This window comes from Achromobacter marplatensis, from assembly GCF_002209535.1.
Taxonomy (GTDB): Bacteria; Pseudomonadota; Gammaproteobacteria; order Burkholderiales; family Burkholderiaceae_B; genus Achromobacter; species Achromobacter marplatensis.
Genome location: NZ_NJIG01000027.1, coordinates 1 through 47,151 on the forward strand (window position 1 = coordinate 1; position 47,151 = coordinate 47,151).

General features: G+C 59.8%; 62 protein-coding genes and 1 pseudogene. 36 read left to right on the plus strand and 27 right to left on the minus strand.

Annotated features, from left to right (window positions below; translation table 11 throughout):
* From CEY09_RS30070 to CEY09_RS32215, 17 genes and pseudogenes are all read right to left on the minus strand, one after another.
* Positions 1–536: pseudogene (locus CEY09_RS30070) on the minus strand (hypothetical protein); the annotation flags it as partial.
* A 4-nt stretch (positions 537–540) separates the two neighbouring features.
* Positions 541–699, minus strand: coding sequence for a hypothetical protein (locus CEY09_RS32210; protein WP_158218691.1), 159 nt, complete (start codon positions 697–699; stop codon positions 541–543).
* 71 nt (positions 700–770) lie between these two features.
* Entirely contained in the window at positions 771–1,298 is a 528-nt protein-coding gene (gene ssb, locus CEY09_RS30075) for a single-stranded DNA-binding protein (protein WP_088591413.1), read from the minus strand.
* A complete protein-coding gene (locus CEY09_RS30080) occupies positions 1,298–1,933 on the minus strand; it encodes a lambda exonuclease family protein (protein WP_088591414.1) in 636 nt (211 codons plus the stop codon). Before CEY09_RS30080 ends, ssb begins: the two co-directional genes overlap by 1 nt.
* Positions 1,933–2,679, minus strand: a complete 747-nt coding sequence (locus CEY09_RS30085; protein WP_088591415.1) for an ERF family protein — start codon at positions 2,677–2,679, stop codon at positions 1,933–1,935. Before CEY09_RS30085 ends, CEY09_RS30080 begins: the two co-directional genes overlap by 1 nt.
* Positions 2,680–2,686: 7 nt before the next feature.
* A complete protein-coding gene (locus CEY09_RS30090; protein WP_088591416.1) occupies positions 2,687–3,787 on the minus strand; it encodes a hypothetical protein in 1,101 nt (366 codons plus the stop codon).
* A gap of 1 nt (position 3,788) precedes the next feature.
* Complete coding sequence (locus tag CEY09_RS30095; RefSeq protein WP_088591417.1) at positions 3,789–3,980, minus strand: hypothetical protein; 192 nt, start codon at positions 3,978–3,980, stop codon at positions 3,789–3,791.
* On the minus strand, positions 3,980–4,345 hold the full coding sequence (locus CEY09_RS30100; RefSeq protein WP_088591418.1) for a hypothetical protein: 366 nt from the start codon (positions 4,343–4,345) through the stop codon (positions 3,980–3,982). The genes CEY09_RS30095 and CEY09_RS30100 overlap by 1 nt, the downstream gene beginning before the upstream one ends.
* 87 nt (positions 4,346–4,432) lie before the next feature.
* A complete protein-coding gene (locus CEY09_RS30105) occupies positions 4,433–4,705 on the minus strand; it encodes a hypothetical protein (RefSeq protein ID WP_088591419.1) in 273 nt (90 codons plus the stop codon).
* 559 nt (positions 4,706–5,264) lie between these two features.
* Positions 5,265–5,552 carry a hypothetical protein gene (locus CEY09_RS30110; RefSeq protein WP_088591420.1) on the minus strand — a complete coding sequence of 96 codons (288 nt, stop codon included), beginning with the start codon at positions 5,550–5,552 and terminating at the stop codon, positions 5,265–5,267.
* Between the two features lie 47 nt (positions 5,553–5,599).
* Positions 5,600–5,875 (minus strand): hypothetical protein, encoded by a 276-nt coding sequence (locus CEY09_RS30115; protein ID WP_088591421.1) that lies wholly within the window; start codon positions 5,873–5,875, stop codon positions 5,600–5,602.
* Between the two features lie 41 nt (positions 5,876–5,916).
* Positions 5,917–6,171, minus strand: coding sequence for a hypothetical protein (locus CEY09_RS30120; RefSeq protein WP_088591422.1), 255 nt, complete (start codon positions 6,169–6,171; stop codon positions 5,917–5,919).
* 440 nt (positions 6,172–6,611) lie between these two features.
* Positions 6,612–6,944, minus strand: coding sequence for a hypothetical protein (locus tag CEY09_RS30130; RefSeq protein WP_088591424.1), 333 nt, complete (start codon positions 6,942–6,944; stop codon positions 6,612–6,614).
* 1,083 nt (positions 6,945–8,027) lie between these two features.
* On the minus strand, positions 8,028–8,531 hold the full coding sequence (locus CEY09_RS32085) for a hypothetical protein (RefSeq protein WP_143219589.1): 504 nt from the start codon (positions 8,529–8,531) through the stop codon (positions 8,028–8,030).
* 280 nt (positions 8,532–8,811) lie between these two features.
* Entirely contained in the window at positions 8,812–9,816 is a 1,005-nt protein-coding gene (locus CEY09_RS30145) for a S24 family peptidase (protein ID WP_088591427.1), read from the minus strand.
* Between the two features lie 343 nt (positions 9,817–10,159).
* Complete coding sequence (locus CEY09_RS32345; RefSeq protein WP_088591428.1) at positions 10,160–10,324, minus strand: hypothetical protein; 165 nt, start codon at positions 10,322–10,324, stop codon at positions 10,160–10,162.
* Positions 10,321–10,479, minus strand: a complete 159-nt coding sequence (locus CEY09_RS32215; protein WP_158218692.1) for a hypothetical protein — start codon at positions 10,477–10,479, stop codon at positions 10,321–10,323. The genes CEY09_RS32345 and CEY09_RS32215 overlap by 4 nt, the downstream gene beginning before the upstream one ends.
* Positions 10,480–10,542: 63 nt before the next feature.
* On the opposite strand from CEY09_RS32215, the gene CEY09_RS30160 reads away from it, so the two are divergent.
* The 9 genes from CEY09_RS30160 to CEY09_RS30205 all read left to right on the plus strand — a co-directional run bounded on the left by CEY09_RS30160 (position 10,543) and on the right by CEY09_RS30205 (position 15,980).
* On the plus strand, positions 10,543–11,064 hold the full coding sequence (locus CEY09_RS30160; RefSeq protein WP_088591429.1) for a phage regulatory CII family protein: 522 nt from the start codon (positions 10,543–10,545) through the stop codon (positions 11,062–11,064).
* Positions 11,061–11,474 (plus strand): recombination protein NinB, encoded by a 414-nt coding sequence (locus tag CEY09_RS30165; RefSeq protein ID WP_234818433.1) that lies wholly within the window; start codon positions 11,061–11,063, stop codon positions 11,472–11,474. Before CEY09_RS30160 ends, CEY09_RS30165 begins: the two co-directional genes overlap by 4 nt.
* On the plus strand, positions 11,471–11,929 hold the full coding sequence (locus tag CEY09_RS30170; RefSeq protein ID WP_234818434.1) for a hypothetical protein: 459 nt from the start codon (positions 11,471–11,473) through the stop codon (positions 11,927–11,929). The genes CEY09_RS30165 and CEY09_RS30170 overlap by 4 nt, the downstream gene beginning before the upstream one ends.
* On the plus strand, positions 11,929–12,771 hold the full coding sequence (locus CEY09_RS30175; protein ID WP_088591430.1) for a hypothetical protein: 843 nt from the start codon (positions 11,929–11,931) through the stop codon (positions 12,769–12,771). The genes CEY09_RS30170 and CEY09_RS30175 overlap by 1 nt, the downstream gene beginning before the upstream one ends.
* Positions 12,768–14,159, plus strand: coding sequence for a replicative DNA helicase (gene dnaB, locus CEY09_RS30180; protein ID WP_088591431.1), 1,392 nt, complete (start codon positions 12,768–12,770; stop codon positions 14,157–14,159). Before CEY09_RS30175 ends, dnaB begins: the two co-directional genes overlap by 4 nt.
* A gap of 1 nt (position 14,160) precedes the next feature.
* A complete protein-coding gene (locus CEY09_RS30185) occupies positions 14,161–14,526 on the plus strand; it encodes a RusA family crossover junction endodeoxyribonuclease (RefSeq protein WP_088591432.1) in 366 nt (121 codons plus the stop codon).
* Between the two features lie 329 nt (positions 14,527–14,855).
* Complete coding sequence (locus tag CEY09_RS30195; protein WP_088591434.1) at positions 14,856–15,248, plus strand: hypothetical protein; 393 nt, start codon at positions 14,856–14,858, stop codon at positions 15,246–15,248.
* Positions 15,245–15,538, plus strand: coding sequence for a hypothetical protein (locus tag CEY09_RS30200; protein WP_088591435.1), 294 nt, complete (start codon positions 15,245–15,247; stop codon positions 15,536–15,538). The genes CEY09_RS30195 and CEY09_RS30200 overlap by 4 nt, the downstream gene beginning before the upstream one ends.
* A gap of 100 nt (positions 15,539–15,638) precedes the next feature.
* Positions 15,639–15,980, plus strand: coding sequence for a hypothetical protein (locus CEY09_RS30205; RefSeq protein ID WP_088591436.1), 342 nt, complete (start codon positions 15,639–15,641; stop codon positions 15,978–15,980).
* Between the two features lie 285 nt (positions 15,981–16,265).
* Here the strand turns inward: CEY09_RS30205 and CEY09_RS30210 are convergent, their stop codons facing one another.
* Positions 16,266–17,303, minus strand: a complete 1,038-nt coding sequence (locus CEY09_RS30210) for a putative phage abortive infection protein (protein WP_088591437.1) — start codon at positions 17,301–17,303, stop codon at positions 16,266–16,268.
* A gap of 55 nt (positions 17,304–17,358) precedes the next feature.
* On the opposite strand from CEY09_RS30210, the gene CEY09_RS30215 reads away from it, so the two are divergent.
* From CEY09_RS30215 to CEY09_RS30340, 25 genes are all read left to right on the plus strand, one after another.
* Positions 17,359–17,847, plus strand: coding sequence for a terminase small subunit (locus CEY09_RS30215; RefSeq protein WP_088591438.1), 489 nt, complete (start codon positions 17,359–17,361; stop codon positions 17,845–17,847).
* The gene (locus CEY09_RS30220; protein ID WP_088591439.1) at positions 17,825–19,075 is read left to right on the plus strand and encodes a PBSX family phage terminase large subunit; all 1,251 of its coding nucleotides are present in this window, start codon (positions 17,825–17,827) and stop codon (positions 19,073–19,075) included. Before CEY09_RS30215 ends, CEY09_RS30220 begins: the two co-directional genes overlap by 23 nt.
* Entirely contained in the window at positions 19,076–19,273 is a 198-nt protein-coding gene (locus CEY09_RS30225; protein ID WP_088591440.1) for an aldehyde dehydrogenase, read from the plus strand.
* Positions 19,274–19,275: 2 nt separating this feature from the next.
* On the plus strand, positions 19,276–20,643 hold the full coding sequence (locus CEY09_RS30230) for an anti-CBASS protein Acb1 family protein (protein WP_088591441.1): 1,368 nt from the start codon (positions 19,276–19,278) through the stop codon (positions 20,641–20,643).
* Between the two features lie 43 nt (positions 20,644–20,686).
* Entirely contained in the window at positions 20,687–21,541 is an 855-nt protein-coding gene (locus CEY09_RS30235) for a phage minor head protein (RefSeq protein WP_088591442.1), read from the plus strand.
* Positions 21,542–21,543: 2 nt separating this feature from the next.
* Entirely contained in the window at positions 21,544–22,782 is a 1,239-nt protein-coding gene (locus tag CEY09_RS30240) for a hypothetical protein (protein WP_088591443.1), read from the plus strand.
* Between the two features lie 12 nt (positions 22,783–22,794).
* Entirely contained in the window at positions 22,795–23,262 is a 468-nt protein-coding gene (locus CEY09_RS30245) for a hypothetical protein (RefSeq protein WP_088591444.1), read from the plus strand.
* Between the two features lie 11 nt (positions 23,263–23,273).
* Positions 23,274–24,329, plus strand: coding sequence for a major capsid protein (locus tag CEY09_RS30250; RefSeq protein ID WP_088591445.1), 1,056 nt, complete (start codon positions 23,274–23,276; stop codon positions 24,327–24,329).
* 9 nt (positions 24,330–24,338) lie between these two features.
* On the plus strand, positions 24,339–24,650 hold the full coding sequence (locus CEY09_RS30255; RefSeq protein WP_088591446.1) for a hypothetical protein: 312 nt from the start codon (positions 24,339–24,341) through the stop codon (positions 24,648–24,650).
* A gap of 67 nt (positions 24,651–24,717) precedes the next feature.
* Positions 24,718–25,107: a DUF7370 family protein gene (locus tag CEY09_RS30260; RefSeq protein WP_088591447.1), complete on the plus strand. Its 390-nt coding sequence runs from the start codon at positions 24,718–24,720 to the stop codon at positions 25,105–25,107.
* A complete protein-coding gene (locus tag CEY09_RS30265; protein WP_088591448.1) occupies positions 25,104–25,442 on the plus strand; it encodes a hypothetical protein in 339 nt (112 codons plus the stop codon). The genes CEY09_RS30260 and CEY09_RS30265 overlap by 4 nt, the downstream gene beginning before the upstream one ends.
* Positions 25,442–25,651 (plus strand): hypothetical protein, encoded by a 210-nt coding sequence (locus CEY09_RS30270; RefSeq protein WP_088591449.1) that lies wholly within the window; start codon positions 25,442–25,444, stop codon positions 25,649–25,651. Before CEY09_RS30265 ends, CEY09_RS30270 begins: the two co-directional genes overlap by 1 nt.
* The gene (locus CEY09_RS30275; RefSeq protein ID WP_088591450.1) at positions 25,651–26,088 is read left to right on the plus strand and encodes a hypothetical protein; all 438 of its coding nucleotides are present in this window, start codon (positions 25,651–25,653) and stop codon (positions 26,086–26,088) included. The genes CEY09_RS30270 and CEY09_RS30275 overlap by 1 nt, the downstream gene beginning before the upstream one ends.
* Positions 26,081–26,449, plus strand: a complete 369-nt coding sequence (locus CEY09_RS30280; RefSeq protein WP_088591451.1) for a phage tail termination protein — start codon at positions 26,081–26,083, stop codon at positions 26,447–26,449. Before CEY09_RS30275 ends, CEY09_RS30280 begins: the two co-directional genes overlap by 8 nt.
* 13 nt (positions 26,450–26,462) lie before the next feature.
* On the plus strand, positions 26,463–27,461 hold the full coding sequence (locus tag CEY09_RS30285; protein ID WP_088591452.1) for a phage tail protein: 999 nt from the start codon (positions 26,463–26,465) through the stop codon (positions 27,459–27,461).
* Between the two features lie 3 nt (positions 27,462–27,464).
* Positions 27,465–28,094: a DUF6246 family protein gene (locus tag CEY09_RS30290; RefSeq protein ID WP_088591453.1), complete on the plus strand. Its 630-nt coding sequence runs from the start codon at positions 27,465–27,467 to the stop codon at positions 28,092–28,094.
* An 11-nt stretch (positions 28,095–28,105) separates the two neighbouring features.
* A complete protein-coding gene (locus CEY09_RS30295) occupies positions 28,106–31,072 on the plus strand; it encodes a tape measure protein (protein ID WP_158218693.1) in 2,967 nt (988 codons plus the stop codon).
* Positions 31,073–31,532: 460 nt separating this feature from the next.
* Positions 31,533–32,003, plus strand: coding sequence for a DUF1833 family protein (locus CEY09_RS30305; RefSeq protein ID WP_088591456.1), 471 nt, complete (start codon positions 31,533–31,535; stop codon positions 32,001–32,003).
* Between the two features lie 378 nt (positions 32,004–32,381).
* The gene (locus tag CEY09_RS30310) at positions 32,382–35,042 is read left to right on the plus strand and encodes a host specificity factor TipJ family phage tail protein (RefSeq protein WP_088591457.1); all 2,661 of its coding nucleotides are present in this window, start codon (positions 32,382–32,384) and stop codon (positions 35,040–35,042) included.
* 56 nt (positions 35,043–35,098) lie between these two features.
* The gene (locus CEY09_RS30315; RefSeq protein WP_088591458.1) at positions 35,099–37,294 is read left to right on the plus strand and encodes a hypothetical protein; all 2,196 of its coding nucleotides are present in this window, start codon (positions 35,099–35,101) and stop codon (positions 37,292–37,294) included.
* A gap of 1 nt (position 37,295) precedes the next feature.
* Complete coding sequence (locus tag CEY09_RS30320; protein ID WP_088591459.1) at positions 37,296–37,688, plus strand: hypothetical protein; 393 nt, start codon at positions 37,296–37,298, stop codon at positions 37,686–37,688.
* A gap of 86 nt (positions 37,689–37,774) precedes the next feature.
* Positions 37,775–38,083 carry a hypothetical protein gene (locus CEY09_RS30325; protein ID WP_088591460.1) on the plus strand — a complete coding sequence of 103 codons (309 nt, stop codon included), beginning with the start codon at positions 37,775–37,777 and terminating at the stop codon, positions 38,081–38,083.
* A 1-nt stretch (position 38,084) separates the two neighbouring features.
* Positions 38,085–38,363: a hypothetical protein gene (locus CEY09_RS30330; RefSeq protein WP_088591461.1), complete on the plus strand. Its 279-nt coding sequence runs from the start codon at positions 38,085–38,087 to the stop codon at positions 38,361–38,363.
* The gene (locus CEY09_RS30335; protein WP_088591462.1) at positions 38,360–38,836 is read left to right on the plus strand and encodes a hypothetical protein; all 477 of its coding nucleotides are present in this window, start codon (positions 38,360–38,362) and stop codon (positions 38,834–38,836) included. Before CEY09_RS30330 ends, CEY09_RS30335 begins: the two co-directional genes overlap by 4 nt.
* Positions 38,833–39,300: a hypothetical protein gene (locus tag CEY09_RS30340; protein ID WP_088591463.1), complete on the plus strand. Its 468-nt coding sequence runs from the start codon at positions 38,833–38,835 to the stop codon at positions 39,298–39,300. Before CEY09_RS30335 ends, CEY09_RS30340 begins: the two co-directional genes overlap by 4 nt.
* Here the strand turns inward: CEY09_RS30340 and CEY09_RS30345 are convergent.
* From CEY09_RS30345 to CEY09_RS32220, 5 genes are all read right to left on the minus strand, one after another.
* Positions 39,294–40,430, minus strand: a complete 1,137-nt coding sequence (locus CEY09_RS30345) for a hypothetical protein (RefSeq protein WP_113914619.1) — start codon at positions 40,428–40,430, stop codon at positions 39,294–39,296. The two genes, CEY09_RS30340 and CEY09_RS30345, sit on opposite strands and share 7 nt — an antisense overlap.
* 476 nt (positions 40,431–40,906) lie before the next feature.
* Positions 40,907–41,053 (minus strand): CrpP-related protein, encoded by a 147-nt coding sequence (locus tag CEY09_RS32765; RefSeq protein ID WP_337360726.1) that lies wholly within the window; start codon positions 41,051–41,053, stop codon positions 40,907–40,909.
* Positions 41,054–41,151: 98 nt separating this feature from the next.
* Complete coding sequence (locus tag CEY09_RS30350; protein ID WP_234818436.1) at positions 41,152–41,460, minus strand: hypothetical protein; 309 nt, start codon at positions 41,458–41,460, stop codon at positions 41,152–41,154.
* 54 nt (positions 41,461–41,514) lie between these two features.
* Positions 41,515–42,180: an SOS response-associated peptidase gene (locus CEY09_RS30355; protein ID WP_088591465.1), complete on the minus strand. Its 666-nt coding sequence runs from the start codon at positions 42,178–42,180 to the stop codon at positions 41,515–41,517.
* A gap of 32 nt (positions 42,181–42,212) precedes the next feature.
* On the minus strand, positions 42,213–42,359 hold the full coding sequence (locus CEY09_RS32220; protein WP_158218694.1) for a hypothetical protein: 147 nt from the start codon (positions 42,357–42,359) through the stop codon (positions 42,213–42,215).
* Positions 42,360–42,753: 394 nt separating this feature from the next.
* On the opposite strand from CEY09_RS32220, the gene CEY09_RS32090 reads away from it, so the two are divergent.
* A complete protein-coding gene (locus tag CEY09_RS32090; protein ID WP_143219590.1) occupies positions 42,754–42,996 on the plus strand; it encodes a hypothetical protein in 243 nt (80 codons plus the stop codon).
* A 99-nt stretch (positions 42,997–43,095) separates the two neighbouring features.
* Here the strand turns inward: CEY09_RS32090 and CEY09_RS30360 are convergent, their stop codons facing one another.
* Complete coding sequence (locus CEY09_RS30360) at positions 43,096–43,389, minus strand: hypothetical protein (RefSeq protein WP_088591466.1); 294 nt, start codon at positions 43,387–43,389, stop codon at positions 43,096–43,098.
* A gap of 167 nt (positions 43,390–43,556) precedes the next feature.
* Between CEY09_RS30360 and mdtD the strand changes: the two genes are divergently transcribed.
* On the plus strand, positions 43,557–44,978 hold the full coding sequence (gene mdtD / locus CEY09_RS30365) for a multidrug transporter subunit MdtD (RefSeq protein WP_272938475.1): 1,422 nt from the start codon (positions 43,557–43,559) through the stop codon (positions 44,976–44,978).
* Positions 44,979–45,479: 501 nt separating this feature from the next.
* Here mdtD and CEY09_RS30370 read toward each other — a convergent pair.
* From CEY09_RS30370 to CEY09_RS30380, 3 genes are all read right to left on the minus strand, one after another.
* Positions 45,480–46,409, minus strand: a complete 930-nt coding sequence (locus CEY09_RS30370; RefSeq protein ID WP_234818437.1) for a tyrosine-type recombinase/integrase — start codon at positions 46,407–46,409, stop codon at positions 45,480–45,482.
* Positions 46,366–46,605 (minus strand): DUF4224 domain-containing protein, encoded by a 240-nt coding sequence (locus tag CEY09_RS32815; RefSeq protein ID WP_088591468.1) that lies wholly within the window; start codon positions 46,603–46,605, stop codon positions 46,366–46,368. Before CEY09_RS32815 ends, CEY09_RS30370 begins: the two co-directional genes overlap by 44 nt.
* Before the next feature lie 83 nt (positions 46,606–46,688).
* Positions 46,689–47,003, minus strand: a complete 315-nt coding sequence (locus CEY09_RS30380; RefSeq protein ID WP_113914618.1) for a hypothetical protein — start codon at positions 47,001–47,003, stop codon at positions 46,689–46,691.
* Positions 47,004–47,151: the final 148 nt, after the last annotated feature.

The window sequence follows — 47,151 nt, forward strand, 5'->3', positions numbered from 1 at the left end:
AAGCGCTGCTGATCTCGGTCCAGCGCATCGCCAGCAGCGGGAGCGGGGCGGCGCAGCGCCTTCATGGCTTCGTACAGCAGCTGCGTGGCCGAGTTCTTCCGGCCATCGTGGTACAGGTATTGCTCAATGCGCCGGGCCACATCTGCCGGACTGCCGTATGCCTTCTCCCCCTCAGTCGCTACCGTGGAGGCGGGGGAACAATCAGGGCACGGCTCGGCTTCGTATCCGGAATGTTGGGTCAAGCCGCCGACCATTCCGTGGCCACCGCAGGTCGCGCAGGGATCGGTGGGCATGGGCTGCCAAAGTGTAGGGGCTTCGCTGCCTTCAAGGCGGCATGCGTGCGGCCACTGCGTGAACCAGTCCTGCGTGAACAGATCAGCTTCATCCATTTCGTCCAGCTCCTTCTGCGTCAAGGGGAACGCGCTCGGCGACGTGTAGCTGGCGATAAACTGACCGCAATCTCTGCGCCAAGCCAGGATCTCGGTCCCATCCTTCGGCGCGCTGGCGATGTCCAGCCAATCTTTGTTCGTGTTCATGCTCTCAGGCTCCGGGGAAGAAGAATTCGATTGCGCGGCGGCAGATGTAGAAGATGGCGGCAGTGGCTAACAGAAGACCAATACAGAAACCCGGAAGACCCAAGGCCATCACCAAATCAACTACCGGGTCATCGTCGGGCGTGGGAGCGTCTTTGGATTCCATTTGGATCTCCGGGCAATAGAAGGGCAGCCCCGGCCAGACGGCGGGGTAAGGTGGGGCTGCGGGGGAGGGGCTTAGAGGTAGTGCGCTTTGCGACCGAACATCGGGCCAAATGGGATGTCGTCGTCCATGTCGGCCAAGCTACCGCCTGAGCTCTGAGGCCGGCCGGCTCCGCTCTGCTCGGCATATTTGTTGCGCTGGCTTGCCGGGCGCTGTGTTGGGGCGCGCTGAGGCTGGCGTTCAGGCGGCGCGCTGTCGCCCTCGTCTCGACCGCCAAGCATCTGCATCTGGTCGGCAATGACTTCGGTGCTGTAGCGGTCAGCGCCGGTGTCCTTGTCCTGCCACTTGCGCGTCTTAAGGCGGCCTTCCAGATAGACGGAGCGACCTTTCTTCAGGTACTCGCCGGCGATCTCGGCCAGGCGCCCGTAGATGACAACCCGGTGCCATTCGGTCTCTTCGCGCTTTTCGCCGCTGGCCTTGTCCTTCCAACTGGACGTCGTGGCGACCGACATATTGCAGATGGCCCCGCCGTCGGGGCTGTAGCGGACCTCCGGGTCACGCCCGAGATTGCCCACCAGGATGACTTTGTTGACGCTGGCCATTACGCGGCTTCCTTCTTCAGTAGGGTTTCGTACTTCGTGACCATGCGTTCAAACTCCATCAGGTCGGCTTCAAGTTCTTCGATGGCGTTGTCGTCGCGCTCGATGCGACGGATGGTCAAGTGCCGGCCGATCGGCTCCAGGTCAGGCGCCCACAGCACCAGGTCAACCCACTTGCGGCCCAGGAGCCACATGGCGCCGTTGCACTGGTCGATGTAGTCGCTGATGTCCCCATCCACTACGGCGTTGAACAGGGTCGCGGACGAAACCATCGTTTTGATTTCGATAAGACCGTCGGCGTCGACCATGCCGTCCACGCTTACGCCGAACAGGTTGTCTTCGGTGGTAATGAACCCGGCCTCTTCAACAAACAGCTTGGTCCGGGCTTCGTAGGCGGCGCGGGCGTAGGGCTCCTGCTCGGTGCCGGTACGCATCGCCGCCGTGGCGAACTTGTCTGCTGCGGAGCCGCCCAGGCGTTCCCGGGCTACGTCCATCGCATAGTCCATGCACTTCTTGGAAGGCGCCCCGCTTTTCAGTTTGTCGCGGCAATCCTTGAAGCGGCTGCCGGTGATGACGCCGCGGCGAGCCTCCAGCCATTCCGGGGAACCCTGAGGGGCAGTGTGGGTGATCAGGTTCATCAGGCGTCTCCTTGCTTGAGCATGGCGCGCTTGTCCGCATAAGCCTTCTTGAAGGCCGCGAAGGCAGCGAGATTGTTGGTCTTCTGGATGGCTTCGCAGCCGTCTTCCCAGGTCTTCACGGCCTGTTCCAGCGTTTCGGCCTGTGCGATCTTGCTGATCCAGGAATCGCGCAATTCCTCATCGCGTGCAGCATTGCCGTCAGTGTCATCGTCTTGCTCAGACAGACCCGTGATGGCCTTCAGCGTGTAGCGCTCCAGGTAGGTCTTGGTGCTTGCGCGCGCCTGGATCGCGTTCTTGGCGCCGCCTGCATCCGGGGGGCCGCCCATGGATACGCTTTCCTCGTGGCCACCGACGTGACGCAAGTAGCACGTCACTTCCATCCAGTCCTTCTCGTCGCGGGTCAGCTTCCAAGAGGACGAAAGGCCGTGCTTGGACAGTGCCGGCGTGACCGCATTTACCACGTCGTGAAGCTCGGCGTAGGACTTGCCCTTGAGGGGGCCGTCCTTCACGTCCTTGCCCTTGATGATCTTGACCGCCTCAGCCTTGAAGGCGGCAAAAGCGGTGTCATAGGCCTTCTTGGCCTCGCCCTTTTGCCAGCGGTCTTGCAGATCCATCATCTTTTCGATCTGGTCCAACTGCGCGCCTTGGTTCAGCGCTGCCAGCATCATGCCCATAGGCGAGTTGGCTGCGGGGCCACTGCCAGACATTGCCACTTCCCGGGCCGGGGCTTCGATAACGTCGTTCATGGCGTCCTCAGTATGAAATCTTGATTGCGGGGATTTCCCCCTTTGCGATCAGAGTGACGGCCAACTTGGCGCACTCTTCGGGCAGCCCGCCGGCTACGAAAGCCGCCAGCGCGGCGCGGTTGACCTTCCCCTTGTGGGCCTTGTCGCGTTCACGGCGGGCAGCTTCAGCTTCCTCTGCCGCCTTGGCGTCGGCCTGGCGCTTGATCTCGGCTTGGCGCGCTGCCTCGGCGGCTTGCTTCTCGCGCTCCATGGCAGCAATGCGCTCTTGCTCTGCACGCTGTTCGGCGGCGATCTTGTCCGCCTTGGCCTGTGCCGCGGCTTTCTCTGCCTGCTCGGCTTGCAGCTTCAGTTCAAGTTCGCGGCGATCGGCTGCGGCCTTGGCTTCCTGCTCACGCCGGATCACGGCTTCGCGTTCGGCTTGGGCGCGGGCGTCGGCTTCACGCTGGGCTTGCTCGGCGGCTTCGCGGGCAATGCGCTCTTCGCGCTCCTTCTGCTCGCGCTCGGCTTCAGCTGCTCGGAAGCGCGCCAGTTCTGCTTGCTCTGCTTCGTGCTTTTCGCGCGCCGTCAGAGCTGCTTGAAGCGATTCCAGGGCATCTGCCTTTGCTCGAAGCGCTTCAGGCTCAAATTCTTCCCACGGATCGCCGATCTTGACTGCTTGAACCTCGGCGATCGTTGCCTTCAATTCGCCGCTATCCAGGTCTCGGTTCTCTTCGGCTCGCAGTCGGAACCACTCAACGCCTGCCTTGTGCTTGGCAATTCTTGCGTCCTCTGCTTGCTCCCAATCCGTCAACGGCCGGCGCACGTCGTCAGCCAAGGCGTCCAGCGCGTCACGCATGCGCTTGCGCTCGGCGTCGATGCGCTTGGGCACGTCCTTCAGGTCATCCACCAGCTGTTTTCCCATGCCGTCCAGGGCAGTTTTGACCTTGCGGACCTTGAAGGCCAAGCTGGCGATAGCCTCGCGGCCCTTCTTGGTCTTGAGGTCAGGCACATGCCCAGTCACCTCGGCGCGGATCTTCTCCAGCCAAGGCTCCAGGCCGCTGGGCTTGCAGTACACCGCCAGCGCGGACTCCTTCGGCGGCAATTCGGCGATTTCGGTTGCTTCGGTCATGTCAGTCCTTGGATGCGTATGCCGTCGGTCGGCCGTCGTCTTTAGCGGTGAGGGTGGATTGGGCTTGCTCGTCGCGCTGCTGGCGGTCGCCGAGGGCCACGACGATGCCGCCGATGAAGACGACGGCGCAGGCAGCACCGACCCAGTCGTGACGGTCGAGTCGCAGCAGGGCGCGCAGGAGGCGGCGGATCATTACCAGTTCCCTCCAGCAGTGGCCGCTTCGCCAAAGCAGCACGGGCCGCACAGGGCAACGGGATGCACGGTAGGAACCTGCTCACAGTTCTGGCACGGGGTTTCCCAATCCTTGTCGCCGTTCTTCAGCTTCGCGCCACTGGCCGCTGCCGAGCGCTTGGCCAGCTGGGCGCGTACCTCAATATGGATCTGGTCCATCGATCCGACTTCATGCAGGCGCGCCAAGCGTCGGGCTTCGACCGATTCGGGCAGGAAGTCAGCGCTAGTGCCTTGCTGCTTGCCGACGCGGATGCCGCCGCCGACGATTTCGGCCAGATAGTGGCCGTCATGGAACAGGGCCAGGATGTTGCTGTTCGGGGCGCTCATTTGTCTCTCCAGCAGCGCGCCATCAAGGCGTCGCCGATCAGGGCAATTGCGTAAAGGGCGGCGCACAGGCCGGCGAGATAGGCCATGTCAGCCGTCCAATTCGATCTGCACCGCATCCAGGATCTTTCGCTGGAGCCGCGCTATCTGAGAATCGCCACTGCGCATCACTGCGCGCAGCATGTGTTCGGCGTCGTACACGTCTAGGTCGCGGAACAGGTCCGACTCCATCAGCCGTGCTGCCCACCAGTGGGCCGTATGCCCGTCAGAGTCCCAGGTCTGGGTTGACTGCATGACGACGCCAACTTCCTGCGGCGACGCCGTGAGTACTTCGAGGTGTTCATCACCGTGGAAAGTGTCCATGGCGGTCTCCGTGTTAGGTGCAGTCCTCCGGCCATCCAGTCACGGCGCATCACCGCTCACGCTCCCGGGCCCGGGATTGCTGTAGGCGACTTGCTTGAACTGGTGGGGGAGGGCTGCGTAAGCTTTGAATGACTTCCACCAGACGGCACTACGCCCCGGATAAAGCACCGGTTTGTCGTACCCGTTTTCGCGTGTTGAGAATTGACGTTGTGCAGCGTGGCTAAGGCGCTGCCGCAGTACCGTCTGGGGGAAGTCCTGGCCTTTAACGTCGCCAGGGCGGACGCACTGCTATCTAAGGTTTTGTGCGGCCTGCCAGCCGCTATCTATAGTTGGTTAGGTCGGCACTAACCCCATTCCGTTTTCCACGGCCTCGGCCGTGCAGCGCGGGGTCTGTCAGCGATCACGGGTGGCAGCCCGTGGATAGGCCGGGTGTGGCGCGTGTGCAATTCCACGCCCAGCCAGAAAAGAATCAAGAGCATTGCCTGTTGCTCCGTAGTTGATAGCGCCGCGTTTCGTGCGGCTTACGGCTGCTATGCAGCACCAGGGGGAGAAACAGGGGCTACTCGGCTTGGCGGCCAACTACCGCGCCAATAGCCATCGCTTCAAACTTGCTGGCTTGATCTGTGGCCACTTCGCCGAAGAACTTGTCTCGTTTGTCGTGGCCCGAGTCGCTGTCTTTGAAGGTCATGCCAACGCGTACCGTGACGCCTTCAACAGAAGTGACTGCGATGACTTGCGGCTCTCCGTCTTCGCTGCTGTCGGTGTAGTACAGCACCTGGCGCCCGGAGTCCGTGCGGACAATCTTGGCGAAATCGTCTTCGTGGGTTTGATGGACAGTGAGTCCCATCTTTTCTCCTTTTCTATCGGACTGCTCCCCGGGGTGAGGAGGGATGGTTATTCGTCGAAGTCTTCACCACCCGGCATAGCCAACTGCGCGCCTCGACCCACCATGTCTTCGCAAATCCAGTTCCAGACTTCCCGCTTGGTCATCAGGCGGAAGCCCTCCGGCATGCTGTCCCGTTCCAGGGCAGCAACGGCATCGCGGACGTCCTGCTTTGTTATCTCCTTGCCCGGTTTGAAGCTGACGGTCGCAGTACCTTGCTGGTTAGCCCCATCAGTGATGTAGACAAGCACATCGATGCTTGCCGGGTAGTGGATCGGGAAATCCATCTCTTCTCCTTTGCCCTCGGGCTTATCAACGGGATGGGGGGTTAGTCGGCGCTAGGCAATAGGTCGCGGATTCGCGTGTTGCCGTCGCCGCCATACGGGATGCAATCCTTGTCCCAGCCGGGCGGCAGCTTGTCGGTCAGCTTGATCTCGCCGACAACATAAATCTGCACGTCTTTGCGGGAATCTGATGCCGCTTCCTTCCAGTCTTCTCGGGCCACGTTCCAGGCCTCGTCCTCGTTGTCAGCCTCTACAACCATGTCCAAGTCAAGCAACGCGTTCACTCGATACAGCGGCATCTCGTTCTCCTTGTTAATCGGTATGAATCCTGAAAGAAGCGGGCCGGACACCACCCCGGCATGACACTGTCTGACGTGCCTCGCAAATAGACGCGCACGAGCCTGGTAGCGCGCTATTCCTCTCTTCCCCGTGGAGTCGAACCACGGCGTATTTCCAGCTTTTGCGTGTCTGTGTTGTCCTTTCGGAGTTCCCACGCCGCCGCTTCTTTCAGGACTCATGTGTCTGCGTCCTGTCACGGCGCAGGCGTTAGGCTTCAGCTTCGACAGCCTCCAGAGATCGGACGCGGAATCCTTCGATTGCCTCCAGAACCTCTTCTCTCGAAGATCCGGGCGGGACAATCAATTCCGCCGTCTCTCCCATAGTTCGTCCGTCAAATCTGGTAAGCCGCCAAGGGTTGCGGCGGGCGTCGATCACGACCAGCATTGGCCCTTCGTTCATGTCAGGCTGCCTTTAAATGAGAGGTGAACATGCCGGCGCCATGGTTCTTGCCGCCGCATTTGCACTCGCAGGTGCCGTTGTGCTTGCCATTCAGGCATTTGGCGTTGCACTCGTGGCGAGACGGCTGGGCCTTGTATTCGATCTTGCGGGTGATAGGCAGAACGGCACCGCCCAGGTTGCCGCCGACGTGGCCGATCAGCATCTGGTAGCCGTCGTACCGAATCCCGCGCACGCCGGGCCAGCGCGCGGCGAACTCGGCGTTGTTCATTCCGTGAGGCGCGACCAAGGCTTCGGGCTCGCCAGTTACGTCGCTGAAGTACTTGATGTTGGCCATTGCCATCTCCTTGTTCATTCGTAAGCCCGCTCTAGGAACGGGCTGGCGGATGAATTCCGGAGCAGTGCGCTACCTGGCTGTTCCCGCTAATGCGGCTCCAGGTAGGGCGCTGCCCGACACGCCGATTGCGCGACTCCCTGTCTATGCAGGCTCGCAACGGTCATGGGTCCCGGACTGCTCCCGGTGGTCTTCCTCCGAATACCCGCGTTCGGCTGATTGCACGCGCTGGCCAACTTCTCGCCAGACACCAGGTCGCGGCGGACTGCGTCTATCTCTCCCGATAGCTCACCGCCGGAGTGCTGGTTTTCGGTTCTTTTCGTCCAGGGCATCCACGGAATTCCCACGGCGCCGCGCTTCTCAGCGCAGGCGGGACGGTCTTGGTCGGGTTGTTAAAGAGCGGGCCTCGGCGTGATTGGTGAGGCGTTGAACAGATAGTAGCGAACGCTACGCTTTTGTTCAATAGCAAATGCTACGCTTTTTTGTAACAGTGAGGCGCGATACCATCCCGCATGGCTTCGTCACTAAGGGGCAGACAATGAGATGGCTTTTGTTAGAGGGGGCATTAGCAGCCGTACTGCTAGCCGTCGTTGGTACGAGTGCCGCCTCCGCCGCGGAATTCACTAGAGAAGTGCGCGAGTTGAGTCAGAAGTACATGCGGGCGAGTGGCCAATGCAGTCTTCATGCAGCGCCGAGCCCAATCGGAAGTCGGGCATGCTCAGCCGCGCCCGTTTATGCGAAGGCTCTGGGCGAAAAGGGTTGGGATGTCCAGAAGGCGAGAGAGACACTCGCCGGCGAGTGCCGCCAGCGAGCCTCAGCAAATCAGCTAGCTGCGATATATCGAGACACCGGGCGCACGCCGGCAGATGCGTTTGCTCTCATTCGTCAGGAAAAGTGGATCAAGGCATCGGACGCTTATCTGAAGCAGACGGTGAACGTCGTCTACTTTGAGAGGGACTTAGCCGGGATGTCTCCAATGCAGATACTTAAGGGAGTGCAGGACGCTTGCCTGTATGGGCCAGATCCGGACTGGAAGCCACTGCAGTAGGCAATAAAAAAGCCACCCGGAGGTGGCTGGATGACATGCTAGGCTGTCGATTCAGAGTGCTCAAAATCAATTGGTCTTTGTCCAAAGCCAAACTGAGCAGCCAGGCGGCGACGCATCGACAAGCATTCTGGCTTAACGTTCTTGCCCTCTGCGGCATCCTGCTCATCTTGGCACAGTTGCCCCAGTCCGCGCAGGGCCGGGGGCTCATCTTTAGCTATCAAATGAAATTGTGCTACTTGCTCCGCCTGTTCCAGCGAACCAGACTGGATTCTCGCCAGTAGATCAATGAACCGTTGAGCCAGCGCCGAGTGTTTACTTGCCATACCGGAAAAATCCAGTACTAGCGAAATGATAGTGAATGAAACGCTTATCACCCCTACAACAGCAGCGAACAAGACCGAAATTTTAGAAGCACCGAATGATGCGATTGCAAGTACCGAAATCCCCTTGCCAAGGCTATCCATAATTCGGAAAAAATGCTCTCTCTTTCGGTGATACCGAATGCTCACCTGTGTCTTGTATTCAGGGGTGATTGCGCTCATTTCCCATTCCCGTTGCCCCCGTTGCTGCCGCCTCCACTACGCCGCGGTTGCACCATTTCAATGTTAGGGGGATTGCTGTCATTGGCTATGCTGCGGCCATGGTCGCGGTTAGGGGTGGGCCTGTCGCGATGGTTTTCGTTGCTCCAGCTTTCGTTCGACTCTTCGCCTTTACCGGGGCGATAGTCATTGTTTTTCGTAGCCATTATTGCTTCTCCTGTGAAAAAAGGCTATGCGCCGTTTTCGGCGCTTGTTGTTGTAGACGCTGCCGTTCACGGCAGTCTTAAGATCTCACCCACTGCCCCGCCTCATCATCCCGCAGTCTGGCGCCAGTCCAAACGACTTGGCCCAGCACCCGCACCGGGTGGCCATTCTCAAGCGGGATGTCTGGGTAGGACGCGTTCAAAGACCGTGCCACCCATCGCTGAGTGAGGTTGTCTCGCGCCACAGTCTTGACGATCATCTTGCCGTCATAGTTGATGGCGTACACGCCGCCGGCGGCAAGGTCGCGGATGGTCAGGCTCTCATTAGGCACGAGCAGCAGGGCGGCGCCATCTCTGATGAGCGGCTCCATGCTGTCGCCTTTTGCATACACAACGACTGCTTTCCCTTGATCAGCGCCGACCGACCGCAGGAAGGACCTACGGAATTGAATGACGTCGGTTTGATCCTCCGCGTGATTCTCGATGCCGTCACCGGCAGCCAGGCGGACATCTGCCAGTTCAGGTACTGGCTCGAAGCTGTCGTTGGCAGCGGCGCGCGCACCCGTGGTCACGTTGGCAGAGACCAGAATCTTGCCGGAGCCCGCTGCTGGATGGTCGAGCACCTCCCGCATCGGGAATGCGTCATCAGCCGCGTGAGTATCCACCACTGAGCCACGGGTCGAACTGGTGGCCTTTTGCGCAGTTGTCGCCGCTACCTTAATCCCGATCTTCAGCTGCGCTATTGCCAGTGCCAGCGCTCCTTGCAGCGCGTTCAGCTGGGCTGGGGGCAGGGCGCGCACCTCTTGCTCTGGGATTTCAGGAAAGGGCCAGGGCGCAGGTGAGGGCGGGTTTGATGTTTCTGTGGCGCCGTCGGCGTCAAACCACCCCTTCATGCCGGGCATCGTCTCAATGGCCCAGATGGTTTTCTCAGTTACGGGCCGAATGCCAGAAATCATCTGGCGAACAAATGCACCGTCCTTGTAGCCAAGCCGGCGTCCAAAGTCGGTTTTGTTCCCTTGCGATACGTGGTCCACGGCAGCCGCTAGGCGCGCAATCCGGAACTCGTTTAGTTCAACCTCATTCATGCGCGGAAAAGTAGCATGTGCTACGGGTGCATTTGCTACTTGCGAAACGTAGCAAACGCTACTAGTATGTGCGAATGGACCTGAACTCATACCTGTCTTCCCCTGGCGCCCTGACTGTGGCGCAACTCCGTGCGCGCATGGTCGAGCTTGGCTACGACGTCAAGAACGACGCGCAAATACGGCAGTGGCGCACTCGGTACAAGGATCGGCTCCCGTCTCCCGAAAACTGTGTTGGCTTGGAACTGGCCACAGAGGGCGTTATCCGCCGGCAAGACCAACGGCCGGATGACTTCTCGCGCATCTGGCCTGAGCTCGCTGGTGAAGAGGCGAGGGCGGCATGACATCAATGCACCGTCGCCGATTCGCGGCCGTCGGTCGCCCACGCCATGCGGTCACGCTCGGCGCACAGCTCCTTAAAGATTTCCAGCACCGCCGTTTCGGTGGGGTCGATGAACGTCCGCTTGGCCACTGCGGCCGCGTTCTTCAAAAGCTGCTCGGTCTCGGTCATTTCTTTTCGGCGTCTTCGGCGGGAATTTCTACGTCCTGCGGCTTCGCGGTTTCGCTTTCGGCCGTTTGCTCGGACGGCTGAGAGAGAAGGGTGGCATCGATGCGCGCGAAGAGGTGCGCTCGGGTCACAGGTTTGGATTCGTTGTTGTTTTCCATGTGCCGAACTTTATAGGCGGCGCAGAAATACCGAAACGTTGAAATTTTGAAGGAATCAGCCCTATGACCGCTCACTACACAAATACCCAGTGGCGCGACACGCTCTACAACACAGTGCGCAAGGCTGATGGCGGCGTTTCAGCGGCTGCGACTTTCCTCACCGAGCGACGTGACACGTCCATTCATCCTGAGTCCCTGCGCCGCAAGCTGAAAGGCGACGAGCAACTGGACATTGACGTTGCGGTCCTGCTGACCGAGTGGCTGGAAAGAGACATCACCACGTCCGACAAGTCCCGCGATTGGTTGCTGTCGCTTTGCGCGCAGGAAGGGCTGTTCGTGGATTTCGTTCCGCCGCCGCCGGCCAGCGGTCATCCGGACGAACTGGCGGCTCTCCAAGAAAAGCTGATGGAAGTCATGGCGAAGGTGGGCAAGATCGCCGCCGAGCTCCGTGATGCGATCGCTGATGGTGTGTTGTGCCAGAACGACGCCGACATGCTCGTACCGCTGTTCCGTGCAGGCCGCGTGATCTTGCATCGGATGGAGCGCAATGTACTGCGCGCGGTGTCGAAGGGACGGGCGCAATGATGGACAAACAAGTGTTCGTCCTGTCGCACCCGTTGGCACGGCGCAACGCTGCCTACGCTTGCTCCAACGCGCCGGAAGGCTACCGAGTGGAGATCAAGCCTCGTACTCGCACGCTGGCGCAGAACGACATGATGTGGTCGATCCTGACCGACATCAGCCGCCAAGTTGAATTCATCGTCAATGGCGCGCTCGTTAAGGTGGCGCCGGAAGAGGTCAAGGACATCCTGACGGCCGGCCTGCGCCGTGAAACACGGATGGCGATGGGCATTGACGGCGGCATGGTCCTGCTGGGCCAACGCACCAGCAAGATGACCGTGAATCAGATGACGGAACTCATCGAACTCGCCTACGCATTCGGCAACGGCAAGGGCGTTGAGTGGTCGCGCACCAGCCTTGGGAGAGACGCGTGATTCGCAACTCGACCCTCCAGCGCAAGACGCCGATGAAGCGCTCCAAAGCGGAGCGCGGCGAAGGCTTGGGCCGAAAGGTCGAGATTGTCATGGGCTTCTACCGCCCGCCTGGCCACAAGTTGCCGACGTTGCTCCGCAGTGAGCAGCACCGCCGCAACGTGGCCGCGCTCGGCTGCCTGGTGACGGGGAAGCCCGCCCAGGCTTGCCATGTGAACTTGGGGAAGGGCGGCGCACTGAAGGCGTGCGACAGCCTTTGCTTCCCGCTGAACCCTGAACTTCACCGCCAGCATGACCAGGGCGGCATTCCGCGCGCAGAGCGCTGGAAGCGCGAATGGGAATACGTGGACGCAACCCGTGCCGCGTTGATGCAGTTGGGCAAGTGGCCGGCAGAAGTCGAAATGCATTACCAGCGCGCTGTGGAGCCGCTGCGCCGCTTGGTGAAAGGGGACGAGTGATGGCTGGAGACTGGATCAAGATGCGCGGCAACCTGTGGGATGACCCTCGCGTCGCCCGCTTGGTTGACCTAACGGACACCAGCGAGGCAGCCGTCATTGGCGGTCTTTACTGGCTCTGGTCTACCGCTGACCAGCATACGGCTGATGGATTCATGCCGGGCCTCTCGTGCCGTCAGATTGATAGGAAGACCGGCGTTCCTGGCTTTGGTCAGGCGCTCGTCGATATCGGTTGGATTGAAGATCATTCAAATGGGATTTCGATCTTGAACTTTGAGGACCACAACGGAGCTTCCGCAAAGAAACGCGCCCAGACTGCAAAAAGGGTGGCGAACCATCGTACCGGTAACGCCCATGAAACTAACCATGATGATTCGAGTAACGCTACTAGCGTTACGGGTGCGTTAGCTAGAGAAAGAGAAGAGAAAGAAGAAGAACTACCCCCCAACCCCCCTTGCCAGGGGGGTGAAGAGTCTGACGAGCCTTCGGCCGACAAACCCAAGCGGGAACGCAAAGAGCGCTGTTCGCTGAAAACCTTTCTTGACCGTTGCCGACAGGCCGGCGAGACGGCGATCAGCGGGTACGAGCCTCTGCGCAAGTACGTGGACGGTGTCGAGCTGCCGATGGAATTTGTCCAACTTGCATGGGACGTCTTCAAGGGCGAGCACTCGCCTGGTGGCACCAACGAGCGCCGCTTGCAGGCTGACTGGCGCAAGCACTTCCTGAACTACGTGACCAAGGGCTACTACCGGCTTTGGTATGCCGATGCAGCCAACGGCACGTACTCGCTGACGACCCAAGGCATCCAGGCCCAGCGGCTTCATGCCCACAAGGAGGCAGCATGAGCGCCGAAGCCTTGCGTGTGCCGCCGCATTCGGTGGACGCCGAACAGTCGATCCTTGGCGGTCTGCTTCTGGATAACGGCGCTTGGGAACGTCTGGATGGACGCGTGTCGGTGGAGGACTTCTACCGCCATGACCACCGACTGATCTTCGGCGCCGCGGCGATGTTGCTTGACCGCGGCATGCCGGCTGACGTGCTGACCGTGCATGACGCTTTGCAGGCAGCCGGCGACTCCGACCAAACGGGCGGCATTGCGTATCTGAACGCGATGGCGCAGAACACGCCCAGCAGCGCCAACATCCGGCGTTATGCCGAAATCGTTCGATCGCACCGCATCCGCCGTGACTTGCAGGTTCTGGGGCAGCAGATCGCGGCGCTGGCTGACGAGGCGGGGGAGGCTTCTGCACTGATCGAGCGCGCGACCAGCATGACCATGGCGCTGGCAGACACACGCGAAGCCGGGGAAGACCCGAAGCCGATCGGCGAACTGCTGCCTGGCGTTCTGGAGGCGCTTGAAGCGAGGATGGAACACGGCGGCGAGGTCTCCGGACTATCGACCGGCTTTGAAGACCTGGACCGCCAGACGTGCGGCTTGCAGATTGGGGACTTGATCATTGTTGCTGGCCGGCCGTCGATGGGTAAGACGACCTTGGCCGTGAACATTGCGGAGAACGTGGCTGTTGACGGGAAGGTGGCTTTCGTCATCAGCCTGGAAATGGCTTCTCGCCAACTGGCTGAGCGCAGCGTGTCTCGATTCGGAGAAATTGACAGCCAACGGATGCGTACGGGGCGCTTGAGCCAGGGCGACTTCACAAGATTGACGTCGGCCTTGGGGCGCCTGGAAAACCAGAAACTGGTCATTGCTGATGATCCGCGTCTGGCGAATGCATCCCGCATCCGCATAGCGGCACGGAAGGTGCGCCAGCGGCATAAACGCTTGGACCTGATCGTCATCGACTACCTGCAACTGATGCAGGGAGAGGGTGGCAACCGGAACGAAGAGCTGGGCGGCATCACCCGGGCGCTGAAGCTGCTGGCCCGTGAACTGGGCTGCCCAATCATCTTGCTTTCCCAGCTTTCGCGCGAGGTTGAAAAACGCGTCGACAAGCGCCCGCTGATGAGTGACCTACGCGAGTCCGGCGCCATCGAACAGGACGCCGACGTCATCTTGATGGCGTACCGCGACGACTACTACACGCCAGATAGCCAGCTCAAGGGCTTGGCCGAAGTCCTGATTCGCAAGCAGCGCATGGGCCCTCTGGGTGAAGTCTTCCTGACGTTCCAGGGCCAGCACTCGCGATTCCTGGACGCCGATATTCAAGCCGTGACCGAAGCACGCAACGCCGTGCAGTTCAAACCGAAGCAGAAATACAGCCAGTTGAGGGATTGAGATGATCACTGTTGAACTTCCCTGGCCGCCCAAGGAGCTTAGCCCGAACCACCGGGGGCATTGGGCGCCCGTTTCTCAAGCGAAGAAGCGATATAGAACCGCTGCGCGGTTGCTGGCTCGCTCAGCGCTTTCCAAAGCAGACGGATTCAGTCAATTCCTGGCGGTCCGTCTTGCGTACGAGTTCTTTCCGCCAGATGCGCGCGCCTATGACCGCGACAACTTGGCAGCGCGGATGAAAGCCGCGACCGACGGTATCGCGGACGCTATCGGCGTGAATGACCGAGGATTCCATTTCGCGCCGGCCGAGATTCGGGAAAAGGCCAAGGGCGGATTGGTCCGCGTAACTATCGAACAGGTGACGATATGACGATCATCGAGAAGCCCCGCGCCCGGCGGGAGGGAGGTATGTGGCTGGTGTGGTGCGCGGCGGTTGGGCCCAGCCCGCGCGCGACATTCGAGTCCGCGTACTTGGCATGGGCCCGGCGTCGGGGGTGGCTGGTATGACGGTCGATCTCCAACGGTGGGAGTTGCGCGATCCGATGCTGGTCGTGATGAGCCGCCAACAGGCCGCGATTAATCGGTCGTGCGCTGGTTGCGCTCACGCCAAGCCCGTTGAGACCCCGTTCGGCGACACGATCACGCGCTGTTTGAAGGGAAGGCCCTACGGGAAGAAGTGCAGCCGGTACGAGGTGGCCAATGGATAACAGTCTGCCACGGTGGGTAGAGGACGAGATCCACAACTGGGCGAGGGCTCAGTGGGAAGGAGAGTGGCCGGGGCCGGGGCGACCGATCCATGACGAGCCGGCCGTATGCGCCTTCCCCGCGGAGCCAGGCCACGAGGATGACGACGAACTCCCGCGCATCCCTGTGAACCACGACCGCGCGCGCAAGGTGAACCGGCTCTATGAGGCGTTGCCTCTGGCGGAACAGCGGGTGATCCAGGCGGAGTACACGCGCCGCAATGAGTATGGCGATCTGCCGGCGCACCTTCGCCAGGACAAGGCGTGCCGGGTGATTGGGATCGCGCTGCCGTACTACAAGGTGGCGCTGGGCAGTTTTAAGCAGCAGGTATGGAGGATGTTCGAATGAAGTATGCGCACGAAGTGATTGACCTGCTGGCAGCGTTCCCGGGGCGCCGGTTCAAGATGCGTCAAATCATCAATCACGTGGCACCTAGAGCCGATCAGCGCCAGCGCGCCGTGGTGCGTACTGGCGTGTGGCGCGTTCTTGTAGCGCTGGAAGAGTCTGGGCAGATAGCCACCACCCGCGACGAGGCAGAAAGCCGCGTCCATGTTGAATACTGGTGGGAAACCATAACATCGGCTTCTGGAAAAGCATTTCAGAAACCATCACAATACGTGCGGGATCTTGCGCCCTAAATCAGCCTGTATCAGCCAGGGGCGTGACACTTTCGTGTGAGATGTTGCAATTTCGGGTGAACGGTGGCATTAAGAGATCTTTCAATTCGAAGGTTCAAAAATGTCTCGCCACCAACGCTCCATTGTCTTCCATGCGGACAGTCACCCAATCATAAAAGATCAGCTTGCAAGAGTTCCGGGGTTTGACGTGCACCCCGCTCCAAAGGAATTCGGGGCGATCGATGCGCTGATACTGCGGGAAGCCGCAACGGGGCAACAGATCACGGTTGTTTTTCCGGAAACCGCGCAAATGGAAGCATGGTCGGTCAGCGCGTTGCCGCAGGATGTCGACCAAGTTGGGCCCCTGAGCTACGAAGACGATGCGGTAGTCAGACTGGCGCGCGCAGCAAAGGGCGCAGGAATGGACGTTGATGTGACGGCGGCCGCCAGTGATTGGAGCTAAGGGCGACGCTTCGTCGCTCGGTTTACGGATAGATGCAGCCGTTCTTGCTGGATCGGCCGTTTAGCCGGTCGGGCGCCATTAGTGTTGCATTAGGGACAACCGCCTCCGGGCGGTTTTTTTATGCGCAGGATGGGGCGAATCGGCCGTTCCGACCGCCAGGTCACAGGCCAAGCCGCGCACCGCAGCCCGGAAAAGCTGGATAGTGTCTTGATAGTTGCCACCAGATTGCCCGGTCTGTGCCAAAGACCGTCAGGATCGCTTGTGTCGGTCGCGCGCAAGATCGGACTAAAGATCTTTTGCCTCCACAATGCCCAATTCCAGTTTAGCTATCGGGGAACTGAAGGTCTTGGCGTTGTACCGCCACGAGTTGGCGGAGATCCAATGAAACGTCGGCGGCTTCTTCAAGAATGCTTCCCGCATGACAAGAACAAGTCCATCCGTATATCCCTCTAAGTTGTCGAGGATTGCATACTTGTTCATCAATGGTACGAAGTTGCTGCCGCGGGGGGTGAGCCCGTTGAAAGCTAGGAAAAACATTTCTCCCCACGATAGTTGGGATCTCGCGATTGCGATGTAGTGCCACTTCTCTTGATTGGAGAGCGGTGATCTATCTACCCAATCTAGAAGCCTGTATAGAGTGCGAAACAAGGGCCCCAAGGTCGAGTGATTGTTGCGGTACACCAGATCAAACTCCATCACAGCTCGCTCAACTCTGCGCACCACGATGCCGTCGCCCGCCTGAAGATAGTCAAATACTCCGTCGACATAGCTGATAACAGGGTTCGAGTCTGGGAGTGGTATTCCCTGTTCACGAGTTTTGTCAGCTTGGTTCTCTCGAAACGGTTGGCAGAGAGCAACAAGATGTTGAGCACCATTGAGCTGGTGTGAATTTCCAACCAGGTTGCCCACCATAGACCTGTAGCTTGCCAGCCATGCGAAGAAGGTCTGTTCAAAGCTCTGCAAAACGATTGCCTTGTGCTGCGCATCCAGAGCTGCTGTCGACTTCGCCGCTTCCGCGCGTTGCAATTGAAGTTCGTGGCGTTGCAGTTCGAGTTCTTCGCCCTGTACTTCGATCGCTCGTTGCTGGGACAGAAGGGTTCTAACTAGGAGAGTGACGGTCACAACTCCTACCACTGGATTGAGGAGGCCGCCTAGGAAGTCACCAAACTGGCCCCAGCTTTCTGGCTGTCCCATCGGCGCAGACTTATAAACCCCAAAATAGGCTACATAGGCGCCTACCAACAGGAGAGCGGCTACGACCGGAACCCAAACCAGCCTGGAAGGCTTTTGGTGCAGAGCGGTTTTTTTTTGTGTATCGGTCATGGCAGGTTAGCTACTTATATGCGCAGAAAGCTTTTGTAACCGGAATATAGAGAAAATGGCGCTGACAGACAAACAGCGCCGCTTCGTGGATGAGTACCTCGTTGACCTCAACGCCACGCAAGCGGCGATAAGGGCGGGGTATAGCCAGAAGACTGCTGGCCAGATCGGCGAGCAGAACTTGAAGAAACTTGAAATCGCCGCGGCGATTCAGAAAGCTCAGGCAGCGCGTGCCAAGCGCACAGAGGTAACTCAAGACGAGGTCATCAAGGACCTGCGCGAGCTTCGTGACATCTGCATGGGCCGCAAGCCGATCCGGATCACCGAGGTCATCAAGAACGCTCAGGCAGGAACGGCCGAGTCGGTAGAGGTCGACGTAAACGCGTTCGAGCCGACCGCCGCGAACAAAGCCCTGGAGCTGCTGGGTAAGCACATCGGCATGTTCAAGGAAAAGCTTGAACACTCAGGCCCAGATGGCGGCCCCATACCCACGATGCCTACGACGATCGAGCTGGTAGCGCCCAATGTCCGACAGAGCGAGGATTGAGCTACCACCAAAGCTGATCCCAGTATTCAGTGGTCAGGCCCGGTACAGGGGCGCGCATGGTGGGCGGGGATCGGGGAAGACCCGCTCGTTCGCCTTGATGACCGCCGTTCGCGCGTACATGTTCGCGGAGGCCGGCGCGTCTGGCGTGATCCTGTGCGGCCGGGAGTTCATGAATAGCCTGGAAGATTCCTCTATGGAGGAGGTTAAACAGGCAATTCGCTCGGTGCCGTGGCTTGATGGCTACTTTGAAATTGGTGAGAAGTACGTCCGGACGAAGAACCGCCGCGTCTCATACGTCTTTGCAGGCCTTCGTCACAACGTAGACAGCATTAAATCCAAGGCACGCATCCTCATAGCTTGGGTTGATGAGGCCGAAAGCGTCAGTAAGATCGCCTGGCAGAAGCTGGCCCCCACCGTCCGCGAATCGGGCTCCGAAATCTGGATCACCTGGAACCCGGAGAAGGACGGCAGCCCAACGGATGAGCGGTTCCGCAAGAGCCCGCCGACCGGCGCCAAGATTGTCGAGCTCAACTACACCGACAATCCATGGTTCCCTGCCGAGCTTGAGCAGGAACGGCTTGACGACCGAGATCGGTTGGATGATCAGACGTATGCGTGGATTTGGGACGGCGCGTATCGCGAGAACAGCGAGGCGCAGATCCTGGCCGGCAAGTATCGAGTAGCAGAATTCGAGTTTGACCAGTTCGATGGGCCGTATTTCGGCGTTGATTGGGGGTTCTCTCAAGACCCGACAGCCGGCGTGCGGTGCGGCATTCATGACCAAAGGCTTTATATCGAGTACGAGGCCGGCAAGGTTGGCCTGGAAAACGACGACATTGCCAAGTTCATGATCGACCGTCTGCCGGGTGTCGAGCGCCACACAGTGCGCGCAGACTCTGCCCGGCCGGAGACGATCAGCCACGTAAAGAGCAACGGTAACGGCACGCGCCTGGCGCTGCCTAGGATCGTTGGCGTTGAGAAGTGGAAGGGCAGCGTTGAGGACGGCATCAGCCACCTGCGCAGCTACAAGGAAATCATCATCCATCCTCGCTGCGTCAAGACACTACACGAGGCCAGGACCTATAGCTACAAGGTGGACCGCCTGACTGGCGATGTTCTCACCGAGATCGTAGACAAAAACAATCACTACATCGACGCGACACGTTATGCGCTGGGGCCGCTTATCAAGCGCCGCGGCTCCGTCGGCATGCTTCTCCCAGGACGGTAAATGGCAATTTTTAAGGTCACGCAGCGCGCGAATGGCAAGTCCATGGTCGTGCGGGCGAAGTGCGTCTCGTGCGCGCGCACCGTGGCTGTCGAGAATGCCGGTGCCGAGGGTACAGCCGTCTGGCGCGATCCGGATCAATCGAGTGTTGAGCTAGTGCGCCACGACGACAGGCCCGGCCTGATTCTCAAATCGGAATGAGCATGTCAGACACGAACAAAGATGCACAGCTCCAGTTGGCGGTGAACGCCGCACTGAGCCAGGCGCAGATCGCCCGCGCTCGCACGGGGTTGCTCGGCGGCATGGGCATCGACAACAAGCGCCCGCAGGCCTGGTGTGAGTACGGCTTCCCCGAAGAAATCGGGTTTTCCGACTTCTACGCGCTGTATCGCCGGGGCGGTATCGCGCACGGCGCCATCGGAAAGATTACGTCCGCATGCTGGAAGACGAATCCTTGGGTAATCGAGGGCGATGACCAGGACAATGCGACGGATGAGACCGCTTGGGAACGCGGCAACAAGCAGGTCTTCAACCCGAAGTTCTGGCGCGCGGTGGCCGAGGCGGACAAGCGCCGTCTGGTAGGTCGATATTCGGGCCTGCTGCTTCAAGTGCGCGACAGCGGCCGCTGGGATGAGCCCATCAAGCGCAAAGGCTCGCAACTGGTCAAGATGATCCCGACCTGGGCGGGTAGCCTCAAGCCGACAGGATTCAACACCAACGCCCAGGACGAGGGATACGGCACTGTCACGAAGTGGCAGTACACCGAGTACGGAATGGAAGGGAATGCCGGGCGCAAGGTGGACATCCACCCCGACCGCGTTTTCATCCTGGGCGATGCCTCATGTGATGCCATCGGCTTCCTGGAGCCGGCCTACAACGCCTTCGTCAGCCTGGAAAAGGTTGAAGGCGGATCGGGCGAATCCTTCCTGAAGAACGCTTCCCGGCAACTGTCGGTTAGCTACGACAAGGAAGTGGATTTGGGCAGCATTGCCCAGGCCTATGGTGTCTCGCTGGACCAGTTGCAGGCCCGCTTCAATGAGGCGGCCCGTGAGGTCAATCGAGGCAACGACGCTCTACTGGTCACGCAGGGCGCCACGGTCAACCCACTGGTTACCGCCGTTGCCGACCCTGGCCCGACGTACAACGTGAACCTGCAAACGGCCGGCGCCGCGCTGGATATCCCCAGCAAGATCCTGGTTGGTATGCAGACCGGCGAGCGCGCCAGTTCGGAAGACCAGAAATACTTCAACGCCCGGTGCCAATCGCGGCGCGCCGACCTGGGTATGGAGATCCACGATTTGGTGGAGCATCTGACGCGCATCGGCGTGGTCAAACCCATATCCGAATACACGGTGATGTGGGACGACCTGACCGAAGCAACCCAGGCTGACAAGCTGGGCAACGCCAAGGTGATGAGCGAGATCAACCAGACCGCCCAGAGCTCAGGCGCCGAGGTGTTCACCACGGACGAGATTCGCGAGGCGGCAGGATACGACCCCAGCGACGACACCGAGCCATTGCCCGACGAAGACGAGGACGACGATGGCCCGATCACCGATCCTGCCGAGTAATCAGGCAGACCCGACAGGGGTTGATCGGCTGGAGCGGGGCGCCATGAAGGACTTTGACCGGCGCATGCGGCGGATTCGGAATGGATACGTTGAGGCGCTGGCCCGCATTCCGGCCGAGCCGGTCGTGAACAAGCGCTATACGTTCAGGCTGGATCAGGCGCTGTTGTCGTCGATCTTCGCTGACACAGACCGCCTCGTTGACCAGATCCTGCTTGAAGGCGGGGCACGCAATCTATGGCTGTTTGAGTCGTATGTGGGGGTGGCTTACCAGCGCGGCACAGCGCAGGAGTTCGCCAACCTTGGCCAGCAGTCGCCGGCCTACAAGGCGGGGCGTGACTCTCTGCAAGCGTTGCTCAGATCCGAGCCATATCAGGCGCGTCTGTCTCTAGTGCGAGCGCGCCAGTTTGAAGAAATGAAAGGCCTGTCCGGTCAGGTCAAGGCGGATATGTCACGCATCCTGTCCGACGGTATCGGCCGGGGCTTGAACCCGCGCGACATCGCCAGGAATTTGACGGAGCAGACGGGCATAGAAGCCCGCCGGGGCCACCGCATTGCACGTACTGAAGTGCCCATGGCCCTACGCCGTGCGCGCTGGGACGAGCAAGACCAGGCCCAGGAAGACTACGGCACCCAGGCGAAGCTGATGCACATGTCCGCGCTTAGCCCGACCACGCGCCTGACGCATGCCCGCCGGCACGCGAAGCTGTTCACCAGCGAAGAAACCCGCGAGTGGTACGCACGCGATGCGAACGCCATCAACTGCAATTGCAGCCAAGTATCAGTCCTGGTGGACGAGAAGGGCGAGCCTCTTGTGCCTGCGATTGTCGATCGGGCGCGCAAGAACTACCAGGTGATGAAAGACAAAGGCAACGGCCCCTGGGCCGATGACAAGGAATAGCCATGCCGATGCAGGTAAACATCCGCACGCAGGTCAACAGCAAGTCCATCCGCCGCGAGCAGCACAACGGCCGTGAGCACATCGTAATCCCCAGCTACACCATGCCGTTTGACGTGGTGATGAACGGTGGCTTGTACCCGAAAGACCAAATCGTCGCCAACTACAAGAAGCTTGAAGGCACGTTGGCCCCGCTTGGTCACCCGACCGTAAACGGCGCTTTTGTGTCCGCCTTCTCCCCGGAAGGAATCAACCTGGGGCATATCGGCGCCTGGAACCGCAATACAAAGCTGGTCGGCAACCGCGTCTACACCGAAAAGTGGATCGACGTCGAGGTCGCACAGAACTCGGACGGCGGCCGGCGCGTGATTGAGCGCGTCGAGCAGCTTGAGAAGGGGGAGGGCGAGCCCGTGCATACCAGCGTCGCCGTCTTCCTGGAGCGTGAGCCGGCCGTCAACGCCGATGGCTATGAATGGACCGCCAAGATTCATGGCATCGATCACGACGCCATCCTGCTTGACGAGCCGGGCGCCGCCACCCCCGAGCAGGGTGTGGGCCTGATGGTCAACGCTGACCAAGCCAAGCCGCTCCATGTGAATGCCGGTGCGCTGGTAGGTGAATCCTTCCGCGAGCGCGAGAACCGCATCCAGGCCGCCGCCAAAGCCCGCTTTGCCCCGGGCGCAGAGGATTACGTCTGGGTGGCCGATTTCACCGACACCCAGGCTGTCCTGGTGCGTAACGGCGGTGTCGCCGAAGTCTACGGCTATGCCACTGAAGGCGGAAAGATCGTCTTCGATGACGTTGGCTCGCCCGTCGTCCGCCAGGAATCCTGGGTCACCACCGTGGTGAACAGCGTCAAACGAATTTTCAACCATCAGGCTCGGCCTGATAACACTCTGGAGGGCAATATGCCTCTGACCGCTGAAGAAAAGGCCGAGCTGACCAACGATATCAGCAAAGCCATCGCCGCCAACCTGGCGGACCAACTCAAGCCGCTGACCGAGAAGGTCGAGGGCCTGGAAGCGAACCACAAGACGTTGTCCGACGCGTTGACCGCCAATGCGAAGGCCGAGGAAGCCGACAAGCGCAAGGCCGTTGCCGCTGTGCATGGTGACATCGTCGCCAATGCGCTGCATGGCGAGCCCTTGGACGCGATGTTCAAGGCGCTGGGTACTGCGGCGCCGATCACCAACGGCCAGGTTGCCGATTCCGGCAAGCCGCGCTTTGACGACGTCCCGGAATAAGGAGCCCAGATCATGGCTGTGAAATGGAACAAGATTTACCGTGGTGGCGTTCATCGCACCACGCCCGAAACGCGCGAAGTGAACGCGCCCGCCACGGGCGCCTTTCTGCCCGGCACGGCGGTCACGATCACCTCCGCCGCCGGCGAGATGACCGTCCAGAAGGGCATTACGGGCGTGCGCGAGTTCTGGTACCTGATCGGCGAGCACTTGCACGGCTCCGTCGACGACAACCAGGTTGGCGGCGGTTCGTCCATGCGCCTCTACACGCCGCGTTCGGCAGACCTGATGGCTGGCCGCTTGGTGGCCGGCGTCGCGATTGCAGACGACGTGCCCCTGACGATCAACGCCGATGGCCGTTTCGCTCTGGCCGTCACTGACGATCCGATCCATGCGTACATCGACGATCCGGCCAATGCCTTCCCCGGCACGACCCCGACCACGTCGACGCTGGACCAGTTGGTCCCGATCAAGATCCGCTAAGGAGGCCGAAAATGGCTTTTTACGTAGACAAAAAGGGCCTGGAAGCGAATTCCGGCCTGAAGAAGCAGCACCAGTTCATCGTGAACTCGCGTACCGCGAACTGGGACCACGAGACCGGCCTGATGAAGGCCGCCGGCCTGGAAGTGAACGAGGCGCGCATCCCGGGCGAGGTGTGGCGTGACTTCGACACGCAGACCAAGACGCTGATGCTGTCCGATGAGGGCGGCGTGTTGCTGAACGACCTGATGCCCCTGGCGCGCAACGTCCACATCGGCAAGATCGTCAGCGAATACCGCCGCTACGGCGCGGATGAGCTGGAAGTCCGGTCCAGCATCGACGGCCAGCACCGCAAGCCCGTGAACCACGTCAGCTTCGACTATGACGGCGCAATTGTTCTGGTTCACTCCACGCAAGTCGGCCGCATCTGGCGCGAGCTGGAAGGCATGCGCTCGGAAGGCTACGACGCTCTGCTGGATGACCAGGCCGCGGCCACGCGCTTTGTCCGCAAGCGCACCGTTGACAACTTCGTCGATGGCACGCCCGACCTGACGTACAAGAACTACCAAGCCTACGGCATCAAGAACAATCCGAACACCATCGCGTTGGACTTGGGCGCCGCCGGCCTGAACGTGGATCTGACCAGCCCGACGCTGACCTTTGCGCAGGCATGGGGCGCCTTCGTCGCCGCACTGCAAGCGCTCCAGGGCCAGGGCAACAACGCGGTTGGTAATGTCACCTTCTACATCTCGGACGAGATCTGGTTCAACCTTCTGCGTATCGCCAACCCGGGCACCAGCAACGTCGAAACCATCCTCCAGGGCCTGCAACGCATCCCCGGTGTGGCTGGCTTCAAGCGCACGGACACGGTGACCGGCAATGAATTCCTGGCCATCATCTTGTCCAGCGAATACATCCGCCCGGTCGTCGGCATGCCCGTCACCACCACGCCGATCCCGCGCGTCACGCCGATGGACGACTGGCATGTGCTGGTGTGGGGTGCCTCGGGCTTGCAGGTCAAGGCTGACGCTAAGGGCCGTAGCGGCGTGCTGTACGCCAGCGCGGCATAAGGGGGAATCATGGCGAAATCCAAGTACATCCTCCTGCGCAAGATCATTGGCGCCGAAGTGATGCTGCCTGGCGCGGTGATCGAGCTCACGCCCGACCAGGCCGCCCATCCGCTGTATCGCACACGCGTTCGCAAGGCCGATGACGTTGTGTCCCTGGTGCCGGCAACGCCCGGTGCGGGTTCGGGTGGTGCCGATCAGGAAAAGGGCGACGTCAAGAACCGCCTGAAAGAGCTGGGCATCAAGTACGACGGCCGGAAGAGCGCTGAAGAACTGGTTTCCCTGCTGCCCGACGGCGATCCGCTGAAGCCCGCCGCCAACTAACCGCCTACGGGCGGTTTTCTATTGGCCCTGCCTGATGGCGGGGCCATTTCTATTTTGAGGTCTGGATATGGTGACGATCGACCAAGCCAAGCAGTATCTGGAAGGCCAAGGGATCGTTCTGCCGGATTTCGTCCTTGCTGCGCTCGTCGCCCAGGCAAACAGCATCCAGGAATGTCTGGATGAGCATTACACCGCCGAAACGGCTCTCCTGATCCAGTTGTACCTGTTGAGCCTAATGGGCTTAGGGCAGGGAGATCGGTACATCAGCAGCCAGACGGCGCCCAGTGGTGCGTCGCGCTCGTTCCGGTATCAGGGGTTTGCCGACAGATGGAGCGGCGCCCTGTCGCTGCTGCGTGGCCTGGACAAGTTCGGTTGCGCTGTCGGCCTGATTCCTCCTGATCCCACTAAGAAGGCGTTCGCCGGCATGTGGATCGCGAAGGGTGGTTGCCAAGAATGAGCGCCACAGCCAACTGGAGCTACACCAACGTCGCCACGGTTCGGCCATTTGAGTCGATCGACATGGAGACCGGCGAGACGGTCTACGGCGAAGAGTTCGAGATCGCCTGCACCTGGACTGCCGAAAGCAAGATGGAGCGTGAATCGGGCGGTCAGAGCGGCGCGCGCGGAGCCGAGTTCCTCTCGCAGCATGTGATCTTCACCGAAGACAAGCGGCCCAAGTATCTGGATCAGATCAGTTTTGATGGTTCGAACGGCTGGGAGGAGATCCGGTCGGTGACGAACTGGGATATGTCCTTCTTCGGCGAAGAGCCTGACTTAAAGCTGGTGACTTGATGAGCAAAGAGAAAATCTACCTGTCCGTCAAGATGGACGAACTGGGCGTCATGCGTGTATGCGACCAACAGGGGCGCATTGTCGCTGGCGTGCGCGCAGTGACACTGCGTCATGCGCGAGACGAAGCGGCCACGTTCACCCTAGAGGCGTTTGACCATTCCGGCGGCGAGAAGGCCTGGGCGCCCAGCCACGCACGTAGGGGAACGTGATGCCCGTAAAGGGCATCGAGCGCGTCAAGCGCGGCTTTCGGATCGCTGTCAAAGAGATCGGCGAAGGCAAGACCGAGCGTGCCGTCTACGAGACGCTGTCACAGGGCTCGGCAATGGCCGCCCAGATGACGCCGATCGACTCTAGCAACCTGGTCAATAGCCAGTACGCGCCGCAGATTGACGTGAAGGAAGGCAAGGTTTCCGGCTCGGTCGGGTACACAGCCTCCTATGCGGCGGCGGTTCACGAAGCCTCGGGAAAGCTCAAGGGAAAGCCTCGGGCCGACTTCGGCAGGACACGCTCAGGCGTGGATTTCGGAGGCGGCACAGGAAACGGCAACTATTGGGACCCTAATGCGGAGCCCGAATTCCTTACCAAGGGCTTTGATCAGATCAAGGGTGCGGTGCCGGCCATTCTCAAAAGGATTTACGGTGTTTGACGCCTTCACTGATTGGCTCAAAGCGGTCGTTGGCGACGGATATCTGTACAGCCGCGGCATGTGGATTGACAGCCCGTCCGTCAACGGGGCGTTCATCGCATCTGTGCAGCAGATGGGCGGGCCGGCGCCGGACGTCGAGGACCGCGTTATTCGATTCAAAGTGATCCTGCTAGGCCCGAGAGATGGCCGCAAGCACGTGGTCCCTGTCGAACAAACCATGGAATCACTGTCCCAGGCCGCATTAGGCGATTCGTCGCCCTGCGGCGCTGCGTCCGTGCGCGCGGTCGGCGAAGCCGTCGGCCCCGGCTACACGAGCGAGAACCGCCCCTGGTACTCGCTTGATTTTGAAGTGCTTTTATAACTGGAGGCCACTAATGGCTACTTGCAAGAACCAGAAGTATGTTGGCCGTGACGTGGTCCTGGAATACCACATCGGCTGCGGCGATCAACTGCCGGCCGAAACGGACTGGAAGCGATTCGCCGCCCTTCGGACGAAGGAATTCACGCTCGAATGGGAAACCGCCGACGCGACCGCCGACGATTCGGTAGGCGCACTGCGTGAGAACATCGCCACGTTCCAGACCCTCAGCATTTCGGGCGATGGCACTGCGAAGGCTTCTGGCGCCGGCTCGGAAAATCTGATCGAGATCACCAAGCACGTCGCGCGCCCCGATGCGACGGGAGGCCAGCCGGTCGCTTGGATGCGAATGACCTTCCCGGACCTGACGTTTACGGCGTTCATGCTCGTATCCAACATGAGCCGCAGCGCCCCGTTTGACGATGTGGTTACGTTCAGTCTCGAAGCGAGCGCCACCGGCAGCGACTTCGGTCTGATCGTTGAAGACACGCCGAACCCGGACGCCGCAGACCCGACTAGCGTCGAGGTGATCCCGTCGACGCTGAGCCTGACGGTTGGCCAGTCCTTCGATGCCGAAGCCGTGGTGCTGCCTGTCGGTGCCTCGCAATCGCTGCGCTGGACGTCGTCCAATCCGGCCATGGCGACGGTGAACCAAGTTACCGGGCAGATTACGGCCATCGCCGCTGGCTCGGTGACGATCACGGCGGCGTCCACTGTAGCCCCCGGCGTTACCGATACGGTAGCTCTGACGGTGGTCCCCTTGGTCCAAGGCATTTCCGTCTCGCCTACCGCGGTATCGGTGGATGAGGGTGCGACGCAGGCCTTGACGGCTTCTGTCTCGCCGACCGGCGCCGCGTCGGGCCTGGTGTACGAAAGCGCATCGCCCGCTGTGGCCACCGTTAGCAACGTGGGCTTGATTACCGGTGTCGCCGAGGGCAGCACCAGCGTCAAGATCACTAGCGCGGCTCGTCCGGCTGTGAGCGTGACTGTGCCGGTGACCGTCACGCCGGCATAACTCATGATCCTGACCGAAATTGGCGAAGTCGGTGTGTACGCGGGGGACCAGGTGGTGCGCCTACGTCCCTCGCTGTATGCAATGTCTAGGCTGGGAGACCCCGTCGAGATAGTCGAAACATTCGCCACGGTCATGGGTGGGGCAGAGGATGAGGCCCAGGCGCGCCGGTTGTTTCAGGCCGCCTTGGGCGTCATCTACGCATGCGCCAGCGAAGACGTCGACCCATCGTCATTGTTTGGCACGTACGAGACCACCTCCGGATCTCTGGAATACGTGCCAGGGGCTGCGCCGGTAGAGCATGTGGTTCCGCTTGCGCGCTGCCTGCTGAAGCATGGCGTCACAGGCGCATTGCCCCCGTTGCCGAGGCGGCCGGGTGACGATGAGCCGGTGTATGTGAAGGAGTTCGTGGCCCGGGAGCATGTGGCTATGGCCATGGCTCATCTAGGCGTTTCGGAGCGAGACGCTTGGGATCTGACGATGACCGGGATGGTCGGCGCACTGCGCGCCAAGTTCCCGCCGGCCGAAAGTAACGCACCTGGCGCCAAGGCACCAACCAAAGAACAGCATGACGCCACCATGGCGTGGTTCGACAAGATCGAAGCAAAGCGAAAGGCAGCTAAAGGGGTTCAGTGATGGCAGGCGGAATGAATGTCGGGTCGATCTACTACGAGGTCGAGGCCGACACGTCGAAGCTCGTCAACAGCTCCACCAGCGTCGATTCGACGTTGGACAAGATGAACAAGCGCTTTGGCCAAACGGATAAGGCGGCCAACCAAGCCCAATTTCAAATGACCCAGACGGCTGCGGCAGTCAAAGGGTTGGGGCGCGAGGCGGCTGTTTCGTCGTCTGCGCTAAAAGGATTTTCAGGTGTACTGGCGGGGATCATCTCGCTTCAAGGCGTTTCCGGCCTGATCCAGATGGCCGAGGCATACAACGAGATGGCCGAGCGGGTGCAGATGGCCACCGCCAACGCCGCCGAGTACAACACGGTGCAGGCTCGTCTGCTTGAGACGGCGAACAAGACCTATCGGTCTTTGGCCGAGGCGCAGGAGGTCTACATCCGGACGTCCGCCGCTCTGAAGTCGATGGGTTACGACACGGAATCCGCACTTGACGTCACTGATTCGCTTTCGTACTCGTTCGTGAAGAACGCGACGAGCGTGGACCGTGCGAAGAGCGCCACGGATGCCTTCAGTAAGGTGCTCAACAAGGGCCGCGTCGAAGCGGACGCTTGGGAGACCATCCTGGCTGCGATCCCCACCGTTGTGGCGGACGTGGCCACGGCTACTGGTAAGACGGCGGAAGAGGTGCGCAGGCTGGGCGTGAATGGCCAATTGACCGCGCGCCAGTTGTCCGAAGGCTTGCGCACGTCGCTCGACGAGAACAAGAAAGCCGCTGACGGGATGGCCACGACCATCAAAGACGCCTTCACCGCGCTTCGGAACAATCTGTCCGCGATGGTGGGCGAGGCGAATAGGTCCACGGGCGCGACAGGTGTGCTGTCCAAGGCGGTCCTGACTCTCGCCGAGAACCTACAAACTCTCGTGACCGCGCTGCTGGCGATTGGCGCCGGCGCGATGGCGAAGTATCTCGCAGGCATCACCGCGTCAACGCTCGCCAACGCCCGCGCAGCGCTGGGGGCTAAGGCGCAAGCGGCGGCAGCCCTTGAGCAAGCCATAGCTAACGAGAAGGCGGCTGCTGCTGCGGCAGGCCAGGCCGCAGCGCAAGTTCGGTTGGGCGGTTCGCTCGCCGCTTCCACCGCTGCTGCAAATGCCCATCGCGCGGCTCAGACCGCCCTGGCGGCTGCGCAACGCACGACGACAGCCGCGGGGACCGGGTTGGTGGCGATGCTGGGCGGCCCAGCCGGGATTATCGGATTGCTGGCGACTGCCGCAGCAGGCGTGTATTTGTTTGGCGACAATTCTCGGAAGGCAGCGCCCAACGTCGAAGAGCTGGCGACTGCCGTAGACAACCTGACCCAGGCGCAACTAGAACTGCGGCGTGTTCAGGTAGGCGATGCGATCCAGCAGATCGAGAAAGAGGCACGCGATGCCGCGCGCAGCGTGTCCACGATTACGAAGGACATCATCGAGCTGCAAAAGGCGCAGCAGCGCGGTGCCAACTTGGGTGCAGATGGCCTGTCAAATGCCAACAAATCGCTTGTTGAAGAGAAGGCGAATCTTGATGAAGTGAATGGTCGCCTCCAAAAGCTCTACGAGCTCCAGGAAAAGCTTGCCAACCAGAAGCCGCGCGAGCGGACGAGCGGAGGTCCCAGCAAGCCGGCAGACGCAGACCCGGAGGTAGCTAAGCGCCTACAAGGAATGCGCGATGAATTGGCGCTAGCCAAGCTTACCGGCGACGCGCGCGCGAGGCTTGCGGCCATTCAAAAGCTGGGAGCCAACGCCACTAAGGAAGAGCGCGAGGAGGCGGAGCGCCTCGCCTCGGAGATCTACAAGCTAGAGCAAGCCCAGAAGGCAGGCGAGTCTGGCTCTAAGAAGTCCGCCGAAGCAGCGAAAGAGAACCAGAAGGTTATCGACGGGCTGGCCACCGCGCTCTATGAAGCAGGATTGGCTGGAACCGAGCTGGAGGTGGTTAAGGCGAAGGCGGCGCTGAACCCCTTCGCTACGCCCGAGCAGGTGGCGCAGGTTGAGGCGTTGGCGCGCGCGATCGGCAAGGTGAACGAAGCGGAGCAGAACAAGAAGCTGCTCGGCCAGGTTGACCCGATTGCCGGCGCGCAAATGGAATTTCAGACCCAGATCGACAACCTGCGAAAGCTGAATGAAGCCAAGTTGTTGGAGGACCAGCGCTATCTGGAGTTGAAAGCTCAAGCGGAGACGGCCTACGACGAAAGGGCACGTGTGCTTCAGGAGGAGAACTTTCGGCGGCAATCCAGTTGGAACGAACTGCTGATGTCCAGCCTCGACCAGCTCGGGGCTAGTGCGACGGACACGTTAGTGGGTATCGCCACAGGCGCGACCAGCGGTGAGGACGCGATCAAAGCGCTTGCCGGGGCGATTCTTAAGCAGGGCGTCGCCGCGCTGGTTCAGATGGGTATCCAGTACGTCAAAAATCTGATTATGGGGAAGGCAGCCGGAACAGCTGCCACTGCATTTGGAATCGCACAAGCCGCCACTCTCGCGACAGCATGGGCGGTGCCGGCTGCCTTCGCTTCGTTAGCATCCTTCGGTGCAAACTCGGCGCCGGCTATGGCTGGCATCGCGTCCACGGTGGGCCTTGCGGAAGGCTTGGCGATGGTAAGCGGAGGGGGCCGCCTGTACGGAGGTGGTGTTGATGCAGCCAAGATGTATCGCATCAATGAGAACGGCGCGCCGGAGGTATTCAATGCTGCAAATGGGCAGCAGTACATGCTACCGAATCAACGTGGTGAGGTCGTCAGTAATAGAGAGGCGAACGGGGAGATGGGGGCTGCTCAGGGCTGGCCAATGATCAATGTCAACCTGATTGAAGACCGTTCTCGAGCGGGGGAGGTCACACAAAAGCGGGATGGTCAATATCTCACTGTTGACGCTTTTGTAGCGGACATCCGCGGCGGGGGGGAGATGTCTCAAACCATCGAGTCCACTTACGGCACAACGCGTCAAGGGCGGTAGCTATGCAAACCAATATCAGTTACCCCGAGTATTTGCCGGCTCCTCTATGGGCGCCAAACCAATACGCCGTGGTCTCGCCCAACCAGCGCACCAACATGGAGTCGGGCAGGGCGCGCCAACGGCGTAAATTTAGCTCGGTGCCGGTCATGAGGTCGGCGACCTGGGTCATGACGAGCGCCCAAGCGCGCCTTTTTGAGCTCTGGTTCAGATCAGTCTTAAAGGATGGCACCGAGTGGTTCAACGTTGACCTTCGGCATCCAGTCGGGTACGTGGCGCTGGTGTGCCGAATCTCAGGTGTCTTCGCCGGCCCCACTGCCTGGGGCGCAGATCGATGGCAGTACTCGGCAACGCTTGAAGTTTGGGAGCGCCCGTTGCTTTCGGATGAGTGGTTACTGCTTCCCGATTATGTTGCGAACCCAGAGATCTTCGACCTTGCTATGAATCGGGAGTGGCCGCAAGCATGAGCACGTTAGCAGAGGTTTATGCGAGTGCGCCCGCTGGATCACTGATCATCCCTTCACTCGAAATTGCCATTGCGGGGATAGTACCCATCCGCATCTGCTCGGGGTTCGAAGATCAGGTTCTTGGCGGTGAGCTATATGAGGCTGGATCGCTCTCGATTTCGTTGCCAGCAAAGAACACAACCGGTATGCAGACTTTGAACTTTGGGGTGGCCGGCGTGAATTCGACGGTGCAGTTCTATTTCGACCAAGCCCTGGAGTCTGGCGAGGCGGTCAAGATCACCTACCGAGAGTTTCTGGAGAGTGACAAGACCCAGCCCGCCCGTCGCCCCTATGTAATGGACTTGATCGGAGGGTCCTTGCAAGACGGCGAGGCATCGTTAAGTGCGGGATTTTTTGATGTGCTCAATCTGCGTTGGCCTCGCCAACTTTACACCGCGCAAAATGCCCCTGGGATTCGATACCTATGAGCCTGGAGCGGTTCTTAACGACGCGATATGTTGAGGGTGGGCGGGGACCGAATGAATACGACTGCTATGGTCTCACGCGAGATGCCCGAGTCGAATTGTTCGGGCTACCTCTGCTGCCTGAATGTGCGGATGCGAAGCCGGGCTTGATTCCGGTTATCACACGTGAAGTCGCCCGAGTTGCTAGGGAACGACGGATGAGCGATGCGTCGCCAGCTCCCGGCCACGTGGCAACAGCCTGGCACGGTCGTGCTTGCGTCCATGTCGGTGTGGTGGTGTGGGTGAATGGTGGATTGAGGATATTGGAGACCGACAAGCCGACCGGGCCATGCCTCACGCGTCTAGATCAGTTCGAAGGGCGCTATTCGAAGGTTGTTTACTATGCGGATTGAAATCTATTCTGCGCCTGCGCTAGACGTGTGCGTGGAGTCTCTGGAATGGCAGGGCCATTTCGAAAGCTATCTCGATTCCACGATTCCTCAGTGGCGCGAGCATGAAGTCCAGCGGTTTGTTGCCTACGTTGGTGCTAAGCCTTTCCCACGTGAGCACTGGGCTGAAGCTTTGCCCGTCGAAGCAGTGCTGCGCGTCAACATTGTTCCGATGGGCGGCATATTTAAGGCACTCGGTTCCATCATTGGCAAGCTGTTCAGCTTCCTGGGAGGTAAGTCGCGCGGCACCAGTTCGGCTGAGACGCCGCAAAGCACGGAGCTGAAAGCGTCTCAAGGAAAGGCCAATACCGCGAAGCTAGCGGCGGTGGTCCCCGAGCCCGCCGGCCGCTACCGAAGATTCGTTGACTATCTGACACCGCCGCGCCGCTATTTCGTCAACAAGCGCGAGCAGTGGCTGGTTTTCCTCACGAACATAGGCCCCGGTAGCTACCTTGTCCCAGACGAAAACGTAAAAGTTGGCTCCACACCATTCAATCAATTGGGCGGAGACGCTTGGTATGGAGTTTTTCCACCCAACACTGATTTGTCTAATGTTGAAGCCGCGCAGATTTGGCATACAACAACAGAGGTTGGTGGAACCTCGTCGGGAACTGCCGGCCTGGAGATGACTACCGATCTGGGTAATCGAGACAACGTTGATGCGTCCGCGTACAACCTGGGTGGCGACGTCATCGCTCGTGCGGATGGAGAATTCCCAAGCGGTTGGGGAGTCGGCACTGCTCTCGCTATCGAGTACGGGCGCCCGTACAACATCGTGGATCACGAAGTTCAGCCGTCTGAATCTGACCCGGGCTACACCATCAGTCGATTCACAGGATACTTCGGGCATATGCCGAGTGTTGGAGTGGGCAACACTTTCCGTGTCGGACCATTCGGTACCAATGTGCGATGGGAAGTTCTTACGGTTGTGGCTAGCCTGGGAGCGGGTGTCTATACCGTCGAGTTTCAAGACTTGGATACCGGCATCGTCCGAGTTTCTCCAGGCACAGGTGTTTCGTATATCTTCGGCGCAGATGTCGAACGTACCATTGTGGCGTTCGATCAAACTTCGGCGACAGTATCGCCTGGAGCCTTCCAAACAGGCACGCTCGCTACCCGCGTTCGCTTTGCTGGAGGTTCTGTATATGGTGAGTGGTCCAACGAGTTTGTTGCGACGCCACCCGGGCAAGTGACCAGCCTGATCGAAATCGACGTCTTCTTCCCGCAAGGCTTATGCTACCTGTCAGACGATGGGGATGTGGAGGCCAGATCCGTCGGAGTGGAGTACCAATATCGAAATGTGGCTGGGGGCCCTCGGGTGACTATCGCGCGTACCTTCTCGGACGCCACCGTCGACCAGATTGGTTTCACTGAGCAGTTCGCTATTGCCCCAATGGCGCCGGCGGTTCGAGTGCGTAGGATCGGCGCGCAGTCGACTAGTACTCAGATTCAGGACAAGTGCCAATGGTACGGACTCAAAGCCCGTCTGCCGAATTTTTGGCTGTACCCAAAATGGACTACGCTTGCGGTTGCGCTTCGTAGTGGCGGTAAGCTAGGCGCGCAGAGCGAAAACCAGATCAACGTCGAACCCACACGAATACTCCCGACGCTGCTTCCAAACGGCACGTGGACTGCGCCGCAACCCACGCGGGACATCAGCGCCTTTGCGCGGTACATCCTAAATTCTTCTGGCGTGTCCGATGACCAGATCGACATGACTGAAATGGTAAGGCTGCATTCAATTTGGACCGCTCGTGGCGAAACTCTGGATTTCGTGTTTGACGCGACGACCGTGAAAGAGGCGTTGCAAACCGCGTTCGGCGCTGGCATGGGCGAGTTCACTTGCGGAGATGGGCTTGTTCGTCCGGTACGCGAAGATGTGCAGGAAGTCTGGGAGCAGTCGTATTCGCCCCAGAACATGTCAACGTCGCTGCGTCGAAATATCTCCGCGCATTCACAGATCACCGATTACGACGGCGTGGATGTGGAATACACCAGCGCTACGACGTGGTCGAAGGAGACGGTTCAATGCCGCCTTCCAGGAGATTTTGGTGCCAAGGTTCAAAAGATTACTCTTGAGGGCGTTACCGACCGGACTCGCGCTTGGCGTATTGGTATGCGACAGCGGCGAGCGCTGTTCTACCGGCGTAAAGAGTATTCCTTCTCAACGGAGCTGGATGCCCTCAACAGCAATTACCTTGATAGGGTAGCTTTGTTTGGTTCTGATCCAGGATACGGACAGAGTGCGCTTGTCGTTTCAATGACCGACGGGTCGAGCGGAACCGCTGTGTTGCGCAGCAGTGAGCGGTTGGTTTGGGAGGCGGGGTCGCAGCACATTGTTGCGTACCGACGCGCCGACGGGAAGATGATCGGCCCGTTCGCCGCTTCACCCGGAGCGAATGAATATGAAGTTTTAGCTGCAATCCCAAAACCATGGCCAGCTATCACTCTTAGCCAAGAGCTACCGCATCTGTATTTCGGCAAGTCGGAGACGTTTGCGTTTCCGGCTCTCGTTACAGGCGTTAGCCCAAGAGGCGACTTCGAGGTATCCGTGTCAGCTGTCAACTATGACGCCCGCGTCTACGCGTCCGACAACGACTTTCCTTCCGCATAACTGATCCAGCTTCAACCCAGGCCCCTTTTAAGGGGCCTTTTTTATTGGGCTAAAGAATGACTACCTACAACACTGGCAACTCGCTTGGAAGTGCTGCGGTCAAGGACCTCTACGACAACGCGGAGAATTTGGACTCTGCGGTTAACGATTTGTCCAACACCCAATGGACCGACCGTCTTGGGGTTCGCAGGAAGACCTTGAGTGGGCAAGAGCGCGATTTTTCGGCCTTTATGCTGCGATCCAACGAGGAATTTCAAGATTTTTTGCTAGCCTCTGGCTATGTCGATCTGGGCGACTACGGGCAAGGGCTGACGATATCTTCGCGGAACCTGGTATTTCGTAAGGACGGTGAGCTATATCGAGCCGGGGCTGGGCTGGATCTGCCGTACACGACTACTGGCGTGTGGGTCGAGGAAGGGTCGAACTTCGTCTCGGTTGGGGACGCTGCTCTTCGGCAGCAGATCGAGAACCGAACGGACGCGTCTCTGGGGGTTAGTGTCGTTGGATACAGCCCGTCCTTGAAGTACCCAGCGGGGAGCTTGGGATACCGAGCAGAGGCAATCCCGCATTTGTTCGACAAGCCTTCCGTGCAGGCGACGCAGTTCAATCCGGCTATCACATATTCGGACAATGACTACACGAACTATGTGGACTCAAAGGGGGATTCACTGTATCGGCATAGCCCGCGCCTTGTGCGTGATGCTGCCGGCCAGTATCACATGGTCTACAGCCGTGGAAAGATGCACGGCTATGGCGGCCTTAGCGAAGAGAACGCCATTGATCCCGAGGGGAGCATTGTCTACGTAAGCAGTTGGGATCTGATCAACTGGAGCGCTGAGCAAATCATCTGCCAGGCGCTGCCGCCCGACCCCGGACTTAATCCATTTCGAACGGTCTTTGACTGCTACATCGGGGTCACCCCGAGCGGCCGCATGGCTGTGGTGGTCAGCGACATCCCACCTCCGAGCGCCGTGGCGCCTGGTGGCTGGGGACGGTACACCGGGAATACGAAGTATCGGTTGTTCACCAACGATGAGCGCGGCGGAGCGGCATCGTGGGTGGACCGCGGCGTATTTTTCGAGCACAACCAAGACTACGCTCGCATCTATAGCAACGGCATCAAGTGTATTCCCAAGCTTGGTGGAGGTTGGCGGATGGCGTTTTCCGATTACCGCCTTGTGACGGGGACTCTCGTTACCGTTGGTATGTTCTATAGCGACGACGAGTTTCAAACGCTCCCGGTCCGCGGCGCCGACATGCTGACGGCAACCGGAAACACGGAAACGGACTTTACCTTTCTTGATGCAAGATTAGGCATTGCGGTGACGCGCGGGAACTTCGCAACGTCGATAACGACAAACGGCGGCCAGAGCTGGACGCTCATCGGAACGGCTGCCAACTTCGACAGGACTATCACGCCAAATGAGGGGTTTGTTTCTCCCACGATCACGACCATTCGCGTGGATGGGAACCCCATGCTGCTGGTCGGCTGGGCAGAGCGGAATGTTAGCCCTCGATCAATTCGGTGGGTTACGGCTTCCGTAAAAGAGCTGCTTGCGTTCCAGACGGCGGTATCTGCGTCGCAGCTTTATACGCCCTGGACAATCGTTTCTCAAAGTGGTCCTGCGTTTGTCGGATCCGGTGGATACCAAAGCCCCATCGTGTTTGAGGATGGATCCTGCTTTTACGTTGACGTAACTGAGACTTCGGCGGATCCCGTTACGAGCTTGATGCGGGCGCAGCTGCGTCTAGTTCGGTTTGGTGTGAAGAATCTTGCGCCTCGACAATATGGGTTGATGTTGGGGTCAAAGCGTAGTTGGCTTCGACAGCACAATGAAGACGAGAATACCTATACGCCTGCGTTGGTTGGCTCCTCCACGACGGGCTCCGGTACGGTCTCGGTTGTAGGTACCAACACGCGTACCGGAAACCGTTGCAAGTTCAACGGTACGCTGACCGTGACAGGCCAGTCCGGTTTTGCAGGCTCCATCCGAATCGCAGGGCTTCCGTATCGATCAATGGACGGCCTCAGTCAGTTGGTGAATGTCGAGGTCACTAGCGCTCTAGCGGCGGGCTGGAACGCCGCTGACCGTGTGGTCGGCCTGGTCATCAGTGATACGAACTACATCGCGCTGTACAAAAAGGTCGCGGCTACTCAGGCCTTGGTCGGCCTCTTGGCGACGGATATTGGCGCTAACTTTTCTTGCCACATCTTCGGCGACTACAAGTGCCGCTTCCCGGGGAATCAATAGCATGGAAGACCAACAAATCTTTGTCGGTTCAGCCGACGGGACCGCGCCCTCTGTAGTCACGGTCGAGTTGCCGGAAGACGCCGCGGCGCCGATTGCTGGGCGCGGCTATGTGATTGTCGCCGCTCCGGGCTGGGGAATCATCGCGGATCAGACCTTGGACGACGCCGGCAAGCTCAGGGTGTACGTGCCGCGCCTGGGAGATCGGTATCGCGTGCGGCTGGCGCCGGGCTTGGGCTTCGCCGATGAGGCCCGCTTGCTGCTGATGGTCAATGGTCAATTCGGATGGGCCGACGATCTTCCCGGCGTAGTTGCCATCGACGATCCGGAAAATCTGCTCGCGGTGCAGTACGGCGCGAGCTGGTCGGATTTCCTGGCTCTGGTGAGAGTCCAGTAGTGCACTCGTAATCTGCCCGGAAGGGCGATCAATATGGCCTCCAGTGCTCGCTCGTCGGGCATTTTTTTCGTCTATAGGGGACGCGATTGAATATCCAAGACTTCGACGCCCTCGCGGCAAAGTTTGCCGGCGTGCTTGGCGCGGCGGTGTCCATGCGATACCTGCAAGGGTCATGGCCGGAGCGCCTCAGTATGGCTGTCAGCGGGTCGCTGGTGGCCTATTACACATCACCCTATCTCTCGTCGTTGCTGGGTATCCCAGAAGGGCTGGCGGGCTTTCTGACGGGTATGTTCGGCATGGCCATCGTCTCGCGCGGCTGGGAAGCTGTACAGGCGGTGCCGATCCCAGCGCTTTGGCAGGCAGTCATTGACCGCGTGCGCGGTAAAGGGGCCTGACATGGACACCAAGATCTACCTCACGCTGTGGGCGGTACTGGCATTTGTCTGCTGGCTCGTGGTGGCCGGCGGCGCGATGTTGGCGGTGTTTGCCACTTCCATTAAGGACACGACCCTGGAGCGCGTTGGCCTGGCTGCCATCTGCATGACCGCGACCGGCGCGGCGTGCCGCGTCTTCGTGGCCGGCTGGGCCAGCGCGGGCGACGCAGCACTCGCGGCGTCAGCCGCCCTCTATGTGGCCGCAGTGACCGTCAAGCACATCAGGAAACCGAGACAATGAATCTCTCCGAGATCATCAAGGCAGGTATCAAACCCGCGCTAGCGCTGCTGCCCGCGAAGATGGACACGCCGGCCGCGCGCGTGATGCTGCTTGCCATCGGGTTGCAGGAAAGTCGATTCGTCCATCGGCGCCAGATCGGCGGCCCAGCGCGCGGCTTCTGGCAGTTCGAGAAGGGCGGCGGGGTACTTGGCGTGCTGACGCACCCATCCAGCCGCGACGCCGCGCACAACCTGTGCGCTGTCCGCAACGTGGCCCCGCTGTCCGCTTCCGTCTACGCCGCGCTGGAAACGGACGATGTGTTGGCCGCCGGCTTCGCGCGCCTGCTCTTGTGGACGGACCCTTGGCGCTTGCCAACGCCCGGTGATGCCGACGGCGCGTGGGACTTGTACTTGCGCACCTGGCGCCCCGGCAAACCGCACCCGCAAACCTGGCCGGGCCTCTACCACCAGGCCGTCGTCGAGGTGGCACCATGACCCCGCTGCTGCGCGCCGTGCTGCCATACCTGATTGGTGCTGCCCTGGTGGTGAGCGCCGTGCTGGGCGTGCGCTGGTACGGCTCCAGCCAATACCAGGCCGGGGCCGATGCTAAGCAGGCCGAAATCGAAAAGCGCCAGGCGGCCATCGAGCGCGCATGGCAGGAGGAAAGGGATCGTGCTGATGCCAAACACCGCGGCGCCGTGCTGGCGCGTGAGGCTGCTGAAAAGACTGTTGCTGCTCAGCGTGGCCGGATTGACGGGCTGCTGCGCCAGCTTGCCCAGCGGCGCGCCGAAGCTGCCAGCGACAGCGGCGGACGTGATGCAACCGGCCCCGACTGGATCGGAATTATTGGGTCGTGTGTCGGAAGATATGAGCAGCTGGGAAAAGAGGCTGCTCGATGGGCTGACCAAGTAAATGGCCTGCAGGGCTATATAAAAGCTCTACAGGCTCGGCATCAATAGGCGGGGCTGACAAATGCTGCCGAAGATACCTTCGATGCGGCGGTCTTGTAGATCGGATCTTCCAAGTGTTCACGACACAACGTAGTAAGAGCGGCGCACGATTCGTCAGCTCGGTTCAGCCTTTCGAGAACCAGTGCTTTTTCCCATAGGGCATCTCGCCGATAGGTGGGCACCTGGGCCAGCTCTTCTGCCACTTTTAGGGCCTGTGCATTGCGCTTGGCCTTGCGTGCCGAACGAAGCAGCAAGATCTTCAGGTCGTTCGGCATGGCGCCGTCTTGGTAGACCTTCCACAACAAATTGAAAGCGTGGGGGAAGAGTTTTTTTGTAATGAGGTCACCAGCCACCCCAGCTACGAATTTAGTCGCATGCTTGGTCGGAACGAAACGATCGATGTAGTCCGTGATCGCCTGGAAATCATAGGGCCGATTCAAAAAAAACTCAGAGAGTGCCGCATGGTCTTTGTAGCGCATGGCGTCAAGCACTGGGCGCGTGGGATGATCATGTACCAAGCCCTCCAGAATTCCATCGAGAAGGCCGATTTGGTTTAGATCGTGAGCAGTGGCATGGCCCATCAAGGGGAGGAAATAGCAGTCAGGCATTTCCCCTCCGCCGAAGAACGAGACGGTTCCGTAGATGTCGCAAGGCGAGTTCATTCCTGCAATCACAACGTATTGGCAGCTCGGATCAGGAGAGATTGACGGGATCTCGCCGGCACGGTGCGCGATGTTCTCTGCGGAATAGCTCGCAAAGCAGTTCAAGCGAAGTTCTGGCCCGAACAAGATTGCTTTTTGGGCTCCCAACATCGGGGCCATGTATGCGGCTCCCCATGCACCCATCGAACTGCCCATGCAGATGACCCTAGACGCGCGCGCCTCTTCGATGATTGAACGGAGCCGGATCACCGTTCGATCCAGACCTTGAAGATCAGGAAGGCCATCGAGATACCAGTTTAGGTCTGCGGGATTGATATAGACGTTCGATACGTCTGCAGGCGTGGGATACCGATGAAACTTTCCAGCGCCTTTATTGCGGGAAGAAAAGTGGACGACAAGCGTGTCCGCGCCCGCTTTGATATCTGTAAGGATCGACATCGTGCCGATTGCAGTCGCATGCAAGCCGTCTTTTGGCATTCCCTAACTCGGCATCCCCGCCGAGCCCTCCGGTAATGTTCAGGCTGTCATATGCCTGAATTTTTAGTTACGTTTTGCTGAATCATAACCGGATGCGTGTTTTCAAGGAAGATTGTTTCAGTGGGTTGTCAGGGGTCGAGTACACCTACCTAGGCGCCATCCCCTTGCGCAGCTTGTTGGGAGCTTCCATAAGATCCTGGGTGTCATAGTCTCGTTTCACCACGCACGGCTCCGCGGCAGGCGTTCCAGCTGCTCGATCGGATTATTTCGCCCTCCGGGCTGGAATCCGGCACGTGACGGCCCAATTGGCGGCGTGCCAAGCTTGGCAGCGCTAGCGAGGCGCATAAAAAAAAGCGCCCTCCGTGGGGCGCTTTGTTCGGCGATCAGTTCTAATTTTGTGCGACTTCTGGCGGGGCGTAGTGCACACCAAAACCAGGTGGCTTCCACGATTCGGTCTCGGCTACCCATCCTGCTTCCTATGCCTCGACACGTGCACTCCATGAACCTATCGGTTCCCCGGTGTGCCCGGGCATTTCGGCGGCTCGGTAGTAAGGGCAATCCCACAAGGTCAATCCGTCGCGGGCGGCTTGGGCGCCCAGCTTTTGGATGTCATCGCGGTGCATTGCAGTACCCTCCAAAAGAGATGATCGGGAGGCTAGTATGGACCACACCAAACGGCGTTTGCAATAGTGTTGCAGCACCTTCCGTCGTAGTCCGTGCGTCAGCTTTTCTCCCACTGCATCCACCACCCTTGGTAGTAACGCCGGCCGTCGATCTCTTCGAAGCCGCAGACCATCATGCCCCGGTCGGATGCAAAGGTCAGAAGCTCGGGCTGTAGCAAGTCGGGGATCTCGCCTTTCTGCGTGGCGCCGAATTTCTGTAATCCATCCATGGTCATGACGCGGATGTAGCGCTTAAGGTCTTCGCGCATGATCGAGTATATGCGGACCACACCAGTGATGGATGGGGCTGGATCGATTTCGCGGCGCTTCTCGCCGAGGTAGTGCGTGCGGGTAACGGTGCAGAGCATGATTTGCTGCCAATATACTGTATGGATAAACAGTATATTCCAGCTAAATCGGGGTCACTTCATCGGGGTAGCGATGAGCTTTTCAGAGGGGAAGGGGACGAGGAAGTCTCGGGTAGCTTCGGCTGGCGCGGTCAGCCAGTCGCCGTATGCGCCCTCGGGCAGAATGACGACCATACGTTTTTCCTTGCCCGCCTGGTGGTAGTCGCGGAACATCGGATCATCGTCCGCATTGATAGTCAGCATGGTGTAGCTCTCTTGGAGCTGGCCGGCTGAATCGCGCCAGCGATCCCAGAGCCCGGCGATGCCCAGCGGCGCGCCGTCCGCACGTGTGAACCGCGTGGCCACCGCGGCACCGGATCGCCAGTCGGGTTCAAAGATGGCGTCAGCTGGGATGATGCAATGCTGCGCCCGGCGCCAGGCGTTGCCGAAGGTGAACGACTTGGGCGCAGTCTCGCTGCGGGCGTTGAACGTCGACAGCTTGCCAGCCTTTTCCAACCCATCGGCCTTCGTCATGGCGCTGATCAGGCCCCAACGGCCCACCACCGCCTCACGTTCCGGTACAGCCTCGTCGCCTGCGTCATGCTCGACCGGCCGGCGCACGAAGACGCCCTGGTAGCGAGGCCACATGTCGTACTTGCCGATCGCGGCCGGCTTCTCGCGCACGCCGAATTTCTTCAGCAGCAGCTCAGCGTCCTTCAAAGTCTGGTAATGGCTGCACATGGAACCCTCCCGATGGAGGGGCCAGTATAGGATCAGTCCGCGGTGATGGGCGACGGTCGGTGGCGCTGCTGGACGTGGGCCAAGTAGACCAGCGTCAGCGCTTCCAGCAGGCGCTTGTCGTCAGAGGAAAGCGTTTCGAACAGTTCGGGCGGGATGTTGGGGAAGGGCCAAGTGTGCATAGTCAGCACTCTATCGAGCCGGGCGCTGGCCGTCTCGCGTTCGGCACCAATCTCGGACCGATTCGTCCAACAATGTCGTTCCGCAATCGAAAATCGGTGTCTGATTCTAAAGGGAATTTTCAGCCCTAATTGTCTCCGTTTGCGGAACAGAAAACGGGCTCAAACCCGCATGGATGCTAGATTCCCCGACAGACTCATAATCCGTTGGTGCCGAGTTCGACTCTCGGGGGGCCTACCAAAGAAATCAAGGGGTTACGCCAATTCGGCGTAGCCCCTTGTTCTTTTTGAAATTGGCCCGCGCGTACAACTCCGCATGGTCTTCATGCCGCTGGAACTTTTGCATCGGCGCGGGTTCTGATTTCTTCCTTGTAAGACACGCCAATAGAGTGCTCTGATGAAATCTAAAGCCTTACCTGCTGCAGTGACGGATCCGCAGGCCTTCGAGGCGGAAGCCCAAGGATGGAACGGCACGGCCTCAATGGCTTCTACCGTTTCAACAATGTCTTCCCTTCAGCTGATGAAACACGCGTTGGCGAAACTCGAGAATTCGTCGGTTCATCAGACGCCAGAGAAAGTTGCCGCGATGCAGTATCTGATGAGCGCCATCAGCATGGTCAGCGTTGTCACATGCAGTTGAGCGGGGAAGTGGGCTGATAGGCTTGGCGACCCGCGGACGCCTTTGCAATAAACCTCCGCGGTCGAATGACGCTTGGGCGATGCTGCGCGCCCATTGCTCCTACCGAGGCGCCATCCCCTTTCTTAGCCTGTCCGGCGCGTCCATCAACGATGCTGTCATCCCGTCCCGCTCCTGGACACACGGCTCCTCCCGCAGACCTTTCATGAAGTCGTCGTAGAGTTCGCCTGTCAGACCACTTGGCCGCTTCAGATCCGCGGACAATTGGTGGGCGCGTAGCAACACCGAGCGCAGCCGCTTGACCTCCCATAGCAATGAGATGACGTCGGCGTTCCAGGGCTGGCGCTCGCGGATGATGCGGAGGTCGGCGTGGGTAAGGGGGGCTTTGAACGGCATGGTGGAATACACTGTTTATTTATCCAGTATATTCCACAAAAAACGGGGTCAAACCACCGCGCTGGGTAGCTGCCGCAAGGAGCTTCCGATGGCAGGAAATCGCGAGTCAGGCCCGACTGACGCAAGCACAGCACCGCCCTAAGCGTCTCCCCGCTGTCAGCCGTCCGTTGGCATTCGCGCAGTACGATTCGTCCATGGCTAAACCCTCATCACAGCAGGCCCTGCTTTGGGTCGTCGCTGCCTGCTTTTTCATGCAGACGCTGGACACCACGATCGTCAATACGGCGCTGCCCGCCATGGCGCGCAGCCTTGGCGAGGAGGCGCTTGCGCTGAAGCCTGTCGTGGTGGCGTACACCTTGACGATGGCCATGCTAACGCCGGCCTCGGGCTGGTTAGCCGACCGCTACGGCACCCGGCGTGTGTACCTGGCGGCAATCCTGATATTCGCGATGGGGTCGGTGTTCTGCGCCATGGCGCAGACCTTGACGCAGTTGACCGTTGCCCGCGTGGTCCAGGGCGTGGGTGGGTCCATGCTGGTGCCGATCGGACGGTTGGCGGTGCTGCGTACGGTGCCGGGCGATCAGTACATTTCCGCATTGGCTTTTGTGTCGATCGCGGGTCAGGTTGGTCCTATTTTTGGTCCCACTTTGGGTGGCCTGCTGGTCCAGGTGGCAAGCTGGCATTGGATCTTCATGATCAATGTGCCCATCGGAATTGCCGGTTTGTTAGCCGTGCGGAGATATTTGCCCGAGGATGCGCTGTCTGACGTGGCACCTTTCGATGTGCTGGGTTGCTCCTTGCTGTCCTTGTGCATGGTGTCGTTTTCACTCGGCCTGGACTTGCCCGCTGGCTCGGGGCGTATGGCGTGGTCGACGGGCCTGTTCGCACTTAGCGCGTTGACCGTGCTGCTTTACGTGATCCATGCGCGCAAACGTCAGAATCCGCTCTTCCAATTGCGCCTGTTTCGCGAGCCCAATTTCAGTGTAGGGCTGGTCGGAAATCTGGTGTGCCGCATCGGCAGTAGCGCGGTGCCGTTCTTGCTGCCGCTGTTGCTGCAACTGCAACTGGGCTATTCGCCGTTGCAGTCCGGACTGATGATGTTGCCTGCGGCGATTGCGGGCACGATCACCAAACCCTGGATCGCGCCGCTGGTTCGGCGCTACGGGTATGACACCTTTTTGCTGGTCAACACGGTATTGGTCGGTGCATCCATTGTCTCGTTCGCGGCGATTTCGCCTGGGTGGCCGTTGGCGTTGCAGGTCGTCCAACTTGCTCTGTTCGGCGCGACCAATTCCATGCAGTTCGCGGCGATGAATAGTGTGACCTTGAAGGGGTTGAGCAAGCGGGATGCCGCCAGTGGGAACAGCCTGTTTTCGATGATCCAGATGCTGGCCATCGGGTTGGGCGTGACGATCGGAGGCGGGCTGGTCGGCATGTTCTCGGGTGAGGCCAACGCATCATTGGGGCGTGCGTTCACGCTGAGCTTCGTGTGCGTGGGCGTGATCACGCTCTTGTCGGGCTGGGTGTTCCGACGGTTGGATATGTCGCAGCTGGGACGTCCCGCAGACAATCGCCCGGCAGCCGGCTAGGCATTTTGCCGTTCTGAATACTTCGCAGAAGCGGCGGCGGAAATGGAAGAGCGCCCCAGCTCTAGATGAGTCTGAGGCGCTCCTGCCCGGCTTCGCACGCGATGGGTGTCAGACAGCCCGGCAACTCAAATCTACTGCCGGGTCAGGGCCCTCACAATAGGGAAAACCCTGGAAAATTAGTGAGTTACAAGATTTTCGGGTATTTGAATTTGCCCCCGATTTGAACCCCTCGATGCTTGCGCACGAGGGGTTTTTTCTTGCGACCGGGGCAGCTTTCACAAGTGTCAATGCACCCGTGTGCATTTTGCCCGCCTCGGCATCCGCGAATTGTTGCCTTTACCCGTCACGCCGACACTGCATCCCACATTCATTGCATCGGAGAGCGGACATGTGGGGACTTCGGAAACGTCAGTTGGGTCAGGGTATGACGGAATACTTCGCATGCCCGGAGAGGAGCATAAAATAAGGCTCTCGGGCTCATCGACTATTAGATGTCTAAAACTAAGTCGATTTGCGAGAGGGGCCCTTGACCAATTTCGGGCGCTTATCCCGTAGGTAAATCCGGGTTGTGCGCGTGTCGGAGTGGCCCAAGAGCGCGGTCGGATCTATACCCTGAGCTTCCGCAGCTGTGCCAGACATAGCACGCAAGTCGTGCAGATTGACGTCTGTGACCTTGGCTGCGCTGGCTGCGTTCTTGAAAGCGCGCCACACATACGAATAGAGCCGCTGGTTGCCGCCGCGGGCGCCAATTAGAAAGCGCTTTTGGACTGCTTCGCCGTGCAGCGATTTGGCCCGCTCGGAGACAGCCCTAAGCTCTGGTGTCCATTCCACTACTAGCCGCTTTCCAGTCTTCTGCTGCTCGAAATAGATCCCGTCGTCATGCAGGTGTACTAGCTCGATCTTCAGGACGTCGCCAATCCGCTGACCGGTTAGGTAGCAAAGGTCCATGACGCACTGAAGCCAAGGGGGGCATGCCTCATAGACCCGTGCGTATTCATCGCGCGTAATGAGTCTGTCCCGCGACGTTTGCACGAAACGTTTGACGCTGACACATGGGTTGGCCTCCACACGCCCACGGTCTAGTGCCCACTGGAAGACCAGTTTCAGCACGGTCAACATCCTGTTGGCCAGGGCCTGACGGTCGGCGTACTGGTCTAGCATCTCGACAACATCCCCATGCTTTACCTGACCAGGGTAAAAGTCGGCAAAGTCCTCTTTCAGCATGGATGCACAGTATTCGTATTGCTTGCGCGTTGACGCCGCGACGTGTTTTGTGAGAATGGGTAGCGCCTCATCAATCAGCGCCGGCATACCTTCAGTGGGAGCCGATACGATCCGGGCGTACTCCGTAAGCGCGCTATGCAGATCGGAGCCGATCTTGCGCCACTTACCGCCCTTGACGTACCAGAACGCTCCGTGCTTCTCGTACACGCACGCGGGGAGGTGTCGGTCCTTGGTTCTTGGTCGCATGGCCTAATGCTGCCTCCATAGCGGCCCGAAGAACCACGGGGGTTCCGTCTGGGCGAATTTTGAAAGGGATGGCAAGGAATTTGAGGGCTTCTATCTGCCCCGTCTTCCTGGCCTTCCCGGTGAGTTCGATCAGTTCCTTTTGGGAAAGCGTGAGCATATCGCCTCCAAAACGAAGCCCGCGCTAGGCGGGCTGTATCCAGTGCTTCTTTGTGGTGTCCAGCAGGCGCTGGATTGCGTCAGTCACAGGCTGGCATCCTTCGCCATCGCGGCGTCTATGGCGGCGTTGATTTCCAGCGCCAAATTGCGTTCGTCCTGGTCTAGGTCTACCGGTTCGCCATCCGGGTCGATCATCTTCGCGCCCGCGTATCCAGCCTCTACGTACAACTCGATGTGGTATCCGAAAGGCAGTTCAGTAGCGGCCCTCAGAATCGCGGCCCCATCCCGCGCCATCGCCACCAGCGCATCCCGCTCGCCAACGCTGAGCGTTACAGCGGCTCCGAATGGCTTGCAGTGCGCCTCGCGGGCGGCAATGGCGTCTAGTACCTCTTTGGTCATGATTGCTCCATTAATCGTGCCTTGTGGCGTCGGCTGCTCGATAAATGTGCTACCCACTTGCCCAGGCTCGTTGCTCCTCGTGCAGGCATAGATGTGATTGCTAGCCCGCGGACAGCGTTTGTTCCCGCAGACAGGGCAGAGCACCATC

Excerpts from the sequence above, each read along its gene's own strand:
- CEY09_RS32210 (WP_158218691.1), bottom strand. The coding sequence starts at position 699 with ATGGAATCCAAAGACGCTCCCACGCCCGACGATGACCCGGTAGTTGAT.
- ssb (WP_088591413.1), bottom strand. The coding sequence starts at position 1,298 with ATGGCCAGCGTCAACAAAGTCATCCTGGTGGGCAATCTCGGGCGTGAC.
- CEY09_RS30080 (WP_088591414.1), bottom strand. The coding sequence starts at position 1,933 with ATGAACCTGATCACCCACACTGCCCCTCAGGGTTCCCCGGAATGGCTG.
- CEY09_RS30085 (WP_088591415.1), bottom strand. The coding sequence starts at position 2,679 with ATGAACGACGTTATCGAAGCCCCGGCCCGGGAAGTGGCAATGTCTGGC.
- CEY09_RS30090 (WP_088591416.1), bottom strand. The coding sequence starts at position 3,787 with ATGACCGAAGCAACCGAAATCGCCGAATTGCCGCCGAAGGAGTCCGCG.
- CEY09_RS30095 (WP_088591417.1), bottom strand. The coding sequence starts at position 3,980 with ATGATCCGCCGCCTCCTGCGCGCCCTGCTGCGACTCGACCGTCACGAC.
- CEY09_RS30100 (WP_088591418.1), bottom strand. The coding sequence starts at position 4,345 with ATGAGCGCCCCGAACAGCAACATCCTGGCCCTGTTCCATGACGGCCAC.
- CEY09_RS30105 (WP_088591419.1), bottom strand. The coding sequence starts at position 4,705 with ATGGACACTTTCCACGGTGATGAACACCTCGAAGTACTCACGGCGTCG.
- CEY09_RS30110 (WP_088591420.1), bottom strand. The coding sequence starts at position 5,552 with ATGGGACTCACTGTCCATCAAACCCACGAAGACGATTTCGCCAAGATT.
- CEY09_RS30115 (WP_088591421.1), bottom strand. The coding sequence starts at position 5,875 with ATGGATTTCCCGATCCACTACCCGGCAAGCATCGATGTGCTTGTCTAC.
- CEY09_RS30120 (WP_088591422.1), bottom strand. The coding sequence starts at position 6,171 with ATGCCGCTGTATCGAGTGAACGCGTTGCTTGACTTGGACATGGTTGTA.
- CEY09_RS30130 (WP_088591424.1), bottom strand. The coding sequence starts at position 6,944 with ATGGCCAACATCAAGTACTTCAGCGACGTAACTGGCGAGCCCGAAGCC.
- CEY09_RS32085 (WP_143219589.1), bottom strand. The coding sequence starts at position 8,531 with ATGAGCGCAATCACCCCTGAATACAAGACACAGGTGAGCATTCGGTAT.
- CEY09_RS30145 (WP_088591427.1), bottom strand. The coding sequence starts at position 9,816 with ATGAATGAGGTTGAACTAAACGAGTTCCGGATTGCGCGCCTAGCGGCT.
- CEY09_RS32345 (WP_088591428.1), bottom strand. The coding sequence starts at position 10,324 with ATGACCGAGACCGAGCAGCTTTTGAAGAACGCGGCCGCAGTGGCCAAG.
- CEY09_RS32215 (WP_158218692.1), bottom strand. The coding sequence starts at position 10,479 with ATGGAAAACAACAACGAATCCAAACCTGTGACCCGAGCGCACCTCTTC.
- CEY09_RS30160 (WP_088591429.1), top strand. The coding sequence starts at position 10,543 with ATGACCGCTCACTACACAAATACCCAGTGGCGCGACACGCTCTACAAC.
- CEY09_RS30165 (WP_234818433.1), top strand. The coding sequence starts at position 11,061 with ATGATGGACAAACAAGTGTTCGTCCTGTCGCACCCGTTGGCACGGCGC.
- CEY09_RS30175 (WP_088591430.1), top strand. The coding sequence starts at position 11,929 with ATGGCTGGAGACTGGATCAAGATGCGCGGCAACCTGTGGGATGACCCT.
- dnaB (WP_088591431.1), top strand. The coding sequence starts at position 12,768 with ATGAGCGCCGAAGCCTTGCGTGTGCCGCCGCATTCGGTGGACGCCGAA.
- CEY09_RS30185 (WP_088591432.1), top strand. The coding sequence starts at position 14,161 with ATGATCACTGTTGAACTTCCCTGGCCGCCCAAGGAGCTTAGCCCGAAC.
- CEY09_RS30195 (WP_088591434.1), top strand. The coding sequence starts at position 14,856 with ATGGATAACAGTCTGCCACGGTGGGTAGAGGACGAGATCCACAACTGG.
- CEY09_RS30200 (WP_088591435.1), top strand. The coding sequence starts at position 15,245 with ATGAAGTATGCGCACGAAGTGATTGACCTGCTGGCAGCGTTCCCGGGG.
- CEY09_RS30205 (WP_088591436.1), top strand. The coding sequence starts at position 15,639 with ATGTCTCGCCACCAACGCTCCATTGTCTTCCATGCGGACAGTCACCCA.
- CEY09_RS30210 (WP_088591437.1), bottom strand. The coding sequence starts at position 17,303 with ATGACCGATACACAAAAAAAAACCGCTCTGCACCAAAAGCCTTCCAGG.
- CEY09_RS30215 (WP_088591438.1), top strand. The coding sequence starts at position 17,359 with ATGGCGCTGACAGACAAACAGCGCCGCTTCGTGGATGAGTACCTCGTT.
- CEY09_RS30220 (WP_088591439.1), top strand. The coding sequence starts at position 17,825 with ATGTCCGACAGAGCGAGGATTGAGCTACCACCAAAGCTGATCCCAGTA.
- CEY09_RS30225 (WP_088591440.1), top strand. The coding sequence starts at position 19,076 with ATGGCAATTTTTAAGGTCACGCAGCGCGCGAATGGCAAGTCCATGGTC.
- CEY09_RS30230 (WP_088591441.1), top strand. The coding sequence starts at position 19,276 with ATGTCAGACACGAACAAAGATGCACAGCTCCAGTTGGCGGTGAACGCC.
- CEY09_RS30235 (WP_088591442.1), top strand. The coding sequence starts at position 20,687 with ATGAAGGACTTTGACCGGCGCATGCGGCGGATTCGGAATGGATACGTT.
- CEY09_RS30240 (WP_088591443.1), top strand. The coding sequence starts at position 21,544 with ATGCCGATGCAGGTAAACATCCGCACGCAGGTCAACAGCAAGTCCATC.
- CEY09_RS30245 (WP_088591444.1), top strand. The coding sequence starts at position 22,795 with ATGGCTGTGAAATGGAACAAGATTTACCGTGGTGGCGTTCATCGCACC.
- CEY09_RS30250 (WP_088591445.1), top strand. The coding sequence starts at position 23,274 with ATGGCTTTTTACGTAGACAAAAAGGGCCTGGAAGCGAATTCCGGCCTG.
- CEY09_RS30255 (WP_088591446.1), top strand. The coding sequence starts at position 24,339 with ATGGCGAAATCCAAGTACATCCTCCTGCGCAAGATCATTGGCGCCGAA.
- CEY09_RS30260 (WP_088591447.1), top strand. The coding sequence starts at position 24,718 with ATGGTGACGATCGACCAAGCCAAGCAGTATCTGGAAGGCCAAGGGATC.
- CEY09_RS30265 (WP_088591448.1), top strand. The coding sequence starts at position 25,104 with ATGAGCGCCACAGCCAACTGGAGCTACACCAACGTCGCCACGGTTCGG.
- CEY09_RS30270 (WP_088591449.1), top strand. The coding sequence starts at position 25,442 with ATGAGCAAAGAGAAAATCTACCTGTCCGTCAAGATGGACGAACTGGGC.
- CEY09_RS30275 (WP_088591450.1), top strand. The coding sequence starts at position 25,651 with ATGCCCGTAAAGGGCATCGAGCGCGTCAAGCGCGGCTTTCGGATCGCT.
- CEY09_RS30285 (WP_088591452.1), top strand. The coding sequence starts at position 26,463 with ATGGCTACTTGCAAGAACCAGAAGTATGTTGGCCGTGACGTGGTCCTG.
- CEY09_RS30290 (WP_088591453.1), top strand. The coding sequence starts at position 27,465 with ATGATCCTGACCGAAATTGGCGAAGTCGGTGTGTACGCGGGGGACCAG.
- CEY09_RS30295 (WP_158218693.1), top strand. The coding sequence starts at position 28,106 with ATGAATGTCGGGTCGATCTACTACGAGGTCGAGGCCGACACGTCGAAG.
- CEY09_RS30305 (WP_088591456.1), top strand. The coding sequence starts at position 31,533 with ATGAGCACGTTAGCAGAGGTTTATGCGAGTGCGCCCGCTGGATCACTG.
- CEY09_RS30310 (WP_088591457.1), top strand. The coding sequence starts at position 32,382 with ATGCGGATTGAAATCTATTCTGCGCCTGCGCTAGACGTGTGCGTGGAG.
- CEY09_RS30315 (WP_088591458.1), top strand. The coding sequence starts at position 35,099 with ATGACTACCTACAACACTGGCAACTCGCTTGGAAGTGCTGCGGTCAAG.
- CEY09_RS30320 (WP_088591459.1), top strand. The coding sequence starts at position 37,296 with ATGGAAGACCAACAAATCTTTGTCGGTTCAGCCGACGGGACCGCGCCC.
- CEY09_RS30330 (WP_088591461.1), top strand. The coding sequence starts at position 38,085 with ATGGACACCAAGATCTACCTCACGCTGTGGGCGGTACTGGCATTTGTC.
- CEY09_RS30335 (WP_088591462.1), top strand. The coding sequence starts at position 38,360 with ATGAATCTCTCCGAGATCATCAAGGCAGGTATCAAACCCGCGCTAGCG.
- CEY09_RS30340 (WP_088591463.1), top strand. The coding sequence starts at position 38,833 with ATGACCCCGCTGCTGCGCGCCGTGCTGCCATACCTGATTGGTGCTGCC.
- CEY09_RS30345 (WP_113914619.1), bottom strand. The coding sequence starts at position 40,430 with ATGCCAAAAGACGGCTTGCATGCGACTGCAATCGGCACGATGTCGATC.
- CEY09_RS32765 (WP_337360726.1), bottom strand. The coding sequence starts at position 41,053 with ATGCACCGCGATGACATCCAAAAGCTGGGCGCCCAAGCCGCCCGCGAC.
- CEY09_RS30350 (WP_234818436.1), bottom strand. The coding sequence starts at position 41,460 with ATGCTCTGCACCGTTACCCGCACGCACTACCTCGGCGAGAAGCGCCGC.
- CEY09_RS30355 (WP_088591465.1), bottom strand. The coding sequence starts at position 42,180 with ATGTGCAGCCATTACCAGACTTTGAAGGACGCTGAGCTGCTGCTGAAG.
- CEY09_RS32220 (WP_158218694.1), bottom strand. The coding sequence starts at position 42,359 with ATGCACACTTGGCCCTTCCCCAACATCCCGCCCGAACTGTTCGAAACG.
- CEY09_RS32090 (WP_143219590.1), top strand. The coding sequence starts at position 42,754 with ATGAAATCTAAAGCCTTACCTGCTGCAGTGACGGATCCGCAGGCCTTC.
- CEY09_RS30360 (WP_088591466.1), bottom strand. The coding sequence starts at position 43,389 with ATGCCGTTCAAAGCCCCCCTTACCCACGCCGACCTCCGCATCATCCGC.
- CEY09_RS32815 (WP_088591468.1), bottom strand. The coding sequence starts at position 46,605 with ATGCTCACGCTTTCCCAAAAGGAACTGATCGAACTCACCGGGAAGGCC.
- CEY09_RS30380 (WP_113914618.1), bottom strand. The coding sequence starts at position 47,003 with ATGACCAAAGAGGTACTAGACGCCATTGCCGCCCGCGAGGCGCACTGC.